Below are 57671 nucleotides of genomic sequence, written 5' to 3'. Positions count from 1 at the left end.
CTAATTTGTGAACATTATACTGTAACCTTGTTCCAAACCATGACGTGCAACTGGATGGTTGAGCGGGAAACATGGTATACTTTTCGGAAACAGGAATGAGTAAGAGGGGAGGTGGATATCTATTGGGTAGGCGATATTGTAAATTGTCCAAATGGCGAATCTAGGTGGAGTTAAGCGAGGAACAATTGACAGCATGAGGGGTAAACCCGATTTGAATGGAGAAGTTTCTGCAAGTCATTGACTTCATCTTGAATTCCTGTTTTGTATTTTACAAGGTCAAACAGTACGACATATACAAATATGATCATTATTCGATTTCATATAAGGCATACGCCATGATGAACGACAAACAGCGCATGAATGGTTAACGTAGTTAACGGATCACGCTGTAACTATCTCTGGAGGTGAATCCCTGAGAATCGGGGAAATCATTGGACATAATTACCATATTGAATATCGCTTTACTTATTATCTTGATTGCATTGACTGCATTTTTCGTAGCATCGGAGTTCGCTGTAGTCAAAATTCGTACATCAAGAGTAGATCAACTGGTTGCCGAAGGCAATAAAAAGGCTGTACTCGCCAAAAAAGTTGTCTCGGACCTGGATTATTATCTGTCAGCCTGTCAGCTCGGTATTACGGTCACTGCTCTAGGACTGGGAGCGCTCGGAAAACCGACGGTTGAGAGATTGTTATACCCGGTATTCAATTATTTAGACGTACCTGCTTCGATATCATCAATTGCTTCCTATGCAATTGCCTTTATCCTCGTCACGTTTTTGCACGTGGTTATTGGTGAGATGGCACCGAAAACGCTGGCGATTCAGTTTTCGGAAAAACTGACGTTGATGCTCTCCCCATCGCTATACTGGTTTGGTAAAATCATGTATCCGTTCATCTGGGCGCTTAATGGAACCTCACGTGTTCTTCTGCGAGGATTCGGTGTAAAGCCTGCCAAACATGATCAAGCCTACTCGGAGGACGAGATCAAGATCATCATGAACCAGAGTTATGAAGGAGACGAGGACAACAAGACCAAGCTTTCTTATCTGGAAAATGTATTTGTGTTCGACGAACGTGATGCCAAAGACATCATGGTACCCCGTACGGAACTGGTGACGTTAGATCAGGAGATGACCTATGACGATATTATTCCTATATTGGATGAACATAACTATTCACGTTACCCTGTCATCGAGGATGGGGACAAGGACCGCATTATCGGCGTTGTGAATGTGAAAAAGATTTTGCCTGACATGGTAGCCGCAAGATCATATCAACTAAGCGAGTTCGTTCGTGAGATCCCATTCGTTTCCGAAGTAACACGTATCCAGGATGCGATGATTAAAATGCAGCAGGAACGTGTACACATGGCCGTGGTTGTGGATGAATACGGCGGTACTTCGGGAATCATTACGATGGAGGATATTCTGGAGGAGCTTGTCGGTGAGATTCGTGATGAATTCGATGCCGATGAGGTGGCCGATATCCAGGAGACCGGAGAGAATCAATATCTCATTAATGGTCGGGTACTTTTGGATGAAGTGGAGCGGCAGTTCGGGCTTAGCTTTGAAGGAAACGAAGAGATGGACACCGTGGCCGGATGGATTCAGTACCAGAAGGGTGTAGGTGTGGAAAAAGGCGACACGGTAGAACACGGCGATTATGTCTGGACCGTTGTGGATACCGAAAATTATCACATCAAACAAGTTCTTCTGGAGCGGGTAAATGGCGCGCAGGTTGAGGAAGCTACTAGCGATCTGGCGTGATCTTGCCCCAAAATCTTTTAAAAATTTTAAATGTTTTTGCGATAACGTAGCAGTGTAGGGGACGGAATCGATTCTGAAGAAGCGCAGCGTTCGCGTTTGCAAACCAATTTTAAACCTTTGAAAACAACAATCAGGGAAATTTGGAGGCAATGGCGATCGGAAGAACGAGCCGTCACCGGAACGTCACTCGTGCAACCTTAATATAAATTTTACTTGGAGGTGAATCCCTCAAACTGAGGGAAATCATTGGACGGAATAATAGCCTTGAATTTATTTTTAGTAGCCGTATTTATAGGTCTGACAGCCTTTTTCGTTGGAGCCGAATTTGCAATTCTTAAAGTACGGATGTCCCGAATCGATCAATTGATCTCGGAAGGGAACAAAAAGGCAGTACTGGCCAAAAAAGTGGCGCACAACCTGGATTATTATTTGTCTGCATGTCAATTGGGGATTACCATCACAGCGCTGGTATTGGGAGCCCTGGGTGAACCTACCGTTGAGAAAATGCTGCATCCGCTCTTTGAGCGAATGGAAGTGCCGGCGGCATTGTCTACCGTGCTTTCCTATGGTATCGCTCTGGCGATCATTACGTTCCTGCACGTGGTTATCGGTGAATTGGCACCGAAAACCCTGGCGATTCAGTTTGCAGAGAGAATGACGCTGTTGCTGGCACCACCACTGTACTGGTTCGGTAAAATCATGAATCCGTTCATCTACGCGCTGAATGGAGCTGCTCGTCTGTTGCTTGGCATATTTGGTGTAAAACCTGCCGGCCATGATACCGTTCACTCCGAAGAAGAGCTGAAGCTGATTATGGCACAGAGTTATGAGAGTGGCGAGATTAACCAGACGGAGCTGGACTATCTCAAAAACATTTTTGCTTTTGATGAGCGTTTGCTTCAGGAGATTATGATTCCACGAGATAAAATTGTTACTCTGAATAAGGAAATGCCGCTTGATCAGATCATTGAGACACTGAATCGACATGAATACACGCGATACCCTGTTATTGCAAATGGGGATCAGGCGCATTTTGTGGGCTTTATTAACACAAAAGAAATGCTGACGAGTGTAGCTGCGGGCAGAGATTTCAATATGGAGACATTTGTTCACAATACGCCGAGTTTCTCCGAGCGTTCTCCAATCAAGGATGTACTGATCCAGATGCAGCAAAGCCGTGTACACATTGCAACCGTGAAAAACGAGGCAGGTGCTACGGTAGGGATGGTTACAATGGAGGATATCCTTGAAGAGATTGTCGGAGATATCAAGGATGAATACGAGCATAAAGATTTGGTGAATCCACCCAAAAGAATGAAACTGGTTTAAAAAGCAGTAATACAAAAGTGATACAGTATTAGCGAAGTAACGTAATTCTTCTAACTATAAAAGCAGGTTCCCGATGTGATCGGGGCCTGCTTTTTGGTTTAAATCTTAATTTTAAAATAAAAGCTTGCATATTGAGGTCCAATGGATTAATATAAATTTAAAGAATCTTAATTTAAAGATAAATAACGAAAAGCAATAAATAAAAGAAGCAAAAACAACCTATGATACAACTAAAACCAAGGGAGTGGAGATTATGTTCAGAACTTCAGGAATTCATCATATTACAGCTTTTGTAGACGATGCACAGAAAAACGTTGATTTTTACGCAGGTGTGTTGGCGCTCAGACTGGTGAAAAAAACAATTAACTTTGATGCACCAGACGTATATCACTTGTATTACGGGAACGAGCAGGGTGCACCGGGTACAATCATTACCTTTTTCCCACAGCAAAATTCAAGAAGAGGTGTCATTGGGTCAGGTCAGACTGGAGTTACCGTATATGCGGTTCCTGTAGGAAGCCTGCCTTTCTGGAAAGAACGTCTTACTTCCTTCGACATTCCATATGAAAATAAAACCAGATTTGGTGAGCAGTACATTCGTTTCTTCGACAAAGGCGGTCTGCTGCTTGAACTGGTTGAGCGTGAAGGCGGTCAGCCAAGCAACTGGAGTTTCAACGGTGTGACACCGGAGCATGCCATCAAAGGATTTGGCGGAGCTGTATTGTTCAGCCACGTTCCTGAAAAAACCATGGACGTCTTGGTGAGCAAACTGGGTCTGGAGCAAGTCGGTGAAGAGAACGGACTCCTTCGTCTTCAGGCAAGCGGCGATATTGGTCAGATCATCGATATTCAGTCGACAGGTATCCAGCGCGGGATTGGCGGAGCCGGAACGGTTCACCATATTGCATGGCGTGCCAAAGATTACGTGGAACATGAACAAATTCAGCAGGATCTTGAACAATCCGGGTATCATCCAACGCCAGTCATTGACCGTCAATACTTCAACGCTGTGTATTTCCGGGAGCCGGGTGGTATACTGTTCGAACTTGCTACGGATCCTCCGGGATTTGCACGGGATGAACCAGCAGACAGCATGGGTGAGAAACTGATGTTGCCTGAATGGTATGAACCACAGCGTGAGCAGATTGAACAATTGTTGCCACGAATTGAAGTACGTGAATGGAAAGGAGAGTCCAAATCATGACCACAACCAATACAATGAAACATATCTATAAAGCAGGTGCTCAGCCGGATGCTCCAACAATCCTGTTGCTTCACGGCACAGGCGGAACCGAGAACGATCTGATCGGTCTGGCGGAGATGATCGCACCAGGAGCTGGCATACTTGGGGTGCGGGGTAATGTATCGGAGAACGGGATGCCCCGTTTCTTCCGCCGTCTAGCCGAAGGCATTTTTGACGAAGAAGATCTGATTGCTCGTACGGCAGAGCTGGGATCTTTTGTAGATGCAGCTGCGGTGGAATACGGTTTTGATCGGTCCAACGTGTATGCACTGGGTTACTCTAACGGTGCCAACATTGCAGCAAGCCTGATTTTCCATCAAGCAGATGTATTCAAAGGTGCAATTCTGCATCACCCGATGGTACCGTTGCGCGGACTGGAACTGCCGGATCTGAAAGGTCTGCCTGTGTTCATTGGTGCGGGCGAGAACGATCCAATTGTACCAAGACGTGAAACGGAGGAACTTGCTTCGCTGCTGAGCGGTGCAGGTGCCGATGTAAACACGTATTGGGAGCGTCAGGGTCATCAGTTGACTCGTACCGAGGCAGAAGCTGCGGCAACTTGGTTTAAGACACAGGCGTAAGGTAGAGATAGCTCTAAACCGAGTACTCGTTCATCCTTGCATTGAGTGATTGTGCAATATTGCAGGAGCTGCGTACGAAGCAACAAGAAGGTGTATATGAGGGCCAGCCGCATAGTGGCTGGGACAGTTACCCGATCCGATCATGGATCGGGTTTTCTTTTTCATAAGGAAAAAGGAGCGGAAAAGGAACGGTGGGACGGGGGATGATCCTTGCAACGTGACAGAGGTGACAGGACTGCTGTAACTTGCTGAAGCAACATGGTTGTCGTAAAGCATGGAGTATTCTATAATGAAGTAATTGATAATCATTTTCAATTAGATTCGGTGAAAGATGACTATGCATGTAATCAGGAGGGGAACATGAATCTTAACCCTAGCTCACATACGTTTGGCTCAAGTGCGTTTGTTCAGACCCGCGATGGTCGCAAACTACATTATATGTCCAGAGGAACAGGAGAACTGACGGTTGTATTTGAGTCCGGTATGGGCGCCTCCAGATCAAACTGGGGACTGGTTGCACCAGCCATTGCTGAGCATGCACGTGCAGTCGTGTATGACAGGGCAGGGGCGGGACGAAGTGATGTGGACTCGGCTCCCCGCAGCCTTGAACGCATTGCAGGGGATCTTGGAGAACTGCTGACTGCGCTGGGCCCTGGCCCATTTATTCTGGTTGGACATAGCTGGGGAGGTCCGATTGTACGGGCTGCGGCGGATGCACATCTATCTCGATTACGTGGCATTATTCTGGTAGATCCATCAGACGAGCATTGCGAAATGTATTTTTCCAAACTTACTAGAAAGAGCTTTGCCATCAATGGTTTCATTATTCCAATCATGGCGCGGACTGGCTTATATAAGATGCTTGGCAGCAAAGCTGGAAGTGTTCAGCCTGACGATGTGGCGGCGGATCATCTCAAGGAGGATTTCACTGTACGGGCAGCTAACACGATGCTTGCGGAAGGCAGAACATTTCTGAATGACATGGCAGCGCTGCTGGAACATCCTCCGGCTCTGGGTAATCTGGAAGTCAGCGTGATCTCGGGTACGAAACCGGGCAAGGGAGAGGGAAAAATCAGACCTGCCCTCATCACGGCGCATCGCCAGACGGTGAGCCAGCTATCCAATGCGAGATGGATTGGGGCGGATCAATCCGGACATATGGTTATGTATACAGACCCTCAGGTCATTATTGATGAAATTGTACGAATGATAAATGATGTAAGCTCAAGCGCAAGAACAGAACAAAAGTGATACAATACAAAGAAAAGCAGTGCGCGACATTGCTAGACCATAAAAGCGGAGTGTGGAGACAACATGAAACCAGTTGAACAAGAACCAACGGGAACCACAAGTCCCGGTCGTGCCAGTGTTGGCATGGAAGATATCGTGCGCGCACATCATGTGCTGCGTGAGGTCATTGTAAGAACGCCGTTACAGCGGGATGCTGTATTGTCGGCCAAATATAACTGTAATGTGTATCTGAAAAGGGAAGACCTTCAAGTGGTGCGTTCTTTCAAAATTCGGGGCGCCTATAATATGATTCGCAGTCTGACACCAGCCGAGATGGAGAAAGGTATTGTCTGTGCAAGTGCTGGCAACCATGCTCAGGGTGTTGCTTTTAGCTGTAATGCCCTTGGGATTAACGGCAAAATCTTCATGCCGAGTACAACCCCGAACCAAAAGGTGAAGCAGGTAAGACGTTTTGGTGGCAGTAATGTTGAAGTGGTGCTGATCGGGGATACGTATGATGATGCGTATGCTGAAGCGATGCGTGCATGTGACGAACAGGGCATGACGTTCATCCATCCTTTTGATCAACCGAAGATTATTGCAGGTAATGGTACGGTAGCGATGGAAATCATGGAAAGTCTCGATGAGAATGCCGACTATGTATTCGTGACAATTGGTGGCGGAGGACTGGCAGCCGGCGTGGGAACTTATATGAAGACCGTGAGTCCAGAGACACGCATCATTGGAGTTGAGCCACTTGGTGCAGCTTCCATGAGTGAGGCGATGTTCCGCAAACAGGTTGTGACGCTGGATGATATTGATAAATTCGTGGATGGCGCAGCGGTGAAACGTGTTGGCGATCTCACCTTTGATATCTGCAATAGTATACTTGATGACATTGTGAAAGTGCCAGAAGGCAAGGCCTGCACAACTATTCTGGAACTATATAATGAAAATGCGATCGTTGTCGAGCCTGCCGGTTCCTTGGCTGTTGCGGCGCTTGAGCAATATCGTGAGCAAATCGTGGGCAAGACGGTGGTTTGTGTTATTAGTGGCGGGAACAACGATATCGACCGGATGCAGGAGATCAAGGAACGTTCCCTGATCTATGAAGGGCTAAAGTACTATTTCATGGTTAATTTCCCGCAGCGTGCAGGAGCTTTACGTGAATTCCTGGAGGAAGTTCTAGGGAAGAATGATGATATCACCCGGTTTGAATATACGAAAAAGCATGATAAGGAAAATGGCCCTGCCTTGGTGGGCATTGAGCTGATGTACAAGGAAGATTACCAACCGCTCATTGAGCGTATGAACCGCAAAGGTATCGCCTATACCGAGCTGAACAAAAATCTAAATCTGTTCAACATGTTAATCTGATGAATTATTCCAAAACGCAGTCATGCATGCAATCGGAGGTGAAATGAAGTATGCAAGCAGATCACCACGAGGCATCCCTTTTGATCAGACCTGCGCGCATGGAAGATGCAGATCAGGTCATTCCGTTACTGCATCAGGCGATAGGAGATATTGCTTACTCGCTAGCGGGTGAGGCGGATCATGAGAAGGCGATGCAGATTTTGCAGGCGTTTTATGTACATGAAGACAACCGGATTAGCTATCGTCATATGACAGTGATGGAGCAGGATGGGTTGATTGCGGGGATTCTGGTAGCCTATGATGGCGGAGAAGCAGATCGTCTGGACCAGCCGATTCTGGATCGACCTGGACGAAGCCGGGAAGAGAAGTATGCATTGGTTAAAGAAACCCGTCCGGGGGAGTATTATCTGGATACTCTTTCGGTAAGTGAAGCTTATCAGGGGCAGGGCATCGGCCGGGCACTGATGGCTGCTTTTGAGCAGCAGGGCAGAGATCTGGGTCACTCGCAGGTATCCTTGATTGTAGAACGAGACAACGGCCGAGCGCTAATGCTGTACGAACGGCAGGGATATGTCAAAGACGATGTGATTGTCATCGCAGGACATGAGTATAATCATATGGTCAAACCGATTCAATAGTACAGGGAGCTAACGGGTTAAGTCAGTTGTGACTATAGAAACAAGAAGAAACCGCGACAGGAGCGAATCCTGTGGCGGTTTTTGTCGTGTTAACTGTTGGGATTTAGCCTGAATTTGAACCGGATATTAACTCTGGGAACGGATTAACTCAATAATTCGCATAGTCGCTGACCGGCACATTCTGTTCCAGCCATTTCTCGATAGTGGCCGTTTTCTCGAATTTGGCTTCGGTTACGATGTCCATGAACTTTTCGAGTTTGGTCAGGAAGGCACTGTCTTCGGAGGAGTTACGTTGTAAGACAGCTTTGTAACCTTTCTGGGCATTGGCAGTCATTTTGTTCGTATCATAGTCAAATAAAGGCGTATTATTCAGGCCATAAAATGTATACAAGCTATAGTTATTCATCAGGTTCTTCACCTGTTGTACCCGATTGGACTTCGGATATTCGTTCAGGAATCGTTCCTGATTCAAAGCGCGATTGAGTATCTCCTGATAGCCAATGACCAGTGCACCATCATCGGCGGCAAGGTTGCTGGTTTCAACTGCCATGATATTAATGTATTGTTTGATGTCTGGTTTCACGTACGAGATATATTTCTGAAAAGCCATATAATTCATGATCGGATAGAGTGAACCTTCCAGCATAACAAGACGATAACCGCTATCCCGTGCTTGCTGGAGCAGCGCACGCAGACTGGTGTCGTTGGTGCGGGACATGAGTGTGGTGAAGCTATCATTCCATTTGTAGGCTTTGATCATCTTGTCTTGAACATTAGGCACCAGTAGACGGTCCGTCATGGCTGTTAACGCCTTGTTGCGGGCATTCTCCAGCTGTAAGACCATCAGGGTTGCATGATGAGTCGTAACTTGATCGATATGAGATTCGAGATAAATATCCGCGGCAGGCAAGCCGTTCTTTTTGTAGAGCATGGACTGAAATGTTTTATATATTGTTGTTGAACTGGCAGTCGTGACTTTGGTATCTGTACTGGAAGAAGCGGCAACAGCGACTCCGGATAATGGAGCGACGGCCGTTTGGAGCAGCATGAGGATGGCGGTGGCTGTAATGAAGGTGCGCATGCCTTTACGTTTGGCAGATTGGAACGATGATGTCATAGATATGAACCTCCCATAGTTGAGAAAATGATAGGTGTTGTTCACTAGTCACTATACCTTAACCCAAATGGGGTCGGATGTGGTTGCGGAATGGTGACAAATTCTTCTGTTATTTTTAACTTTTGGAGGGTGGAAGATAGAGGGAGAATTCTGAGAAAATATTTTTTGTACAACTGGAAACTTTTGAGCTGATCGGAACGTCTTAGTTGTGCATAGGAAAATACAGGAATTAATGAAATGAACAGCGAATCTATTTCGATGTTAACTAATTGCGAGAATGGGGATATGGGATATGAGGAAAGCGGGAGGAAAACAAGTGAAGAAGGTAATGTCAGCGCTGGCTGTATCGGCCATGCTGATGTCCGCACTTCCAACGTCGGTTATGGATGCAGCCGCGAGAATCAGCATATACATTAATGATGCAGAGTTATCATCTGCTCAGGCACCTGTCATGAAAGGTGGACGCGTACTGGTTCCGCTTCGGTCGATTTTTGAAGGATTGGATGCGAAGGTACAGTACACGAACAGAACCAAAACGATTGTTGCAACTCGCGATGATCAGGAAGTTACTTTGAAACTTGGTTCCAAAACGGCATACATCAACGGGGAAGCAATCTCGCTGGATGTACCTGCGAACACGATTAAAGGAAACACCATGGTTCCAATTCGTTTTGTCAGTGAAGCTTTTGGAGAAAAAGTATTCTGGAACTCACGTAATCAACGTGTAGATATCAAGACAACGACAACACCTCCAGTAGATGAGACACAATATGCTGCATGGAACATCTACGGTTCGGTATCCGGAAGTAACGGAGATGGTCGTGACCTGACCGTGAGCTTCACACGTCCAACTTCAGAGAAGGCGGTATCTGCTTACCGAATTATGCTGGTGAAAACACGCGATGTGAATACCTTTACAGAGTCCTCAGCAACTGCCGTACCTTCTGCAAACTATACATCTATTACACCAAATGGCAGCAATCCGAAACTGACACTTAATGCACAGACGCGTGACGTAAACGGGGATTTGCTGAACAGCAATGAAACGTATCGTCTGTATGTACTGACTGTTGGTAACAGCAGCAATAATTATAAAAATGCACTAAACTGGTCTTCTCAAGCATTGAAGCTCAATAATGTAAAATCCACAGTACAAGCGGTTACAAGTCTGCGTGCTGCAGATGTTAGCGACTATGGCGATGGACGCGATCTGGAGATTAACTTCACCCAGCCGAGCACGACATCGAACATTACGTATTATCGTGCTTTTGTAGTCAAAGCGAAGGACTCTTCCGCATTCAATCTGGCTGCAGCAAACAAAGTGTCCAGTGCGAACTCCACGATCATATACAAAGGCAACACGGCTGCGGTCAAAAGCAAGCTGACTTCTTCGACACGGGATACGTCCGGCGAATTGATCAAAAGCGGTACAGCGTATGTGGTTTACATCTTGTCGGTAAGCACTAATACAACAACAGACAGCAAGCTGTCCGCAGCATCATCTTCACTTACACTGTCCGTGAACACAGCAACGTCTCCAGTAATTACGCAGGTGAAGGATAACTCGGATTATGGAGATGGTCGTGATATTCAGGTGAGCTTCAACCGTTCATCGGATGAGTCCAAGGTGGCGAATTATCGCGTCTTTGTGGTGCGTAACTCGGTTGCCAGCAGCTTTAATCTGACGACAGCAAGCAATCTGTCCTCCAGTCTGTACTATACGGTGAACAAAACAGGTAACAACATTACAACGACATTACCTTCATCCATGAAGGACACAAGCGGTTATAACGTAACGAATCTGCAAGATTATCGCATCTTTGTGATGGCGGTGGGCAACCAGCAAAATGGATACACCAATGCGCTGTCAGCTTCCTCCACTGTGCTGAGACTGACAACAACCGGTAACGCGGGAGTTATTAGCAACCTGGCTGTTGCGGATATTGGTGACAACGGTGATGGGCGTGATCTACGGGTTTCTTTCAACAAAGCTGCGGATGAGTCCAGAATCTCTGCCTACCGAGTATATGTAGTTCGTTCCGCTAATGTGGGCAGCTTCACACTAAGCGCAGCTAATGCGTCGAACTACTATACGCAGGTGAACAAAACGGGTGGTAACTTGTCCGTTACGCTTCCAAATGCATATGATACAAGCGGTTCTAAAGTCCAAGAAGGTGTGAGTTATCGTGTATTTGTTGTATCGGTGAGCAACAGTGGGAATGCTACCCAGAATGCATTGTCTAGTTATTCTTCATTAATCACATTATCCAAAACTGCTGTATTGACTGCACCAACAAGCATCACAGCAAAGGATATTGGCGATAATGGCAATGGTAGCGACATAAGTGTGACGTTTAATAGATCGGCGAATGAGACTAACGTTCATCACTACCGTGTGTTTGTAGTAAAGAAAACGAATGTAAGTGGATTTGATCTGGCAGAAGCGAATCGAAATCCTAATTTTATTCCCCAGAGTAAAACTGGAGGAAGCGGAAACTACACTTTGACTTTAAATAATGCAAGAACGACAGATGGCGCAGATATTCGAAATGATGAAGACTATCGTATATTTGTACTGGCGTTGAGCAATACCGGTACTATTTCGAATGTTCTATCTACGGTCTATTACGATGTTAGGTTGTCTGTAACTACTAGTGAAGTTGGGAAAGTCGCAATCACTGATGTTGAAGTTAAGAAAGAAGAGCAAGCTGCAGGTAATGCTACCGATGTAAAAGTGACATATACAAAACCAGTCCCTGATCAAGCCATTGGACGTTATGTGTTAATGGTAGTACCTGCTTCTACAGCTTTCGATCTAAATGCGGCCAAAAAAACTGCGAAATCCAGCAATTCACTCGATGTTTCTGCAAGTACAGTTACAGAACTTCCTATTTCTTTATCCGATAGTAATGGTGACGAGATCAAAGCTGGAGCATACAAGATTGTTATTTTGTCCGAATCATCTGATGGTAAAAGGGAATCAAGTATGACTTCGTCTGCTGCTTTCACAATTAACGCGAAAAAACAGGCACCAACGCCTGTTGATAGTGTAATAGATCTAAAAACAACTGTAAGTGCTTCTTCCATTAATATAAGTTTCACTAAGCCAAATGAAGTAGGCATCGCTCGTTACGATGTGTATATCATTAAAGAAGAGAGCAGCTCAGGAACTACTGGGAGAGTTTTAAAAGATGTTAGTGTAGGTGGTGCTCCTTTAGCAACAGTGGATATTGGAATTTCCGCCAAGGATTCAGAGGATGCAGTTTTCGGAGCGGGTAAATACAAAGTTTCGGTAGTCTCAGTGGTGAGTGATCCGACGAAATATACATCTGTCCGTGCAGAAGGCACATTTGAGATTTTGCCAGCTCCTTCTGGCACTGGTCAGGGAACTGACAATTCGGGCGCGGGGACTTCAGGCGGTAATGGAACTCAACCATCTGCTACAAACGAGCTATCCACTACGCAGGGTTCATGATTTTAAGATAGGCAAACGCGGTTGAAATTCATAATGGATAATTGAATTTTAGGAATTCGAATCCATTAACTCCCTTTCCAACCGGAAAGGGAGTTTTTAATATTCCCGCGTAGACACCGCTGAACATCCTCGCGGCCATTCACTTGATAAAAAATTTGTCGCCAGAACGGTTCCTTAGACCAATGTTGAATTTGAACCAATTATTGGATAATAAAGGGGAGTTGGCTATATAGATCGAACTAAACATTTACACGAAACAGAGTGGCCAATGTAAATATCTTTAGTTCACCTTATATAGAAGCCTATGAGCCGAAAGGAATGATGGAATGCTTGCATTTCGTTTGACAGGCCTGCCGGATTCCCGGTTGCCGCTGTACCTGTATTGTGTGGGCACGCAGGAAGAGAAAGTTCTGCATAGACCGGATGGATTTCCGGTGTATCAGTTGTTTTTGTCACACGGTGGTGAAGGGCAGTTCAAGATAACGGGAAAAGGATCAAGGACGATGGGAGCAGGGCAGTTATTCATCGTGGAACCCGAGGTTGCACATGAGTATGTGCCTCATTCCAAATCCAAAGGGGAACTTGGTTATATCGGTATTGGCGGTGCATCGGCTGGATCAGTACTTCAATGCGCGGATTTGCTTCAGAACGAGCCGTTCCCTATCTCCGGTTTTGAAATCATCTGGTCGCGGTTAACAGATCTCTGGCATGCGCTGGATCAAGGAGCAACGGAGATGTGGAACACATCAGCCCTCATCTACCAGCTCATTTTGGATATAGCACAATCGAAAATTCCATCTGATGTCGGTAATGGAGGTGTCGGATCATCGATGGCACAGGACGGCACTGTAACACGTTCTAATCGGGAGTCCGATCCGAGCAGGGATGCACTCGTCCGAGCGGTAGCATTGATGCATGCTCACTATCAGGACGATCTGTTATTGAAGCATGTTGCTGACGCAGTGGATTATTCGGTACAGCATCTCAACCGATTATTCCAACAGCATTATGGCGTGACAGGACATCAGTATATGCAACGATTACGTTTGCAGAAGGCTTCGGAATGGCTGGACAAGCATCCACGAGCAAGTGTACGAGAGGCAGCAGAGACCGTAGGGATGGAAGTGAACTATTTTATCCGGATGTTCAAGCGGGAATTTGGAGAGACACCAGGCAAAGGAATCAAACATCGGAATCAGCTCCAAATGGAAAAAGACCTCACGAATTCGTGAAGCCCTTAATCAATTATATAACGTGTTATGCTGTTTTCTTTTGTCCAAATAAAGGCCTTAACGTTGCAAGCCCCACAACTCCGATCACTGCACTCACCCACGGAGCCAGTGCAAATACCGGAAGTTTATCACGCAGTGGATAGCCTACAAACAGCACAAGGACCACGATGACGATGTAGATGATGATTCCCTTAAGGTTAACCTTAGGTACGGTGTTCTTGTCCGCTCCTTCATCGTCCGGTCGCTCAGCAAGACGGCGAAGCATCTCCACCAATGCAATACCTCCAACTGCCGCAACGATCAGGGAGAACAGACTGATGTGTTGGAATGGTTCCGTATCTCCGCCAGTCCAACCCACGAACAATCCCACACATCCTTGAATCAACATGACAAAAGACAAAGCCGCCCAAGCGATCATGGCATACCACTTTGGCGTCCGTTTCACAGGCTCTGGATTCTCAGTTGGCTGTGATTCTACAACATTTGCTTTCTTTTTAGCTGAAACAGATGGACTATTATCACGGGTTGGGCTGGATTTACCCACCTCAACGACAGCCGTCTTCTCCGGTGCTGTATTTGTAATCCCGAGCTGTGCATGGATGTCTTGTTCCAGATCAGGTCCGTATAACTCGCGAGCGGGTTTATTATCCCGTTGAGCCTGTACGATTGCTTTTCCTGCGGAGAGTATCCACTCTTCCTGTGTTCTCTCGTCCGCTGGCGCATGACGTGCAATTGTGCTGATCTCGTCATACAGTTTCACATGTTCAGGTGTCATTCGACTCATCTCGGTTATTTGCCGATTCTGTATTTCTTTAAGCTTCTTATAGGAAATCCCCAATGATTGCTCCCCCTGTCTACACACGTTCTGATCTTCCAATTGACTGAAGACCCTGACGGTATTTTAGTATACGGGAAGGGCTCTCGTTTCGCAAAGTCATTCCTTATAAAAAAGCTGCTCATGGTGGACCCATATCCATACACAGGCCAGTATAACACAGGTGCATAACAGCACCAGTTTACCGTGATGTTGAATCCATTCCAGTAGATGTTCCATGAATTCATTCCTTTCGGCAGAAGGATTCCGAGGCATATGCTGCCTAAGTTTTTTCGTTTATTTTCCCCCGTTCATGTGAAAAAATACCCACACGCCTCACAGATCTAACGATTGTGTGAAGTATGCATAAAGAGCAGCCGATTCCATCACAATAGTAGCATTTCCAACAGAAATCCAAGATTGGAGTGTGCTTGTTATGGATAAACAAACAGATTTGACGCGGAAGCTGCTACTGAACAGCAACTCCCGTGGAGTTGTGGACGAAGTTGTATCCTTTGAAGAGAACCTGGAGGATACGGAGTATGCAGAAGAACTGACAGATGGCAATTTGAAGGGAAGAAGTTTCTGGGACAATAGTGATTCGGGTCATGAGCATGAGTGGAATGGACGGGTGGAGACCCACGAGATGTTCCGTAGAAGCTACGAATAACGATCCTGCAACGCTTGTTTGAATTCCAAATGATATCCGGGCCAGCTGTCATCAGCGTGGCTCATTTTTTTGTGTTTATTATCCGATAACATGTAGATTGGTAGTCGACGTAGAAAGGGTTCTTACTTACGTTGACTTGCAGGGTACGGGATGATAATATATGAATAACATCTTAATACACACTAAACTTATCGGATTATATATATTTAATAAATGGAAGTTAACAGGCTAAGCGTGGAAAGGGGAAATCGGTATGGAACGTCAGATCAGTATCCGTCATGAACAGGAAGAATTAACAGCCACGATTCATTATCCGGTCGTGAAAGATATCAAGGAGGAGGAGAGTCAGCAGCGAGTCCCTCTGGCGGTCATCTGCCACGGCTTCGTTGGTAGCCGGATCGGCGTGGACCGTTTGTTTGTAAAGACTGCACGGGAGCTGGCTGAAGACGGTTTTCTGGTCCTGCGTTTCGATTATACCGGTTGCGGAGAGAGCAGTGGGGAGTACGGAGCGGAGGGACTGGAGTCCATGGTGCTGCAGACTCGTTCGGTGCTGGATTACGCGGTGAATTGCAGTGATGTAGATCCTACGCGTGTTACCCTGATAGGTCATAGTCTGGGTGGTGCCGTTGCATTGCTAACTGCTGTACGTGACAAACGTGTCAAAAACCTGGTTATGTGGTCCTCCGTGGGTTATCCATTCAATGATATCGTGAAGATTACGGGACGGGAAGTATACGATGAAGGCGTGAAACTGGGTGCGGCTGATTATCTGGGATACAAATTCACACCGAAGTTCTTCGAGTCTCTTGCTGAACAACAGCCATTCCAGGAAGCAGTTAAGTTTAGCGGAGATGTACTCGTCGTGCATGGTACATCAGATGAGATTATTCCTGTAGACTACGCATTCCTGTATCAAAAGGTATTCTGGATGCGCCAAGAGGGCCGCTGTGATAAGGAGATCATCTTCCAGGGCGATCACACCTTCTCTTCAGGTAAAGAGCGAGAACAGCTAATTACGCGTACCAGAGAGTGGCTGGGCGAACGTCAGAAGATCGAGCAGGATTGGCAGCACTGGATGATATAAGTGGCAGGATTATAACTGTTTGGGGATGTCAGCTTGGAAAAGCGCCTTCTTAAGGGTAAAATAGAGGAGTAAGCATTCTATCCGTGTCTGGAGGTTGGCAGCAATGACATTACCCGCACTTTTCATTGCGCATGGTTCTCCCGCTCTGGCGGTGGAGAGCAATGACTACACTCACTTCTTGAACCAGCTTGGAGACAGGCTGCCGGCTCCGAAAGCCATTGTCGTATTTACGGCGCATTGGGATTGTCCTGAACCGTCCGTGACGATGGATGATACACATCAGACCTTGCATGATTTTTACGGATTTCCTTCTACGATGTATAAGATGGAATACCCTGCATCTGGGCAGCCAGATTTAGCCAACGAGATTTGCGCTTTGTTCACCCGCAGTAACCTGGCACATCAGCCGATTCGAGGCCGAGGGCTGGATCATGGCGTATGGGTACCGTTGCTCCATATGTATCCCGATGCTAACATTCCTGTGATTGCTGTATCTGTAGACTCGCTGCGTACGCCGCAGGAGCAGTATGATATTGGCCGAATGCTGGAACAGCTGCGTCATGATGATGTGCTGATCATTGGCAGTGGTGGAACGGTTCACAATTTACGATTGCTGGGCAATACGGATGAACCGCAAGAGTGGGCGGTGGAGTTTGATAACTGGATCGGGGAGCGCTTGCAGCAGTGGAACACAAGAGAGCTGTTTCAATATGAGAAAAAAGCCCCTCATGCACGCACGGCAGTTCCGTCGTATGGTACAGAACACCTTGCACCTTTGTTCTACGCCATGGGTACAGCGGATATGTCCCGATCAGCGAAGCGTCTATTCCAGTCTTATCCTTATGGAACGCTCAGTTTGAACTGCTGGCAGTTTGGAGACGGCGTGTAACTTGGAACAGACAACAGCCTGATTATGGTGTTTGACGCCAGTTTCGTACGGATAACGTATATTAATTGCATACTATTAAACAATATATAAACAAAACAAAAGAAGGTTCCTGTACACCCTTGAAGGGATGCAGTAACCTTTTTTCAATACGAGGACTTATTCATGCAATAGATCTTTATTTGCGGATTTCGAACAATTCACAGTCTGTACGCGAATGATAAGCAAGTTCACTGACACTGGATTGGACAACTACAGTGTTGCTGTCAAAACGGATAATGATGCCACCGGAGTCAATCTGGTGATTATCTTTAAAAACTCGAACCTTATACTTCATATTCATGGCTTCCTGGAAGTCCGCATCGGTCTCGAGACGTCGCTGGGTCGGCATATCGTGTACTCCTTTGAAGTTCAACTTTATTTCATCATAATACGATTTTCTGTGGATGGGCAAGTCAGTCATGCATGCGGGCTGATTTTTGAAAAGTAAAAGCCCTGCTCTCCAGGGGGATTGGGAGCAGGGCCGAGAATTCTATGAATGATTGCTTAAGCTGTCTTCTGAGTTGGGCTAATCGTTGGTGTGTCTTTAGGAAGATTTCCTTTGTTGTTACGAGTGAACAATCCGCGAAGGTAAGGCAGTACCCAGTGATCCAGACCAATTTTACCTGCATTTGCACCAGCAACAACAAGGAAGATTTCCATTACAACCAGTTGAGCATTCGTGCTTACTGTTCCCGAGAAGAGGAACGCGAAGTTCATGACCATAGCCATCAGTGCTGCTAGTGTAGTGAAGCAACCGAGGATGAGACCCAAACCTACAAGGAATTCACCCAATGGGATAACGAAGTCGAAAAGTCCTGCGTTTGGTACTGCGAATTTCTCAAGGAACGTTGCCCACCAAGCTTGGACAGCCGGGTGATCACCTGTTGCTTTTTCTACCGCACCGGCCAAGAACCCGCCAGCTTCGAATCCGCCAGTCAATTTGCTCCATCCGTGAGTCATCCAATCATAACCGATATACACCCGAAGTACTGTCAAAATCCACATTGCTACTTTGTTTTCTCTAAGCCATTGGTTTGTGCTGAACATATGAACCACTCCTTCATGGAATTTAGTGTGTGTTGTTTTTGTTTTTCTAAGTGATCACCTTTGATGTCTTTATTGTATAGTTCAAAAGTTGTTTTGTTTGTGATTAAAATCACAATCTAGTTCAAATTTTAAGTAAGGTTTGAGAAGTTCACATTTAGGACATATTTTTCTCACAAATCGCTGTTTCAAATGTGAATTTCAAGCTGTATCAAGGCCTTCTAGGCGCAGACAAATCGGGTGGGGTGTGATTAAATGGAAAGAAATACGTGAAATGGTTGCCTACATGAGACATATATCACAACTTAGAACCAGGCCATATCGTTCAGGAGGTCCTATATTGAAGCTTTTTAAATGGAACAAGGCAGCATCGGCTGCATCTCTGTTTATTCTCTCATTAAGTCTTGTTGCCTGCCAAAACCAGGAGGTGGCGCAGATGCCAGTTCAGCCAGAACCGACACCTGCACCTGTACAAGAAGAACCCGTGAAGGAATCCAACACGTCTCTCTATACAGCACCTTTGACGGGTCTGCCTGTAGATGAAGCGATTACGCGTCGACCACTCGCCGTAATGATTAATAATGCACCAGCAGCTCGGCCCCAATCGGGTCTAAGTTCAGCTGATATCATTCTTGAAGTTCTCGCTGAGGGAGGCATTACCCGTTTCATAGCCATCTTCCAGAGTGAAGGCGGTGGGGAGACGGTTGGACCCGTTCGCAGTATACGTCCATATCTAATTGAGCTCGGCGAGAGTTATGATGGGGTACTTGTTCACGCCGGAGGCAGTCCGGAGGCATATTCCATTTTGCAAAGGCAGCAGAAACAGCATATGGATGAAATCTCGAATGGTGGACCTTACTTCTGGCGTTCCTCGGATCGTAAAGCTCCACATAATCTGTATACTTCAGCGGACAAGCTGAGAGAAGGGTCAGATATCAAGGGTTATAGCCATGATTTCAAGTCTCCCGTATACATCTATAACGAAGAAGGCGCAACATCTGCAGGAGAGGCAGTGAAGCAATTCGATATCCATTATTTATTGGATAGTTACCGGGTGACGTATGATTATGATGAAGTTAGCGGACGATATATGAGAATGGTGAATGGCAAGGCAGATCAGGATATGGATAATGGAACTCAACTTGGTGCAGCGAACATCATTGTGGCAGGTGCTGATCACAAGGTACTCGATAGTGTAGGTCGATTGTCCGTTAATTTGGAACAAGGCGGGGAAGCCATGTTGTTTCAGAAGGGCAAGATGATTCGTGGGCAGTGGGTGAAGAAGCAGGGGGATATTATACGGTTTGTTCAGGGTGACAGTGAAGTTGCTCTTGTGCCGGGTAAAACCTTTATCAGCATTGTTCCCAATCAACCGGAATTTTCCAGCCATGTGAAGCTCGCTGTGCAGCAATAAAAGGATGTAATGAAAGAAAACAATGAAACATGTATCCATTTGTCGTCGAAAAGGCATTATATTTTACCTTAGTGTGAAAAGTAGAATCGTGTCGATTTTGAATTTTGATGTCGAATTGTAAACGCAGTGTAAAATCTTGACTTGAATTTACCATTATTCCAAATAATTAAGATTCATTTCAGATTAATGTGATAAGAATATAAAAAAGGATCACACCTTTTGTACAAACCATGAAACAAATATGATAAGATATCAAAGGTTGTCATTTCATGTTTCATCGGTTATCGGCAATTTTTCTCGTAAAGGGGATAGAGCTATGAAGCTTAAGAAGAAGAAGGATATATTTTTTGAGACACTGGAGAATATGGCAGATACGGTTGTTCAAGCGGCAGATTATTTCTCCCAGCATGTTTCCAACCTTCAGGATGTGACTCTTTTTGCCAATGAAATGAAGAAGTACGAGTCGAAATGTGATGATTACGTGCATACGATCATTACAGAACTCAACAAAACATTTATCACGCCGATTGAACGCGATGATATTATGGAGCTGACAACAACACTTGATGACGTATTGGACGGACTCGAAGCAACGGCTTCCCGTTTCTATATGTACCAACTGACGGATCCGGACGAATTTATCGTTCAGTTCTCTGAAATTTTGCGCCAATCGGCTTACGAAATTCAGAAGGCGATCCATCTGCTGTCACAGAAAAAATTGCTGGCCATCCGTGAATACACCATTCGTTTGAATGATCTGGAAAACCAGGGCGACGAAGTGCTGCGCATGTGTATCAAACATCTCTTCGCTACGGTGTCTGATCCGATTGAACTGATCAAGCGTAAGGAAATTTACGAGCGTCTTGAGACAACAACGGATGCTTGTGAAGACGTGGCGAATGTGCTCGAATCCATCATTATGCGTAATTCTTAAGGAGCCAGAGAATAATGGAAACAACGATTTGGGTATTAGGTATAGTCGTCTTCCTTGCACTGGCGTTTGACTTCATCAACGGTTTTCACGACACGGCGAATGCCATTGCCACTTCGGTATCCACACGGGCACTAACGCCACGTCGCGCGATCCTTTTGGCAGCGGTGATGAACTTTGTCGGTGCGATGATGTTTACAGGCGTTGCGAAGACGATTGGGGGGAGTGTGACCGACCCCACCACGCTGGATAACGGGATCGAGGTCGTCATAGTCACCTTGATCGCAGCGATTATCTGGAACCTGGTTACATGGTGGTTTGGTATTCCGTCTTCCTCATCACATGCACTTATTGGAGCCCTTGCAGGTGCCGTGCTTGTTGGCGCAGGAGCTGACAAAGTGAAGTGGAGCGGATTCATTGATATCGTTGGAGGTTTGCTATTATCACCTCTGATCGCATTTGCCATTGGTTATGTGGTCATGACGATTCTCAAATACATTTTTGCCAAACGCAGTCCGCATAACGTGAATAAAGGTTTCCGTACGGTACAGATTTTCACGGCTGCACTGCAAGCATTCACACATGGTACGAATGATGCACAGAAAGCGATGGGTATTATTACATTTGCTTTGGTTGCAGCAGGTGTACAAGATCATCTGGAAGTGCCGCTGTGGGTTAAAATTTCAGCAGCAACCGCGATGGCTCTGGGTACATCCATTGGTGGTTGGAAAATCATCAAAACGATGGGGACCAAAATCTTTAAAATTGAACCGATTAACGGATTTGCCGCGGATCTGTCAGCTGCTTCCGTTATTTTCACGGCAACGTTGCTTCACCTTCCAGTTAGTACAACGCACGCGATCACATCAGCTATTCTGGGTGTAGGTTCCGCGAAACGTTTCTCTGCTGTGAAATGGGGACTTGCTGGACGTATCATTATTACGTGGTTCATTACGATTCCAATTACTGCGGGACTGGCAGGATTGTTGTACTGGATTATTTTCTAAATAGAGAAGTTATCCCGAACGAATTCGGGGTTACCAGACACTCTGTTCATAACTGTGTGAATATCGGGATATGTGGACAATTATACAACCAAAATCAAGAGACGCCTGTGCATGAACGTGTGGACAGGCTGGATATGTGGATAGCCATCCGTGGAATGATAAACCAAAAGAAGATATTCCTGTGGATACAGGGAACTGTGGATAGGGAAATGAGAGAAGCCAACAGGGTTGGCTTTTTTTGTTGTCGAGTTTGAAGGTACCTGTGTACAATAACGTAAAGATACAGGACAAGGACGTGGTCTAATTTATGATTCGTACACTCGCCATTACACGAGAACATCAAGTCTCCGTTAACGTACCACTTACACAGCTGGATCTGAACGATTACGCCTGGGTATGGGCCGATTTTAACCAGCCAACGGAAGAGGAAAGCCGTTTGCTGGATACATATTTTCATTTTCATCCATTAGCCATAGAGGACTGTCTGCATGTATTGCAACGGCCCAAGCTCGATTATTATGATAATCTGCAGTTTCTTGTGCTGCATGCACTGAACCCGTCCACACTGGAAGCCGAGGAGGTTGACTTGTTTCTTGGATCAAACTTCCTAGTGTCTTTTCATCATGGCGTATTGGAGGAAGTGGATGAAGCGTGGGAACGCTTGTTACACCATGCACATGAACGAACCATTTGGGCGCGAGGTCCGGTGGCAGCAGCCTATACGGTGATGGACAAGTTGGTCGATCATTATTTTCCGTCTTTATTTGCGATTGAGGATGAACTGGCTGAACTGGAGAACCGGGGTGGACAAGAATCGGTTGAAGACTTGATGAACCAGGTGTTTGATCTGCGGACTCGATTGCTGAAGCTAAGAAGAACCGTAGTACCGATGCGGGATCTGCTCTATCGGGTGGTGAACTCCCAGCATGTGCAGCGAACAGGCGAACATACGGCTTATTTTACCGATATCTATGACCATTTATTGAAGCTGACGGATATGATTGAAGCCGATCGGGAGATGACGGCCGACCTGCGGGACAGTTATATTTCCCTGAACTCCAACCGGATGAATCAGATTATGAAGACACTCACGGTGATTACGACTGTATTTATGCCGCTCACACTGATCGCGGGTATTTATGGCATGAACTTTGCCTATATGCCTGAGCTTCAGTGGAAATTTGGGTATGGTGCGGTGCTGCTGTTAATGTTTGTGCTTGGCGGGAGTATGGTGGCCTGGTTTGTGAAGCGCGGTTGGTTTAAGTAGGGCAAATGGTGTCTGTTATCAAAATGTATATAATGTAATAAGCGATGATCTTTTTGGCACATGTAGATGCACAAAAAAAGATCATCGCTTATGGTCTCCAAAATTCCAGCAGGCTGGCTGGATGTTCTAGAATTTAGCGTCACAGTGAGGGTCATCAAGATCGGGATGTTCTGAAATCTCCCGGTAATGCTGGAGCTTATACGTTATAATGTCTGAGGTTTCATGCAGTCTCGATATCTCCTGCTGAATTTTACGCTGATGCTCTTCAAGAATGGAGTATCTCGTAGACAGAGTTTCAGGTCCCTGTTCAGATAGCTCTCGATAGTGCTTCATTTGTTCTATGGTCATCCCGGTGGCCTTGAGCCTTGTCAAAAAAATAATGCCAAGGATATGATCCTTGCTATATTGTCGATGCCCGTTTGCTTTTCTCTCTGCATAAGGTAGTAGGCCTATTTTTTCATAATATCGGATGGTATCTTCAGTTAAACTGGTTAGATTGGCTGCTTCCCGGATGGAAGTAACGATGTCTGGAATGTTCTGCATGAGATCAGACTCCTTAGTATTGGAATTACCAAGGTAGTTCTCCATCGTTTCCATGGAATCCTCCTGAGGGCCCATTTTCATCCAGGACAGCTAACTTAACAACTATAGCAGCTGCTTGCTTCACGGTGCCTAATCCTGTAAAGCCGTTCAGGTCGGTTGCTGTAAAGCCGGGATCAGCAGAATTGATCTTGAGCGGTGTGTTTCTGAATTCTTTGGCAAGCGTAACGGTGAACATGTTAACGGCTGCTTTACTGCTGTTGTAAGCGAGTAGGTTAAATTGGGCATGTTCGTGCGTGGGATCGCTATTATATGCAAGTGAGCCGAGGCCACTTGTCAGGTTGACGATTCGGCCTGCAGAGGATTGCTGTAATAAAGGTAGCATCGCCTGAGTAACGGAGATCATACCGAAGAAATTGGTGTCGTAGGTTTTCCGAATGTCCTCCAGAGAGATCTGACTGGGCGGAGTGGCCCCTCCAGCAGAGATTCCTGCATTATTAATCAACACGTCCAGGGAGCCAAACTTTTGCTTAATCTGACTGACAGCTGCCTCAATGGTAGCTTGGCGGGTTACATCAAGCATGATTGAATGAGCCTCGATATTTTTGTTAACCAGAAGTTGAGCTGCTTCCTCGCCTTTTAGTTCATTTCTCGCTCCCAGGAGAATGACATATCCCATTTTTCCTAACTGCAGAGCGGTTTCAAATCCGATTCCTTTGTTGGCCCCGGTAATTAGAGCGTACCTTTTCGTTTGCATCTGTTATTCCTCTTTTCATGAGTAATGTATAAGCATGTGGTGGTGATCTCCGAATGGTACAACTTGGAGTGTGCTCCAAGTCAACAGGGGAATTTAGAAGAAGCAGATCGGGACGGGAGCGCAAATAACCGAATACCCGTCTGTATCAGACTTTTGCATTCGGTTAAATATGTTTTTAATGATATCCACATGTGAATAAGTTTTCGCTGAAACGAGATGTGTATAACTTACGACGATTTCCTGTTACTCCATTTCAAGAACAAAAGAAGTTGTAGCTGCTTCTTTGCCATTCACAAGAATGGTAAGCGTATGCATACCGGCATAATATTTTCTCGTTGTGATGATTTTGAACGATTGTTTAGTGGCTACCTTGGTTCTGCCTGTTGGGTACATTTTATCGGAGCATTTGAATCGTTTAGGGGCCTGTTTGCCGTTTGCCTTCATATAACCCATCTCATATTCAATTCGCAGCATCTGTGACTCGCCGCTCTCATTAACGACATCAAACGAAAAATGAAGATACTCGCCAATGCTAATCGTATCCTGGACAAGCTGAAGCTGCTCAATGTGAATCGAATCCTGCTCGTTATAACCAAAAAGACTTAGTGCTTTGCTATGTCCTTTCTTTAGCAATGACCTGCTGGCATGCCGGACAATCCAGTCTGTGTGTACATGTTGTCCGTACCAGGTCGTGGCCAGATCCATAACCAGTTCAGGGTGGTCCTTGGAGATGTCATTCAGATGATTGGCGACACTTTTGCGAACATAGAGGGACTCGTCCTGTTTTAATGCATGCAGAATCGGAAGTACAGGTGTTGGATCAGTGATAAAGTTCTGGAGTTTGGCACCCCATGGCAAACGTGGCCGGCTGCCCTCACTGGCAAGTCTGCGGATATGCTCGTTGTCACTCTCTGCCCACGCCATCATATGTTTCATCGTTTGGATTGGATAATGTTCAATAAACGGGCGTACCGCGAACTCCGAGCTGGAATAAGGTGTGAAGAGGGTCAGATACTTCATGGATAACTCGTAATCTTCTGGGTCAAGTCCGTTCACTTCAATAAAATCCGGTACAAATAGATATTCAACGCCTCTCATCGTCGGGGCGGCATGTTCGATAATATGTAATGCTTCCTCATAATTGTCCGGCAGTACCTGGGTCAAAGCCAGTGTGATTCTGCGAATGCGCGCTTTGAATTCCAACTGTTCCCAGCCTTCAGCGAAAACCAATTCATGAAATTGCTGTGTATCCAGCTTCGGGTAGAATTGACGCAACCGTTCGCCGGTCCGATCGATTAATGCGGGAGTGTATTTGTCTTTGAAAAGTTCCATGGTCCGCCTCCTTTAGTTACTATTCAGTATACCTCAAATTGCAGAAATAAGAACGTAAGTTCCTGAAATTTATTTGTATACGGATGGACGGTGTTAAGGCACCCGCCTTCTGTAAGGGGGTGCCTGAATTTTCTTAACCTTTGCGACTTTTGGGACGGCGCTTCGTGGAATTGGATTTGCGGCGGACTGGAGTTGTATTGCGGCGACGTGTAGCATTCGTTGTTTTGTTCCGACGTTTGTTTTTGCGTTTCCGGGGCGGCGTATATTCTTCATAGTCCGCATCAGCTGCGCTGTTATTCGATTTTCCTTTTCCAAAAGGCAGAATGCCCATAACGAGTTTCATCATCGGAGCCATCTGCTGGATGCCACCAACGACCTTTTGCATTTTGCCTATTCCACTCATGATTCCATCAATACCGCCGAAGCGGTCGATCATTCCTTTTAACTCACCGATGTTGGCTAACGAAAAGCCGGTACTGCCAGTAGCAGGCGCCGTTACCGGAGCTGGGGGAACAACCTGAGCTGCACCTCCATAAAAGTTCCCGCCAGACACACCCTGCCCATAGGGTACGACTGCAGAAGCTTCGACTTCACCAAAGCCCGGGTAGTGTGGTTCTACGCCAGGATACATCGGTTGAATTTGAGTCTCATTTAAAGACCGCGGAACCACACCGGGCGGCATATAGGCAGAAGTATGTGCCTGCCGATGAGCATGAGAAGACGGACGCTGCCCTGGTGCTGGCTGGCGGTGATAATAATGCTGTGGCATGAACGATCACGTTCCTTCTATGTTGGATTTCGGAATTGCGTTCCATGAGTTGCATGACAGATGTACATCATAGACCCTTGTGGAACTCCCTTTTGTTATACTGTATGTCATTCGCGGAGAGACGGCGTAGGCGGGTATCCCGGAAAACGGGATATTTGCGGATTTGGGCGCATGGGATGATGGCAGGTTCCCGAAGAGAAAATGAAGTTTGTACACAAAGTTGTCACATTTAAGTGGGTTGAAATCCTACATAAGCAATCGGATATATACAGGTGAAAACTGGGAAATAACGCGGTAATTTCGTCTGATGTGCGCGAGGGGAGGACAATAGTACCTTTTGTAAGCGGTAACATGTATTTTTATTCTGTAGTGCGTGAAATCGGTAACGCTTGAAATACCAACTCAGTGTGAGTACAATGTAGGTACACAGTAACCGCTAGGGGATGATGATGAAATGCAGCTGAAAAAGCTAAATGATAAAAGCATTGAACAACTATTCGAGGCTATTTTGACGCTAAAAGATATTGAAGAGTGTTATGTTTTCTTTGATGACCTCTGCACAGTTAACGAGATCCAATCCATGTCCCAGCGGCTGGAAGTGGCTCGTATGTTGGGTAAAGGCAATACGTATAACCAGATTGAAGCAGAGACAGGTGCGAGTACAGCTACAATTTCACGTGTGAAACGCTGCCTGAATTACGGCAATGATGGTTATAAAATGACGCTCGAACGCCTGGGACGCTAACATGAAGAAGCCGGGTGTACTCATCATCAGTCACGGTTCACAGGAGCAGACCTGGGTGGAATCCGTCGATGACGCGATCTCCCGGTTGAATCTGCCTATACCATTACCGGTTGAAGCCGGTTTTCTTGAACTTGTGGAAGGACGCCTGATCCAGGACGGTATCGACCGACTGGAAGCACAAGGCGTAACCGATATTCTGGTCGTACCTCTATTTGTTTCGTCCGGGAGTACACATGTGGATGAAATTGAATACGCCATTGGTGCAAAGGAAACACCTGATCGCGAAACGGATCTGGAACCGTTCGATGTGAAGGCTCGGGTTCACTTCGGTTATCCAGTGGATAACGATCCGGATATTGCCGTGATGGTGTGGGACAAAGTCCGATTACTGTCGCAGCAACCGGAGAAGGAAACGATCCTGCTTGTAGGCCATGGGAGTATTCATGATGGTTTTCGTGAGCGTTGGGAAGCTGGAATTTCTTCCCTTGCAGAGCTTGTACAGGAAGTTAGTGGTGTAGCCCATACGGATTATGCATTGCTGAATCCGGAGAGTGTGTACAACAAAGTGAAGTACTGGAGCGAAGAGCGGGGGAACCGAGTCATTGTGGCGCCGCTGTTTTTGAGTGCCGGTTATTTCACGAGGAACGTTATCCCGGATCGGCTGCAGGAGCTGGACTATGTGTACAGCGGTGAGACACTATTGCCACATCCATTGCTTGGGCAGTGGCTGGAGCGCCAGATCCAGATTTTGCTGGAGAGATGTAATGAGGTTAAAGCTTCTTCATGAAGTGATCGCTTTTGCATAGGTATGTGATCACATCGCTCGCAGTAATGTCGCATCAAGTGATTTGAACTCCATAGCTCTATAAACAATTAAACCACGTCGAAGGACGTGGTTTTTGTTTGTTGTAGATCACTTGAAAGAGATTGGGCTATCCATTAATGGGTGCGTGCAATTGCAGATGTAGCTCCAGTAAACCTATCAATTGGTCAACGATCTCCTCGGCCGGATAAGGCATGGAATTCATAATCCACCACTCCAGGAGGCCCACAGCAGCGGAAGCAAGAAACTGTATGGTAATCTCTTTTTTCATACCTTCCTGGATGCCACAGGCATCCATCTGTTCCTCCACTCCCTGGACCAACAATGTCATCAACTTACTACGGAATGCCGGAATACCTTTTTTGGTTAGAAGTGTGGTATAGGTAGTGGCATGCTGTTCCAGATAACGGAAAGTTCTGAGCAGCGCATCCTTGGCCGTAACGGGTGTTGTAGTAGAGCTTTCGATCATACAGGCATCCAACAACTGCTGCAAATAGGTCTCAATGCATTGATCCAACAGGTCGAACTTGTCAGCGTAATGCAAATAGATGGTTCCTCGGTTTACATTAGCTCGATCAGCAATTTCGTTTATCGTAATCTGCTCAAAATCCTGTTCCTCCAGTAACCCCACAAAAGCTTCAATTATCGCCTTTCGTGTCTTGAGTACTCGTCTGTCCATGGCCCCTCCTATGATGGTTTTCAACAATAAGGAATCATTCGTTGATTATTCAACAAAAACGGATATTTTAACGATTGAAGCACAGTAGGTGCTTTGTTACTCTTATTTTATCAACAAATGTTCATAAAGCAACGAATATTGATAATATATGAAATAGAGGGATAACCAATGAAGATATTAGTGTATGGTGCGGGTGTTTTGGGCAGTCAACTGGCGCACGTTCTGGTGCGCGGTGGCAATGATGTCACTCTTCTGGCTAGAGGGAAGCGAGCGGAAGAGCTGGAGAAGGATGGAGTCATCATCCGGCATATGTTTCAATTCAAAACGACAGTTGATCCGGTTCGGGTAACCAGAACGTTGGAAGTGGATGACCAATATGATCTTATTTTTGTTGTCATGAAATATAATGATTTTCCTTCTGTGTTACCTATTCTGGCAGACAATCAGAGCAGCAATATTGTGATTGTGGGAAACAACGCAGATGCACGAAGCATGCAAAACTTTTTGGAGGAAAACAGCAAGGTGGCAAAACAGGTCGCGTTTGGATTCCAGGTGAGTGGAGGGAAGCGTGAAAAGGACCGCATGTTATCGATTGGTGGGGGTGGCGGACAAATGGTGATTGGCAGTCTGGACGGTGAGATAGGCTTTAAACCTTTGCTGGAGCAAGCTTTCCAACATGTGAAATACAAGTTGAATGTTCTGAGCGATATTGATGCCTGGCTGAAAAGCCATATCATCCCCATTCTGATGCTTAATGCGGTGAGCTTTAATGAGGAGCGTGAGTTGATCAAGTTGGACGGGAACAGAAAGCAAATCCAACATATGATTAGGGCGATGGATGAAGGCTTCAGCGTGCTTGAAGCTATGGGCATAACGATTATACCGGAGATTCAGGCTAAAATGATTCGCAAGCATCAACGGATGTTATACCTTCTGTTGAAGATCTATAGCATGCTTCCGGTTCATAAGCTGGTCGCGGGTTCTTTTGGAGAGATTGAGGCGTTAAATAATGCATTTACCGATTGGAAAAAGACAACAGGCATCCCGACTCCCCATTGGGACGTGCTGAAAAGAGATTTTACTATCCTTAAATGAAGTATTGCTCATTCCCTGCATACCGACTACAATAAAACCAACTAATAAAATGGGGATAGGGAGATATAGAGATCTCGTTCTCGCTTGGCTGGGTAGGCGCAGGTTATGTATTCTCCATTATGCTTCTCGCGGCTGCAAGCGCGGCGCTGCTGGGTTATTGTGTAGGCTGCACCGTCTATTTCTGGTATAAACAGCTGCTTGCAGGGCGGAAAATCGGATTTTGAGGTTGGCTAAAGAAGTGATACAGGTATCCGGGATACTACGATAGCTTCATAACGAAATCCCCCTCAAGTGAGCTGCTCACTATGAGGGGATTTTTTTACCTAAACCAAGCTTTGTTCAGATTGTTGGTAAAATTGTTATCGTTGAAAGGCACGTTGGCGCTACCGAAGTCCGTCGTGTTGAGTGCATTTCGTGCCGCAGAAGTCAGATCGTCCCATCCGATCAAAGGCTGAGTTCCACCCACAGCATTAGTAACGCCAAGCTCATGGTTCAGCGGCCAGGTACTATTATAGGAAATCAACGGATTGTTTCCTTGTGTGTTGGTATTGCTCGGTGAGACGTTAGTGAACTGTCCGTGACCGGAATACGCGATGGAGAGGATTTGAGGATTGGCCGCTGCCGGATTATCTACCCACACGACGATTCCTTCCCAATCATGGCGATGGCCGAGTCCAGTGGAAGGGGAGTCTTTGGGAAAATACCATGAATACATAATGGCCCATACTCCATTGTGCCATGCGGAACGGGAGTAGACCTGGCCTGTACTTGAGCTGCAGTTTCCATTGGATGACCCGGAAGTGTTCAAGCCAGCACTGGTGTTGCCCTGTTGATCCACTGCGGGGAAAGGTACGCAACCATGATAGACTTTCAGAAAAGGCTGAAAACGCTTGGCTGCTTGTTGCGTTACGGTAACAGGCGTAACTTCCTGGAATCCGACAACCTGATCATGATTAATTTCTGCCGCTTCAATAACGGTGACCCAAGGAATACAGGCCATAAGCGAAACCATGAACATTAACACAATTTTTTTCATTTACACTTCTCCTTCACGGGTATGATGTGGTGCTGAGTTGAGGGTGCACTAAAACTATATTGGAAAAAGGTTTATGTTATTTATCTTTTCATCTTAAGAATTGTAAATTTGTAGCATATCTATGTCATAATCATATGAAGATCATCGAAATCAAAGACTAATTCCTGTCCAAGCGGGCAGAATGGTTGATTAATGAGACTATTTTACATAAAAGGTAGTGGGAAAGATTCAGGATCAGTGCGTGAGGTTTATTGGATAATGGATGGATTAGTGGGTACCTATATGAAAAAATATACTTATGGATTACAGGCTAGGACATCTTTACATTTGATGATATGATAGGAGTTAAAGGCTTTGGAATGAGACGGAATTCCTGATGCATAGATATAGGTAAGACGAAAGATTAGAGCAACATTAACGGAAGTTCATTATTGTGTAAAAAATATGCCCTTTTGTGGACTGATGCAACGTAAGAATATGAGGTCGTTTAGACTCATGGATAATGTGGAATAGGTGGCGTATGAGATGAAAAAAGCTCGCTTAATATATAATCCGACCTCAGGCCGGGAAGAAATGAAGAAACGTCTGGCTGATATTTTGCAGCGTTTGGATCAAGGTGGTATTGAAGCTTCATGTCACGCAACAACGGGTGAAGGCGACGCAACCCGCGAAGCCGAACTCGCAATTGAACGCGGATATGACATGATTATTGCTGCTGGCGGCGATGGCACGTTGTATGAAGTCATTAACGGTATGGCAGAGAGGGAGAACCGTCCTCCGCTGGGTGTGTTTCCTTTGGGGACGACGAATGATTTTGCACGGGCACTCGGCATTCCGAGACAGTGGGAAGATTACGTGGATCTGGTCATTAACCAGCAGCTTCGTCCGCTCGATCTGGGCAAAGCAAATGATAAATATTTTATCAACATCGCCGGTGGCGGCTCATTAACTGAACTGACCTATGAGGTGCCGAGTCGTCTGAAAACGATGATTGGGCAACTGGCCTATTATATGAAGGGTATTGAGAAAATGGCGAGCCTGTCTCCCCAGGAGCTGATTATTCGCGCCGACGGTCAGGAAGAGATTCATGATGAATTCATGTTATTCCTCATCGCCAATACCAATTCGGTCGGGGGCTTCGAGAAGTTGGCTCCGGGTGCAACCATTGATGATGGTCTGTTCGATGTGATTGGTGTCCGCAAATGTAATCTGGCCGATATGATCCGCCTCGTAACACTCGCGCTGCGTGGGGAGCATCTGAACGACAAGAAAGTGGTTCATTTCCAGACGAGTCATATGGAAGTTACGTCCCCGGGATATGTACAACTGAACCTCGATGGAGAGTTGGGCGGCACATTGCCAGCAAAATTTACGAATTTGCGTCATCATCTGATGTTGTATCGTTAAAATATTAAAAAGAAAGAAGTGAATGTACGTTGTCTAATACGAACCGTAGCGGTCGTGGAAAAAACCGCCGGAATTCGGCTGCCTCTCAGGGGCAAGGGAACGCTTCAGCGTTCCGTCAGCCAAGTCAATCATCTCGTCCATCACCACGTCAGCAAGGAAAAGAGGTGCGGCCACAAGGCGCATCTCTTTCTGCCGTTCGTCCAAAGGGGAGAACGCGTGAATCTGCACCAATCGAAGGACTGCCTGTTAGCAAAAATGAAGAGGCCGTCATCGACATCATTGGTATGAACCATGACGGTGAGGGTGTAGGTCGTGCGAATGGATACACGCTCTTTGTGCAGGGTGCGCTTCCAGGTGAAACCGTACGTGTTCGCGTGATGAAAACCAAGAAGCAGTACGGCTACGCCAAGTTACTGGAGATCGTGAAGGCAAGCCCGGATCGTGTATCCGCGCCTTGCCCGATCTACGATCAGTGCGGCGGCTGCCAGATCCAGCATATGAGTTATGCCGGACAGCTTGCGTGGAAACGCCAGTTGGTCGTCGATAATTTGCAGCGAATTGGCAAGTTGAACGTGATGGTGGAGGATGCAGAGACGTTGGCATCCAACGCGCGGAACGATAAAGAGGGCGCCGAACAGCGTGTGCATGATGACGCTTCAGTTGGTGAGGCGAAGCTGGAGGAACGGTTGGAACATGATGCGAATCAGACAACTGAACCAGCTACATCTGAAGTACAAATGATTGGCAGCAATCGTATTCGACTTCGCCTCGAAGGTGTCATGAACGAAGAAGATACGGAGCACGGCATTCGCGTACTGCCTACGATGGGTATGGACGAGCCGTGGCGCTATCGGAATAAAGCACAGGTGCCAATTGGCGTTACCGAGGGTGGTCTGGTAGGTGGTTTTTACGCTAAAGGAAGCCATCGGATCATCGATATGGAGAGCTGCCTCATTCAGCATGAGCACAATGACGAAGTGGTTGCGAAGGTGAAAGAGATCGGCAGTCATTTTGGAATTAGCGCATATAACGAAGAGACAGGTCGCGGCCTGCTGCGCCATGTGGTCGTGAAGAAGGCGTTCCGTACAGGCGAGATGATGCTTGTTCTGGTTACGAATGGTCGAGACATTCCGTACAAAGACGAATGGATTGGCAGTATCCGTGAAGCCATTCCGCATGTGGCGAGCATCTGCCAGAACGTGAACAAGAAGCAGACTAACGTTATCTTTGGCGATGAGACCCGCCTCCTGTGGGGACGTGATGTAATCTATGATTATATCGGTGATGTGCAGTTTGCCATCTCGGCACGTTCGTTCTACCAGGTGAATCCGGTGCAGACGGAAGTACTGTATGGCAAAACGGTAGAGTACGCCGGACTGACCGGCAAAGAAACCGTAATTGATGCCTATTGTGGCATCGGGACGATCTCTCTTTTCCTCGCACAACATGCGGATCAGGTGTACGGGGTAGAGATCGTGCCTGAAGCGATTGAAGATGCTCGCAGCAATGCGCTCTTGAACGAGATGAAAAACGTGAAATTCGAAGTTGGCGCATCCGAGGACGTTATTCCGCGCTGGAAAGAACAAGGTATCGAAGCAGACGTAATTGTTGTCGATCCACCGCGTAAGGGCTGCGATCCACGTTTGCTGGAGACGATCCTGGAGATGAAGCCAGAGCGCGTGGTGTATGTGAGCTGTAATCCGAGTACGCTGGCACGTGATCTTCGTGTGCTGGAGGATGGCGGATATCGAACGGTTGAGGTAACGCCAGTGGATATGTTCCCGCATACAGTACATGTGGAGAGTGTAGCGATGTTGGTTAGGGTGTAGTGTTTTGAAGCTACATTTACCTGTTTTAATATAGCTAATTAGCCCGAGGCTTCTAAAGCTCGGGCTATAATTGTTTTAACCGAAGTCATTCATTCAGCGAAGGGTATTTGATGAGGCTTCCGTTCGTCGGATGATAGTTTTATATAATCATTAGTAGAGTTGATGTTGGTCTGAATATCCAGTTTTCCAGTTTATCCGTTTTTAATAGCTTTGTGTTGTTCAGTGTTTTCTAATGCCACAGTAAGACGTGGCAAAGGTATGCCTAACTTTTTTGCTTCTCTCACAACTTCAAGTACCGCAAAACCGGCTTTACTATTGTTGTATTCAATGAAAAGTCGTGGTAAGCTGCCCTTTGCAAAAATAACCTTGTTAAACAGCGTGCCGAGAAGTGCTGGTGGAATCTTGGTCAACAGTAGAGTAATCGCGTCCATCTTTGCGCCTCTTGCTTTAAGTACAGGGGTCATTTCCCGCATACTCTTACCGACATTTGCGAATGAGTCACTATGATTCAAGACTGCTGGGAAACTTCCTCGTTTTAACACCTCGGTCTCCATCGCCGCATTCATGGCAAAATGATTCCATAGCCAGCTTTGCATATCTTTTGTCCAATTGATTTTAAAATGGGCGCTTTCAAATAGTTCTTTGACCTTGTTGTTTATCTGTTCCGTGCCTACCCGTGGTTTTTCCAGAAATATCGTTTTTAAAAAGCCGCCCCTAAGCTTATTGTCCTCAATGCCGCCTCCTGCTCCTGGGAACCCAAAGACAACATTGTTCATAGACAAGGGCAAGATCGATGATTTTAAATCCTGCCAAATATTATTGAATATAAGGATCGGGGTGTTACCCGCGGTAGTCGATAGTAATTGTGCTGCTTCGGGAAGTTGCTTCGTGTTGACACTTGCAATAATGAGATCGTAATTTGGGCTTATCTCCTCATGCAGTTTGATGTTCCAGCTTTCTTGGATTAACTGTTTCCCTCTTCGTGCGTCCCACATTTCAAGCGCTATATGACTTCCGAGGGTTTCTTTTCTCCCTTTTCTAACGTAAAACTCAACGGTATGCCCTGCCTTTTCAAAAGCCCAAGCATACTGGGTCGATATGACACCTCTACCAAAGAATAAAATTCTCATATTACCTCCTAAAAAATATTTTAATCCTTGTTGATGATCCAACAACGTGTTGTATAATGTTATTGTATTGATTCACTATACGGTCATCAACCATCAGATTTTTAATATCTGTCGTATAATTGATTGAACAGCAGACGGAGGCAATAATGAAAAAGCAACCTGAAATTACGGACAAAACAAGGCAGACATTTATAAATGTATTCTGTGATTTATATAGTCGAAAACCCATCGAAAAAATATCCATACAAGAGATCGCTAACCAATCAGGATATAATCGGAGTACATTTTATCAATACTTTACAGATATCTATGAGTTGTTGGACTGCGTTGAAGAGCGTGTTTTGAAATCCATTAACGAGGAAATGGCAGGCAGAGAGTTTTCTACACATACGTTCCAGGATGCACTTCAATGCTTGGAAAATGCAGAGGACATTTCAATTCTGAAAGCCCTCTTGGGCGACTATGGTTCTGTTCATTTTGTGGAACGCTTGAAAAGAGAAATTCCCTTTGAGCGATTGATTGTGGATTTTTCAACAGATGATGTCTTGGCACCATATATCATTGAGTTTTACATTTCAACATTAATATCTATGTTTCGTCTTTGGATACGCAACGACAAAGATCTATCATCAGAAGAATTGGTCAAGCTGATCGATAGCCTATTTGCAAGGGGGATAACACCGTATCATATCTTTGGCGCGTTCAATCCGAAGCGCTCTGATTTGAATACAAAGTAAAAGGACGAGGAGAAGGAGAATAAGGGCCTGACTATAACAGATTCCCTGGTACGAGGGTCGCTTCCGTAATCATTTTGCAAGAGCCTGTTATTATACCGTCAGCACTCATCCCATGTGGAGTCGGTGGCGATGTTGGTTAGAAACTAACATAAACAGAAGGGGTTCGAGATTTATACATAATTCTCGAACCCCTTCTTGTCTTTGTTTCAATACCATTCATTTACTACAGTAGTCTAAAACTCCTCACTCCATCATCCCAAGCGGTAATTAGTACACATGCACACCCGCACCAACTACTGACTTGTTTTGTACGGAATTACCGGATAGATATACCTTTTGCAGATTAGGCAGCTGACTTAGGGTCTCGATATTGGAAATGGCATCGTTCTCGAGATGAAGCTCTTCTATGGCCTGCCAGTTACTCATGAATTCGAGAGAAGCCAAATTGCTATCTTGCAGAGTGAAGGAACGTAGAGCGGACATGTTGGCAAAGTAAGGCATCATCTGGTCAACTTCAGTAACAGAGGTGTTGTTTATGCTGAAATATGGCTGCTCTAAGGTCAAATGTTCAAGCACGCCGTTCTCTGCGGCCGATTTTTGCTCAAAATTCAGTCTGCACTCGGAGCACATCAGAGATTTCACCTGCTTTAAACGAAATAAAGCATCGCTCTCCTTATATAGTGAAGAGTCGTAAATGTTCAGAGTCTCTAGACGAGGCAAGCCGTCCAGGGCACCAAGACGGGTTATTTCATCGATCTCCGAGAGCGAGAGTTGCTCCAGTTTCGGGAATTTCCCCAGCGCAGCCAAGTTCAATTCCCCGCTTCCGCCACGGAGCGTCAGACGGGTTGTAGCCGGGGCCTTTAGCCCAGTGAGAAAGGAGCTTGGAATTTCCACTCGCCCCACATTAGGCAATGTCAGCGCTTCTGCTTTCTCGTAGTAACCGGACAACGTTAATTCCCGCAGAGAGGGCAGACTGTTTATGGCCTTTACCGAACTAAGCTGACTTAGAGAAGCCAGACGTAGTGTAGTAATGGAGGCCTTGTCGGCCAAGGGCTCCAGGCTTGAGAAGTTTACGTTTTCGAGATCAAGTGTTTGTAGAGCAGGCATATTTTGTACAAAGTCGATGGACTTTACATTCGTTAAAAAGGATAGCTGAAGCTCCTGAAGCTGGGTCAAGGCGTACAGCGGCTGCAGGTCTGTGGTTTCACTGTACTGTATGGATAAGGATGACAGCCCGGTCATGGAGGACAACCATCCCAGTTCATCGACAAAGGTGAGCGACAGGGACTTGAGCGGTAGCTTGTTCAACAGAAAGAAATCTGTTACGGATTCATCCACATAGGTAATCGATAACGAGCTCAGATTAGGAAACTCCAGCAGCATGGCCAATTCCTGATTGCTGCGAAGTTGAGTGGAAAGCTCCGTAATTTTAGTTTTGTCGCCAAAGTAGCCCGAAAATGTACTAAAGGATTCGTTAAAAGCGCCTCCATAACTTTTTAATCCGGACATATGGGCAAAAGTGGTTTGGTCCGTCTGGGAGATTTCATAGTTATTCGTCAGGTCCAATGCCGTCAGTCCCTTAAAAGCTTCAAAATCTCGCTGATCAATCCGCTGGCTATTCAGTTTCTTGTCCTGAGTAACATAAGTGATTTTCTCGGCCTGTTCATCGCTGAAGGGATCGGAGAGGCTATATGTAAATGTCCACTGATCATTCTCCGAATGCTCTACGGTTAAATAGCGAATACGAGCCAATTCCTCCTCTGTTGGCAAGGCAGACCCTTTATCGAAGATATCTCGCAAAAAGGAGAGCAGAACCTCACTTTCGGGCATCTTTCGTACAGGCAGATTGGCTTCTGTTTTTGAATAGGTGGAGCTGTTGCTATAATAAAAATATGTACCGATGGCGCCTGATATGACAAGCAGCAGGACCAATAACAGCCTTAGGGGGATGGAGACGGAGACGGACGGCTTCGGCGTCGCCTCAGGAACTGTCCCGTGGTAATGATTAATGGTCTGGTCTACGTAATAGACATGATTTTGCTTCAATAAAAGCTCTGTTTCACAATAGGGGCACTTTAAAATCTCACCCTCCTTGTATTCAATTCTTCCATTGCAATTGGGACAGTTTAACGGGATAAACGCCACGAATGTCCTCTCCTTCATTTCATTATGATGTTCATAAGATCATGCTGAACGGTGATCTGCTTTCATTATACCTTGTGAATTTACGTTTGATGAGAGAAAGGAGTTTCACATAGCGAAGGAGTAGGGAATCCAGCTCCTTTTTGATCTTCTTTAAGTAGGGCAGAGGGGAGGCATTAGACATCATCAAGCGAACTGCTGCCTTTACCGGGACGGTTTATTTATTATTGGAGCTGCCTATTCTAAAGGAAAATAAAATTACGATTGCTCGTGAGCAAAAATCATTCATTGAATGATGTTATAGGCACGTTAACTGTGGGGATTTTCACGGTGATCTGTATGGTTGTTATGCTCACAAGTTTTGAAGTAAAGAGCGAAGTTATGCGATTTCTACTTGGTCCATTATCCATATCAGGCTTTGGTGTAGGGATGACCATTTTGTGCGTATCTGTAATTAAACATTTGAAGCCTGAGGTGTAGTGTATAGATAGATCAGGATGGATGAAACAATCGTTTACTTTTTTAAGAGCAGGTTGCAGGGTGAACTGGTTAGTTACATCTTGCTTTGGCTGGCAAGTTATCTTCTGGATAACCTGCCGATTATCTTTTTCCGCAATCGCATATTCTTATATCCTTAATCAATTCAATCTACGGCAAAATGCACGACTGCACTATATAACATTTTGGTGCGAATAGGATCAAATGTTACTTGATGTTGGACTTGCTTCACACGCAGCATCAGCGCTTTATTGATTTCAATTCGTTCTTCAATCACTCGCGCCAGTTCATGAAAGTCATAAGCCTGCAAGCATTCGACTTTATCTTCAATTATATCCAGTGAGATTTCCATATTTAAGTCATGCCTCCTCCAAATGTCGATCTGCAGGTTAAATACCTGCCGAGCTTCATTTTAGAGGAGCTTTTCCAGTTCGGCAAGAGCAATCGGGCTGAAAATCTAATAAAGACGTGATAGAATCTGGAAAGGGCAATTCCAGATTCAACGAACTTTCATCATTAATCTGAAGATCCAATGGAAGTAATAACAGATACTGCTGTTTGAACAAAGTTACATTTGCATGGTATAAGTGAAGAAGCTGATAGGCAAGCAGATGCATGAGTTACGTAATTTACTGTTTTTACTATTAATGAGGACAAAGACTGTCCTGGAATGTATAGAGGAGCTTTTGAGATGACAAAGGAAAACTTTTGGCGTGAATTGCCACGACCATTTTTTATACTGGCACCCATGGAAGATGTGACGGATGTTGTGTTTCGGCATGTCGTAGGTGAAGCGGGCAGACCGGATGTGTTTTTTACGGAGTTTGCGAACACAGAGAGTTATTGTCACCCGGAGGGGCACCATAGTGTGCGCGGGCGTCTGACATTTACAGCGGACGAACAGCCGATTGTAGCTCATATCTGGGGAGATAAACCGGAATTCTTTCGTGAGATGAGTATCGGTATGGCGAAAGAAGGATTTAAAGGCATCGATATCAATATGGGCTGTCCGGTAGCGAATGTAGCCGAGAATGGAAAAGGAAGCGGATTGATCTGCCGGCCAGCCCTTGCGGCGGAGATTATTCAGGCGGCGAAAGCCGGGGGGCTGCCGGTCAGTGTAAAAACGCGTCTTGGATTTACTGAGGTCGATGAATGGCGCGACTGGTTAACTCATATTTTGCAGCAAGACATCGTGAATCTGTCCATTCACTTGCGGACGAGAGAAGAAATGAGCAAAGTAGACGCTCACTGGGAACTGATTCCGGAGATTAAAAAACTTCGTGATGAGATAGCTCCTAATACATTGCTGACGATTAATGGGGATATTCCTGACCGTGAAACAGGCCTGAGACTCGTGGAGCAATATGGTGTGGATGGTATTATGATTGGACGCGGTATCTTCCAGAATCCGTTTGCTTTTGAGAAGGAGCCGAAGGAACACAGCAGTGAGGAATTGCTTGATCTGCTACGGCTGCATCTGGACCTGCATGATCAATATTCCGAGCTTGAACCGCGTTCGTTCAGCCCGCTCGCCCGTTTTTTCAAAATCTATGTTCGTGGCTTCCGCGGTGCTAGTGAGCTGAGAAACAGCTTGATGAACGCCAAAACCACTTCTAAAGTACGCGAATTGCTCAATGAGTTTGAAAGTAATGAACAGGTGGAGTAGAGTAAGCCGTAATCATGGATACGAAGTATGATTCAGGTAGATTTAATAAAAAAAAGAAGCGGTAACTTTTCCGCTTCTTTTTTTGCTTTGCTGTTTAACGCGTATACTCTGGCTTCTCTATAGCAGTTGGCTGAGGATTGGCAAGCACCCATAATACCGCCAACTCAGATAATCTGGCAGGCGCATCAAAATCGTATCCATTGTGAAGTCTGCTGACCAAATCTGCTGCCTCTTGGAGAAGTGCAGGAGCTAGTGGCGTACCAGAGCCCAGGTGACGAATCAGTGCATCCAGCATCTTGCGATACTCCGCATCCCAGTTTCCACCGCCATTATCCAATACTTCATGGGACACACGTCCTGTGATGCGAATGACCTCTCCCTGCACCGTTTGAGCGTGGCCTTGGGCCGGGATGAGATATTCCCACAGCTCTTGGTGCTGTTTGGTCCAAGTGGTTGCCTTTACCTGAATGGGGGTAGTCCCATCGTGCATGATCCGATTCACTACCGGCTCGACATCAAATAACTGGTACAGTTTGATCAGCGCGTCTGAAACTTCATCGACCTTGTCCTTATTGAACTTCTCGCGGACGAATTCAAAATCCTTACCGATCCGCTTCACCGATTCTTTCATATCCGGGGTGACCGATGCTCCGGCAACCAGCAGAATTGCGGCAATCTCTGCCAGATTGACTATATCGCTATTCTGGCAATTGACTAAGCCCTTGGCTAGTGGCGTATTTCCCTGTTTATTTTCTACGTTAATCGTAGCGCCTTGGTTTACCAATGCTTGAACCACTGTGGTTCTATATCCACTGACCGCTGCATGTAACGGTGTTTCATTTTGGTAGTCCACAGCGTCCAGATCCGCACCTAATTCAAGGAACAGGGGTACATTTCCTGACCAGTGTGAGGCATGGGCATGTAAGGGAGTGCGTTGATATTTGTCGCGTGCATTAATATCTGCCCCTTGCTCTGCCAGCCAGCGGACCACTTCATCCGATATTTGACGAAAGCTGAGGGTCGTACCTTTGCTGTATCCCCCACGGGCATCCCATTCGCATTGCTCGAAAACCTCTTTTACGGTAGCGATATCATTATCTTTAACGAGTTTTTCCATATGAGCAGGTAAGGTTGCTTTCTTCGTAGCCATTACACTCTTCCTCTCTTTTGTGAATAACAACGTATCTTCCAATGGTAGGCTATGACGATTTAATAGTAAGTAGATAATTTTCTGCAATTTTATCACATAGGGAATTTTAAAACCAATAACTGGGTTTCTTCCATCGTCAATTTGTTTTGCTATGTTATAATTTAGATGAATGTTGATACTGGAGACGGATTGAAAAATATTAGAGATGATCACCGCAATTTATGCGGTAGGCTTTTGATAATAGGAGGATTTATGTCCTGGAGCAAATTGAAGCAACAACTGGAGAGTTTTCTTAGTCCTGCGTTAGTTGGAAGGGTGGAGTACCGTGCTACCAGCTATCGCTATTCACCTGATAAATCAGGCAATTGTTATATCACTGTAGATAAAAAGAATGTACTCAACATGAGCGATACTACAACCCCAATCCGATGGTATCAGACAGAGCAGGAGATCAAGAGTGATCCGGAGATCATGATTCCTGTGAGCGATGAAGAGATTGAAGCTATCAGAAAAGATTCCAAAGGACCCGTTCCCGAGGATCGTCTTCAAGTCATGGCAAGAAGTAGAAAAATCTCCGTACATGCCAAAGAACTGTTGTTGGCTCAGACCGCACTCAGTAAATCGAATTTTACCGTTGCAGCTACGACGTATTTATCCACTTCTATAGAGGATAATCTGGAGAGCAAGGATATCTTGTTTAATATTCTGGCTTTAATGGACAGAAGAGTTGGCAAAAAGCGAATTCTGAACATGTCTGAGCAGGTCAAATTAAAGCATCCTGCCGTTCAGTATTTTTATGAACTGCGTCGTCGTACGGTGTGAAATTGAATAACATTTACGGATAGAGGTACACTGTGTCGGTGACGGTTTCACTGAAATCTGCCTGACAAGTGGATATAGCTTTTAACTATAACCAGTTATGGTTTTTAAGTATCCCTTCTAACTGCCCTCAGCGTGATATGATCATTGTATACAACGAGGGGGTTTTTTACATGACTGATAAGTTCCAGATCGTAGGAAGTTTATTGCGGCCGGATGAGCTGCTGAAATATAAAACGCAAATTGAACATAATGATGATATCCAATATCCGTTCTATGAAAACTACGAAGGGTATGAGAAGTGTGAGACGGAGGCAATCAAACAAGTTGTCGCTAAGGAAATCGAACATAACTTGTCCGTTGTTACCGATGGCGAATTTTCTAAATCGATGTGGCATCTGGACTTTGTATGGGGATTTGGCGGCGTGAAGCGTTACATCGCGGATCACGGCTATTTCTTCAGAGATGTGGACGGAACATCGAAATATGAAACACGCAAAGATATTGGACTGCGCATCACTGATAAATTGAGCGGAAAGAATCATCATTTCATTCAGTTGTTCCAACAACTGCAAGACACGGCTGGCGAGCAACAAACGAAACTTTGTGTACCGTCTCCTTCCCATATTTTCGGTGAGCTTTCCTGGTCGGATAACATTGGTGGAACGGATGCTGTATATCAAAACATACAGGAACTCAAAGAGGGTCTTGTGATCGCGTATAAGGAATTCGTGGAGGAATTCGCTGCAGTGGGCGGCAAAATTCTGCAATTCGATGATTGCCTGTGGGAACTGTTTGCAGACGACAACCCGAACTCTCCGTTTACAGGGGAGCATATTAATCAAGATGAAGTATCAGGTCTCGCAACTGAATTTATTGATATTAACAATACCGTGATTGACTTTGGTCACAGTCTTGGCTTGAAAATGTGGACACATAACTGCCGTGGCAATTATGATTCCCGCAACATGGGTGGTGGATCGTATGCCAAAATTGCGAATCTGTTCCTGAAGCAATTGAAGTATGACCGTTTCTTCCTGGAGTGGGATGATGATCGTGCGGGTTCAATTGAAGCTCTGGAAGTGTTCAAGGACAGACCTGAAACGGAAATTGTACTGGGTCTGTTGTCATCCAAAACGAGTACACTCGATGATGAAGCGCGAGTTGTCCGTTTGCTGGACGAAGCTTCCAAAATCATCGATAAGGATCGGCTGCTGCTGTCTCACCAATGCGGCTTTGCATCCTGTGATGGTGGTAACGAATTAAGCGAAGCTCAGCAATGGGCGAAGATTGATCAAGGGCAGAAGATTGCAAAGCAATATTGGGGCAGCACCGTCTAGAATTCAAGCTGAATGTATTGTGACCTTATAAACACATTGCTCGATCAATAGTGTTATGCACGATAATAAAACGGCGACTTTTCCTCTGGAATCTATTCAGGGAGAAGCCGCCGTATTTGTTGTGGAACGTACGCATGGGTACGTTCTCATGTCTATAAATTTTTTAAACTAATGATGAGGCATAGGCATGTCTTTCTTTATTACTGCGATTCACGCTGAGCCAGCCATTCCTTTTTCAACAAGGCATATTGATACGTATTCTCGTATTTCGGTGTGCCATCCTCATTTTTGACAAATGAAATGAACTCCAAAAAAAGACCTTCCCGGCGCATGCCCAGCTTCTCACACAGTTTCTGAGAACGGAAGTTATCATCCTCGACATAGGCGTACAGTCTTCTGATTCCCTGTTCCATAAAGAGATTTTCGATGAAAGCATTGGCGCTCTCACTGGCGTATCCTTTCCCTTCATATCTGCCATTAAAATTCCAACCAATACTATACGTATCTGAATTCGAATCCTTATCCGTATCGGAATCCCGATCTTCCCTCATACCAAACAGCTCACCGATCAACTCGTTACTGTCTTTCAGGCAGACCGCGATGTGGGAATCGTCACTGCTTCTTTTTGCGACCTCTGTCTCCGCGTCTTCCAATGTTAAAATTCGTTGATCCATAAAACAATTCACTCTGGGATTTGCTGTGTATTCCAACAGTCCGGCTGCGTCCGTTACGGTGAAATTTCGCAGGATTAATCGATTGGTTTCAAGTGCTTGCATAAGATATACCTCCGGTTTTCATATCAATAGACTGGCTATGTTCATGTTGTATCTCTTTTTATTTTACGAGACTCCCTATTCGTACTATAACTGGGTATAGTCTTGGGTTTGGCTTTGGTACTGTCTGACCGGGAGAACAATCCCACCAATTTCTCCCTATAGATATAACCGAGTACAAACCCGATTACAGCGATAACAGAAATAATAATGGCGATTGTGTATTGTTGCATATGAATCGTGGATCCTACAACGGTAGATGCGATGATCCACGGCAGACGACCAACGATAAGGATCGTGAAGAACCTAAACGAACTAATCGATGTAAGTGCGGCGACAAATACAAGCATGTCTTTGGGCAAGCCGGGAATTACGAAAAAGATAAATAAAAAAGCGGAGAACTTCTTCTCATCATGAATTAACGACATCCACTTATTATTTTTCTTTTGCATTAGTCGTGAAATATAGGCGCGACCGATATAACGGGTGAAATAAAAGGCGATCGCTGAGCCTATAATCAAGCCTATTGTAGTATACAAGGACCCAATTGTAACCCCATAGATATAACCGCCTGCAATCTGTACCACTTCTCCTGGAATAGGTGCAACCACGATCTGAAGAATCTGGAATAAAATAAACATGACCGGACCCCAATGGCCTGTTGAATGAATATACGCTCTGAAATTGTCCATGGATGACATGATTTTAATAATGGCAGGAGAATAATACACCAGTAAACCAATGGACAACATGATGAACAGACCCAACAATATGTTAATCATTACTTTTTTCGAAGTTTGTGGCATTCCTGACGACCCCTTTGTGTAATAACTTCTACATATTTACAGTATAAGACGAAATTATTAAGAGATACCTACATAACTTCTGAAGAATTCTTAAGTCGATTGTATTTGCTGGTAGTCGCTAATAGCGCATATTATACTGAAATTAGACGGAGGGATCAGATGAGCAAGAAAATTCTAATTGCTGATGATAACAGTGAAATTCGTGAAATTGTAAGGATTTTGTTAGAGAGTGAGAATTATGAAGTGATTGAAGCGATAGATGGTCAAGATGCGATTGATAAAGTGAACGAAGAGACGGATCTCATTATTTTGGATATGATGATGCCCAATAAATCGGGGCTGAAGGCGTGTCTGGAGATTCGCGAAAAAACAAGCGCACCGATCCTGTTTCTCACAGCGAAAACGCAGGATTCTGACAAACAATTGGCCTTTTCCTCAGGCAGTGATGACTTTTTGTCCAAACCCTTTTCCTATACAGAACTTGTTTCGCGGGTGAAGGCTTTACTGCGGAGATATTATATATATCGGGGCAAGGAGAAGATCGAAGAAAAGGACCAAATTATCGTTAAGGATCTTACCGTCCATCAGGATTCAAAAGCCGTGTTTGTTGGGGAGAAGGAGATTGCTCTAACTGAAATTGAATACCAGATTTTGCTGCTGTTGGCTAAGAAGCGACGAAAGGTATTCTCGGCAGAAAATATATATGAGAGTGTTTGGGGGCAACCCTATTTTTATACGTGTAATAACACGGTCATGGTTCATATTCGTAACTTGAGAGGCAAACTGGAGGATGACCCGCAGAACCCTAAATATGTGAAGACCGTTTGGGGGAAGGGGTACAAAATTGAATAGATTATTAATCGGAAAAAAGCTGAAGATTAAACTGGTTCTGGCGGTTGTCATTTCTTTGGTCATTTCCATAAGTGCACTCGTTATTTTACAAGTTGTTGGCGAGACTGTATTGGATAGTTATTTAAGCAAATCCACTTTTGTAGAGAACAGGCAGCAAGATGCGCTTGATCGATTCGAAGCATTTGTGGATAACCAGAACGTGTCAACCCGTGATCATGAGCAATTGTCTGCTTGGATAAGACATGAGCGCTACTTAAATCTGTATATTTTTGCAAAAGACAAATTGATATTTTCCTCCAACACGGAGATTGATCCTGCCATTAATGAAGAACTGTTAACTCAATTCGTGCCATCGAAAATACCCATCACCACCATCCATTTTGCGGATCAGGATGCCCAGATATACTTGGTTAGCTTTTATGAGTATCAATACTACAACCTCATTCTGATTATTGGTGTTTTCATAGCGGCCATTGTGTTCCTTGTTTCCTTTTTACTGATGATTAATAAGAAAACATCTTATATTGGCGTGCTTGAACAAGAGATCAAAATACTCGAAGGTGGAAATTTGGATTATTCGATTACGATATCGGGAAAGGATGAACTGTCATCTCTGGCCCAGAGTATTGATGAGATGAGGAAATCATTTGTGGAGCGGCTGGGCAGCGAGGAGAGGGTCAGGATGGCCAACCGTGAATTGATCACGGCGATTTCCCATGATTTGCGAACACCACTCACGATTCTATTAGGATATATGGATATCATAGAGCTCAACAAATATAAGACACATGAGGATCTGTTGCAGTATATTCATAATAGCCGGGAGAAGGCCTATCAGATCAAAGTGCTGTCGGACAAACTATTCGAATATTTTACGGTATCCTCTGCCGCTGAAGAAGAGGAAGTAGAGTTTGAAATGTATGAGGGCAGAGCGCTTATCGATCAACTCATAGATGAGCAATTAGTGGTTTTGGACGATATAGATGTGCAGGTTCAGACAGATGCACATCATGAGGAGTTTTTGCTGGAAATCAATCTGGTCGCCATGCGTCGCGTAATGGATAACATATTTTCAAATATTCGAAAATACGCCGATCCAGTGCATCCCGTTCATATCCAGATTTCTTTGAAGCAACAATGGGTCATTCTTGAGGTAGAGAATAAGATTAAACGTGTTGGCAAAAAGAATGATAGCAACGAAATCGGGCTCGTTAGTTGTCAGAAAATGATTCAGCAGCACAACGGGACGTTGACGGTGTCGCAGGAAGAAGATATCTTTTCACTACAGATTACGCTACCTGTCATCTTCAACAAACCAACTCAGACTCATATATAACGGATCTCTTGAAATGATACTGATTGTCTTCCGTGGGATTTCTCTGGCTGTCTGATTTTGTTGTTACCTTAGACTGCTGTAGTGGAGAAGCTTGCTAATGGGCATGGGCGAATGAACATCGCTCTACCATTCACACTATACAAAAAGAGCCATGCGACAGCATGGCTCTTACATATATCGTGAGAGGGCAAGCCTCATGTTTTAAACAACAGGTTCATTCTGTTTCTTGAAATATTGTTCAATTAGAAACGCGAGCATCGGTCCTGGCTCAGCCTTCTGTAATTGAGCCTGATCGCCAAATTCCATGAGATACGGCTGTTCCGTAGTACAAGGAGTCCAATGAGGCATCAGCTTTCCGGTGGAGTCCGAACCGTTTGGATCACCTGTAGCAATAAAATTGGATAAATAATTACACATCTGGCGAGCCAGATCATAATGCTTGCCTGTGAAAGGCCGCCAGCATTTGGCGAGTGTCTCGAAGAAGAACCACAGATCGACGGAGTGAAACGTGCCTGGCTGGTCCCAGCCCGGAATCTCGGCGTCGAAGTTATAATAGTAGAGAGGCGTTTCAGACGGGTGACCGCAATTCGCGCGGATGGCGAGCAGAATGGCATGTTGGATCATGCGGACCGATGCCTGTTGCAAAGCATGTTCGATTTGGCTGGTATCAGCCTCGCATAGCTGCAAAAAGGCAGGAGCATCCTCGCCAAACAACTCCACAGCCATCTGCTTCAGTTCTTCCAGATTGGCTGCGGCGGGACGGGTCCAAAATTCGGAAGATGTATGCCCCAGCATTACGGGTATCGCCTCGCGCTCCTGCTGAACAAAACGAGTAAACGGATCGCCTGCGCAGAATTGTTCGTCGATGACGGTTCCCCAGAAGCTTTTGTATTCGAGAGCTTTGTCACGGAGATATTCAGCATCCAGTTGTCTCGCCTCAGCCAGGGAAGACACGCCAAGGAAACCGAAAAATTCAACCCCTGCTTGTTCTGCATCCCTTAGTGTGGAACGGACAGAAGGCACGCGGACCTTCGGGTACAACTCGGTAGCTATACCGCTCATGATGACGGCTCGCTGGAACAAGCCTTTATTTTGCGGAGAGGTCATCTGGCTGAGTACACTTCCTCCGCCTGCCGACTGTCCGCCGATGGTGATCTGGTCTGGATCACCGCCAAAGGCGGCAATGTTGCGTTTGACCCACTGGGTACCTGCTTGCTGATCGAGATGACCGAAGTTGGCGGGTGCATGGGGGGATTCGGCACTAATCTCAGGATGGCACAGGAAGCCAAAGGCATTCAGCCGATAATTAATCGTCACAACGACAATACCTCTACGAGCGATTCGCTCGCCATCAAACTCCATTTCGGCCGTATGGCCGACTTGCAGGCCCCCGCCAAAATACCAGACAAAGACAGGCAGCTTCTCGTCCGTGCGTTTGGCTGGTGTCCAGACATTCAGATACAGACAATCCTCGTCCATGGGCAGGTCGGGATCAACGGCCCATTCGCGAGTATAGATATTGTTATCATCAATGACTGTTGGGGCTTGCATGGAGATGGGGGCAAAATCAAAAGCTTGCAGTACACCTTCCCAGCTCGACTGCGGCTGCGGAGCTCGCCAGCGGTTCTCACCTACAGGAGGTGCGGCAAAAGGAATCCCCTTGAAGCTGGTAATCCGCGGGTCCGCCGCGGGCAGTCCTTGAACTTGTCCATGTTCTACCGTAACCATTCTAAGCATACAACATTCTCCTCTCTGGATTTAGCGTGTAAGCGTTACCGAACATCTGATCAACGTGGCATTAGAAAGGGGGAATCAAGGTTGAATCCGATTTGGCATGAGAGCAGTAGAGCCAGTAATTTGTATTTTATAAGCGGTGGTCACAAGCCGGCCAACGCTCACCAATGGGGGCCAGGTGTGCGTGACGTTTACGCACTGCACTATATTATCCGTGGCCAAGGGACGCTGGAGACGGGGGGGCCGCGTTTTTCGGTTAGTTACGGGTGAAAGCTTTATCATATTTCCGCAAAAAGAGATTTATTATTATCCAGACCCGCAAGATCCATGGGAGTACGTCTGGGTGGAGTTTAGCGGTGAGGATGCCGGGCGGTTGCTGGGGCTGACGCAGTTCTCAGAGGTACAACCCGTGGTGTCGATCTCACCGGAGACACTGCAGCCTTTTTTCCATCTTGCCTGGAACGCGGGTGCATCATCCTATGAATTACTGCGGGCTGATGCCCGTTTGCGTCTGCTGCTCTCCTACTATATGGAGTATTATCCGAAAGAGCCGCAGGTGGACGCCAAGGATTATGTCTGGCTGGCGAGAAAGTACATCGAGCAGAACTACTGGAAGCCAACATTGACCGTCACGGAGATCGTAAAGGCAGTCAATCTGGAGCGCAGCTATTTGTTTCGTCTGTTTAAGGGAGCAACCGGCAAGTCTGTTCTGGAGTATATTACATCCTGTCGAATCGAGCGCGCCTGTGAACTGCTGAAAACGTCGGGCCTGCCAATTCAATCGGTAGCCTATTCTGTCGGATACAATGATCCGTTATATTTTTCCAAAGTATTCAAGAAAGCAACTTCACACACGCCAACGGCGTACATGACGCTCCACCGGACGAAGGTATAACGTTAACGGAACAGGGCGCAGTTCCCGGACTCTCGGAAATAACGGATCAGCTTCTCAATAGGCTCGCGTCCACAGTTCAACTTCACTCCTATACAATCGATGCACAGAAATTGCTGGGCAGAGCGCGAGATCAATTTGAGGTAGATGCCCACATCGTCTGAAGAGAGCGGAACCTGACAGGAGGTGCACAGGCGATGTTGAGCCATTTATTTCACCAGTTTGGCCCGGACGACGAGGCAATCATGTGCTGCGACAACGGGAGCGAAGCGTTCACGGAATACGCCAAGCTCTTTATGTTTCCAGCAGTCATACAGGGACAGGGCATAACCGGCAGCGTAAGGCAGACCCATATCCCAAAATTGCAAAGACAATTCCCGCTGGCTGTCACTCAGGTTGAAGAAACCAATAGCTAGATCTCCATCTGTGAGAACCTTCACCAGCATAAATACATCGTCTGTATGAAACCATTGCGGTTCTGGTTTAATGCGGTAAGCTCCGCGTGCTTCTACATCCTGATTGATAGCGATCAGGTCAGGATTCAGGAGAATATCCTTTGTGATCTGGTTGGCCTTGCGCACGTCACATCCGATCATTAATGGGGAACCCATCATGGACCAAAGTGAGAAGTGGGTTTTATATTCGATGTCGTTGCATCCGCCGATGCTGCCAATATAATCATTGTTGCTTCCACCATACATACCTACAATCAGCATATCCATGTCGTTATGGCAGAAGGAGCCGGTGTAGCTTTGTTTTCCCAGTTGGGACAGGGCAAGTTCCTTCACTGAATCCCAATTGTCACGGATATCGCCGGTGGAGCGGTACATATGAGCACCCGATTCCCGAATCCAATCGTATACATCGTCGGCTCCCCAGTTGCAGGCGGAGAACAGGATATCGCGTCCGCAGTTTTTGAGCGCAAGGCTCATCCGTTTGTACAGCAGCTCTCCTGAGATATGGCGCGGCTTGAAGCAGTAATCATACTTCAAATAATCAACGCCCCATTCGGCAAAAAGGGCAGCATCCTGGAATTCATGCTCAAAGCTGCCTGGATACCCGGCACATGTATGCGTACCTACGCATGAATACATGCCGAACTTTAGTCCTTTGCTATGGATATAATCAGAAAGCGCTCTCATTCCACTCGGGAATTTCTCCGGGTCCGCCACCAGATTGCCGCTCGCATCACGTTCCTTCAGGCTCCAGCAATCATCAATGACAATATACTCGTAACCAGCGGCCAGATAACCTTCCGATACAAACACATCAGCGACATCCCGAATTAATTGTTCGTTAATATCCCACGTAAAGGTATTCCACGAATTCCAGCCCAAGGCAGGGGCAAAGCCTAACACTTGATTGTTGCTCATGCTCTCGCATCCTTCCTCATCTCGGTTTGGTTAACAACACTAAACTGAACATAAACGATGAGCGACGTATCCTGCCATAGCTTAACGTTGCTTGGACATGGACATATGTTGCTCCGCTTGTGCTGGGGAAATTAGCTCTTCCAATCAGGCTCTCGGCAGGTATCAGAAGTTGCCGGTAGAAGCATAAGAAAGGAAAAATGTCTGTCTGCGTAGAAGTTATATCTATCTTTTCAGGGATCTGTGCGAAACGCTGGATAAGGAGTGAGTCAATGATTTATCTAAGCAATTTCAAGTTGTCTTCGCAAATTTCCGGCAACCCCAATATATATCCTGATCATGTATTCAAACATATCTCAGGAGAAGTCCTTATTTTTGATCGAGTCACTGTGCTCTATGGCAGCAACGGCTCTGGCAAATCCACCCTGCTGAACGTGATCGCCAACAAGTTGGGAATTACAGGTTCTGAACGAATGACAACGTATGGAAATAGCGCCTATGTGCAGCGTTTTCTGGATAAGAGCAGTTATGAGCTTGGGCGTGACGAACAGGAGCATGTCATCCGGCAACTGCCAGAAGGGAGCCGATACATCAAGTCAGAGGACATTTTATATGAGATCAAGAAAATTCAGCAAGCAAATGTGCTCCGCGAAGGACTGTTGTATGAACAGTCTCAACAAGGAATGAGCAAGGCCGAGACAGAAGAGTTAGCGCATTCCTATGCATTCAAGAAAAAGCTGGATAACATTCAGTTTTCTCAGGAAAAATACTCCAATGGAGAAACCTCCATGCAGTTTTTCGAAGAGTACCTGCTTCCGGGCCAATTGTATTTATTGGATGAACCGGAAACATCGCTTTCTCCTGTTAACCAAATCAGACTGGCGGAGCAAATCAATGAGTTGGCACGATATTTTGACAGTCAATTTATCATTTCGACGCACTCGCCCTTTGTTCTGGGGACGCTCCATGCTAAAATTTACAATCTCGACAGGACGATTTTGCAAACGGCAGAGTGGTTTGAACTGGACAATGTGCGTTTTTTCTACCATTTTTTTGACAAACATAAGCGTCTGTTCGATCAGGAATGAAAATAATTAAATAGGATTTGGAGTGTTGTGCAATGAATCTAGATGAAGTGATGCAAGAGCTAGAAGCGCTGGGCAAAGAACGAACGAAAAAAATATATATCTCCAATGGTGCGCATGAACCGTTATTTGGCGTGGCAACCGGTGCGATGAAACCAATGGCGAAGCGGATCAAAAAGGATCAACCTTTGGCGGAGCAACTATATGCAACGGGGAATTATGATGCGATGTACTTTGCGGGCGTGATTGCCGATCCTCAAGCGATGACGGAAGCCGATTTTGATCGTTGGATTGATGCTGCTTATTTTTACATGATCTCTGACTTCATCGTTGCCGTTACGCTGGCGGAGACGGATATTGCTCAAGAAGTTTCGGATAAGTGGATCGCCAGCGGAGATGAATTGAAAATGTCAGCAGGATGGAGCTGTTACTGTTGGTTGCTCGGCAGTCGAAAGGATGCTGAATTTTCGGAGAATAAACTGATGGAGATGCTGGAACAGGTCAAAAAGACGATTCACGAATCTCCGGAACGAACGAAATATTCGATGAACAACTTCCTGTATACCGTTGCAACATCCTATCAACCGTTGCACGATCTGGCGGTGGAGACAGCCAAGGCCGTTGGCCCTGTCGAAGTGAACAAGGACATGCCCAAGAGCAAGCTGCTGAATGCCTCTGAGAATATTCAAAAGGCAGTGGAAAAAGGGCGGACGGGCTTCAAGCGTAAATATGTAAGATGTTAATCGCAATCGCTGTAATGTGATAGACTAGAACATCAGGGATGTAACACATACAGGAGGTGCTCGCATGCATGTAAAGAGTGTCTCCCTTTTTGTGTTGTTGTGAATATCACGTGCGTGTGTAACTGAAATCTAGTAACCGTCAAGCTACAAGTTAGTCAACAAATTTTCTGTCGATCCTTTATACTAATAAAGCCAGAAACATATCTAAGGAGTTGCCGAATCCAATATGAATAAAAAAGAAGTCGCGCATATACGCAAGCAGTTTAAACTCGATCACGATCTACTGAATATTTACGATATCCTCAACGTGTATATTACGAAGGAAACCAACGAGGTCTATCACTGGGAGCGTCATCCGTTCGAACTGGTGGACAGAGAGAAGCAGGAGCTGTACATGGGCAATTTCAAAAAATTGCTGACAGGTGATTTGGATCAGAAGTTGTTTGAGTTGAAGTTCCAGGAAGCGGCGGAGGACCCGGCACAGGTACTGCTTCACCAGGCTCTGGTAACAGGTGATCCGGATGAATGGCAGGATCTGATGCTGCTGCTCGTGGATCGAATGTTGGTGGATACGAAGTTTGAGCGGGACATGGTAGCTACGTTTGTGCGAGGACAGTATTATCTGCCAACCAAGGCTAGAAACGAAGCCACGGAAGAGAGTGAGAAGAATGAGGTGTTCGCCCATCCGTTCATTCTGTGCAGCGTAAATTCCACGGAGAAACAGCGGAAAACACTCTTGTTTGATTACGTGGAGAGAGAATTCAAATACAACATTATTGTCGATCCAATTATCAAATTAAGCACGCCAGAGCAAGGGTTCCTGTACCCTAGCGTGACGGACAACTACTCCGATGTGAATCGTGTACTATATTGTACAGGGAAATCCAATTTCCCGGATCCGCATTTTGTTGAAAATGTATTGAATGGAGAAAGATCCGTAACCGCACTGGAAGAACGGGCGATCTTCGAAGATATCGTTAAGGAAGTGGCCGGTGAACAGCTCGATTCAGCCACCATTGCACATGTATATGAGGAGATTAACCGAGTCATCGAGATTAACGAAGAGTCCCATGAGGAAGAACCTCCGAAGCTGGATTATAAAGATCTGGAACGTGTACTGACCGCAAGCGGTATAGAGGATCTGACAACGGAGAAAGTAGAACGTGCCTTCGAAACGATCGTTGACAACAAGAATTATGAAATGAAGGCGACTAGTGTTATGCCGAAGTTCACGTCCAAGTCCATTAAGATTGAAACCAAGGTTGCTACGATTTCGGTTAGCCCACAAGACCTGAGATATGTGAAACAGGTGAACTATCAAGGCAGACGTTGCATCATGATCGAAGTGGACGAAGATGTCGTGATTGAAGGGTTTACCCTTAATACAGAAAAACTTATAAATGAGTGATTGATTCTAGACAATGATGATGTAATATCATCTGACCAGGATGAACGAACGTCCATCTATTGCAAAAAGCCCAAGCCTAAAGTAACACTGAACTGCTCCCTGTCATAGTAGACCTTAGAAGACTACGATAGGAGCAGTTCAGTATGCCAAGGCATGGGCTTTTTTGCTGTTTCATGACTGTCGCAACAGTTGTTTGATATCTGCTGCCGGACTGGAGCCAAGCTCCTCTTGGAGCAATTCCTCCAGCACCAGATACTGTCGCTGCGCTTCGGTTCTTCGTCCAAGCGACAGGTACAACAGGATGATCTCGTGATGAATATCTTCCCGAATCGAATCAATCTGGAGGATACGTTCAAAATAATACAGCGCTCGTAACGGCTCGCCTTCCTTCGCATGATAGTGGGCAGCAGTTTCCATCGTCATGATGAAATCCAGCTCCAGCTGTCTGGACCACGCGAAAGCCCACTCATAATGCCTTCCTTTTAGAAGTTCACCCGTATACAACGTGTCCATCTGCTCGAAGAGCTCGGGGCGATGTGCCGATGCCTGACGCATCTGCCGGAACAAAGCCTCGAACTCGTACAGATCACAGTTAATCGCTTCCCGGTCGATACGGATACCGTTTCTGTCCTTAAGAATGATCGGCACGTCACTGTTATCCCCGATAGCACGCCGCACGTAGTACAGTGTGGAATTGATGTTCGTCCAGGCCTTCTGCGGACTGAGATCCTTCCACAACGTATCAGCCAAGGCATCGCGGGTGGTTGATTTGGTATACAGCAAGAAGGCGAGTAACTCTTCCGTTTTGGGTGTTCTAAGCTTGATGGGACTGTCTGCTCCAACTCCACCGAACACGGTGAATTCACCGAACAGACGAACGTTCAGTTTCGGTTCAGGCACCGCTGGCTCGGGCGTTGTCACGGACTTGTGAAGCTTTTCCTGCAACCGCTGAATGCTGCGGTTCAGTCGCTCTGCCGTGACCGGCTTAATAACGTAATCGTTCACCTCTTTGTCGAAGGCCTGCACCGCATATTCCTCATATCCGGTCACCAGAACGATGGGGAGCGAAGGGTGATGTTTACGTAATTCACCAATGAGGTGCATCCCCGAGATGCGAGGCATCGTAATGTCCAGAAATGCCGCATCGAAGCTATTCCCTGCCGCATATTCACAGGCTTCCTCCGGATCATGAAACGCACGACATACCACGACTTCTCCGCTTTCTGTCAAAATGCGATTCAGTCGCTTGAGCGACAGATCCTCATCATCCACGATGATGACTTTTATCATGTTTCATAACCCCCGTTCCCATCTGTGCTTATACGTTGATTTGGAAGATCAAATGTAATCCGCGTTCCCTCGCCGTCCAGACTTTCCATCTGAAGGTGTCTGCCATACATCAGGTTCAACCGGCTGGAAATATTCCATAGGCCAACGCCGTTACTGCCGTCCGTGGATTGCCGAATTTCGTCCATTCTTTGCTTGGTTATGCCAATTCCGTTGTCCTCAATGGTGAAGCGTGTTTCCGTATCATTCAGATTACGAATGGACAACATGACGCGACCACCGCGAATGCTGGACATCAGCCCGTGACGAATCGCGTTTTCGATCAGGGGTTGCAACGTGAGGGGCGGAATGTCCATGTTTCGGTTCACGTCCGCATCCACATCGATAATGACCTCCAGCCGTGAGCCGAAGCGTGCCTGCTCAATCGCAACGTATGCTTCGATCATCTCCAGTTCGTTCATCAGGCTGGTTTTGGAGTCCAGATGTTTGAAGTGCACACTGCGCCTTAAGTAACTCGATAATTGCAAAATCAATTGTTCTGCCCGATTCGGCGCATCCACGCACAATTCGGCAATGGCGTTTAGAGCGTTATACAGAAAGTGCGGGTTCATCTGTGATCGCAAAAAAGATATTTCCGCATCTCGCGCAGCTTGGACGGATGTTTTCATCCGAGTCAAACCGCCGATCCGTGCCAGCAGTTCCTCCGATTCGAACGGCTTGGATACAAAATCATTGGCGCCTTTCTCCAAGGCCAGCTTCAATTGATTAGCTTTATTACTCGCCGTCAGCATGAGTACAGGCAACTCGGAAGGAGAGAAGCGCTCCCTGATCCGTTCCAGCAATTCGTAACCCGACATGTCAGGCATCATGATATCAGCAATGACGAGATGCACGGCGGGAAGCTGGTCGAGCAGTTCCAGTACCGAAGGTGAGCGTGAAGTGACCGCGTAACTGTATCCTTCCAGCTTCAAGAGATTTACTATGGTCTGCAAATTAGCCGAGTCGTCATCCACAACGATGATCCATTCGTCTTTATTCCCTTGTACAATCGTTGGTTCTTCGAACCGGAGTAGCCGATTACCAGGACCTGTAGGAGCGATGGTAAGCGGCATGACGTTGGAACGTTTCTCTCCTTTTTTCTCTGCCAGCGGAAAGGTCAGGATGAACGTAGCACCCATGCCGGGTGCCGATTCCGCATGAATGGTTCCGCCGTGCAGCTCGACCAGCTTGCGAGTAATGCTCAGTCCTAGACCGGTGCCTCCGGCAACGACTGGCCCCGTATCTGCTTCCTGCTCGAACGGCAGGAAGATATGTTCCAGCTTGTCCGTACCGATACCACGGCCGGTATCCACAATGCGTATTTCAGCTTTGCCTTGCACAACCGCAGCTTTGATGCTTACCGTGCCACGTTCCGTGAACTTAACTGCATTGCCGATTAGATTATGCAAAATTTGAATCAGTCGGTTGCCGTCTGCGTAGATCGGCGGGAAATGCGCAGGGATGCGGTTGATAAGCTCCACCTTTTTCGCGCCAAGCAGGAAGGAGTGCATACGCATGACCGATTCGACAAATGAGTACAGATCGGTTGAAGACCGGTGGAGCGGGATGTCGCCATGTTTCATTTTCGAATAATCCAGCAATTCATCGACCAAATAGGTTAATCGTCTGCCGCTTCCCGTCACGATCGCCAGGTTATGCGCCTGTTCGTCGGTAAGGGGACCTTCGGCACCTTTGAGCAGGC

54 protein-coding genes (1 of these 54 only partly in view) are annotated in these 57671 nt (G+C 45.9%); 33 read left to right on the top strand and 21 right to left on the bottom strand.

Annotation, left to right across the window (positions count from 1 at the left end):
- Positions 1 to 431: 431 nt before the first annotated feature.
- From FE296_RS06180 to FE296_RS06150, 7 genes are all read left to right on the top strand, one after another.
- A complete protein-coding gene (locus FE296_RS06180) occupies positions 432 to 1769 on the top strand; it encodes a hemolysin family protein (RefSeq protein ID WP_150364515.1) in 1338 nt (445 codons plus the stop codon).
- A gap of 246 nt (positions 1770 to 2015) precedes the next feature.
- On the top strand, positions 2016 to 3098 hold the full coding sequence (locus FE296_RS06175) for a hemolysin family protein (protein ID WP_124118555.1): 1083 nt from the start codon (positions 2016 to 2018) through the stop codon (positions 3096 to 3098).
- 253 nt (positions 3099 to 3351) lie between these two features.
- Positions 3352 to 4302, top strand: a complete 951-nt coding sequence (locus FE296_RS06170; RefSeq protein ID WP_411860562.1) for a ring-cleaving dioxygenase — start codon at positions 3352 to 3354, stop codon at positions 4300 to 4302.
- A gap of 14 nt (positions 4303 to 4316) precedes the next feature.
- On the top strand, positions 4317 to 4922 hold the full coding sequence (locus FE296_RS06165; protein WP_124118641.1) for an alpha/beta hydrolase: 606 nt from the start codon (positions 4317 to 4319) through the stop codon (positions 4920 to 4922).
- Positions 4923 to 5282: 360 nt separating this feature from the next.
- Positions 5283 to 6173: an alpha/beta fold hydrolase gene (locus tag FE296_RS06160; RefSeq protein WP_150364514.1), complete on the top strand. Its 891-nt coding sequence runs from the start codon at positions 5283 to 5285 to the stop codon at positions 6171 to 6173.
- Between the two features lie 63 nt (positions 6174 to 6236).
- The gene (gene ilvA, locus FE296_RS06155; protein ID WP_150364513.1) at positions 6237 to 7529 is read left to right on the top strand and encodes a threonine ammonia-lyase IlvA; all 1293 of its coding nucleotides are present in this window, start codon (positions 6237 to 6239) and stop codon (positions 7527 to 7529) included.
- 50 nt (positions 7530 to 7579) lie between these two features.
- The gene (locus FE296_RS06150) at positions 7580 to 8167 is read left to right on the top strand and encodes a GNAT family N-acetyltransferase (RefSeq protein ID WP_150364512.1); all 588 of its coding nucleotides are present in this window, start codon (positions 7580 to 7582) and stop codon (positions 8165 to 8167) included.
- 148 nt (positions 8168 to 8315) lie between these two features.
- Here the strand turns inward: FE296_RS06150 and FE296_RS06145 are convergent, their stop codons facing one another.
- A complete protein-coding gene (locus tag FE296_RS06145; RefSeq protein ID WP_150364511.1) occupies positions 8316 to 9284 on the bottom strand; it encodes a hypothetical protein in 969 nt (322 codons plus the stop codon).
- 316 nt (positions 9285 to 9600) lie between these two features.
- Here FE296_RS06145 and FE296_RS06140 point away from each other — a divergent pair, with 316 nt between their 5' ends.
- The gene (locus FE296_RS06140) at positions 9601 to 12759 is read left to right on the top strand and encodes a copper amine oxidase N-terminal domain-containing protein (RefSeq protein WP_190945052.1); all 3159 of its coding nucleotides are present in this window, start codon (positions 9601 to 9603) and stop codon (positions 12757 to 12759) included.
- A gap of 326 nt (positions 12760 to 13085) precedes the next feature.
- Positions 13086 to 13991: an AraC family transcriptional regulator gene (locus FE296_RS06135; RefSeq protein WP_124118561.1), complete on the top strand. Its 906-nt coding sequence runs from the start codon at positions 13086 to 13088 to the stop codon at positions 13989 to 13991.
- A gap of 25 nt (positions 13992 to 14016) precedes the next feature.
- Here the strand turns inward: FE296_RS06135 and FE296_RS06130 are convergent, their stop codons facing one another.
- A complete protein-coding gene (locus FE296_RS06130) occupies positions 14017 to 14829 on the bottom strand; it encodes a DUF1129 family protein (protein ID WP_124118562.1) in 813 nt (270 codons plus the stop codon).
- 412 nt (positions 14830 to 15241) lie between these two features.
- On the opposite strand from FE296_RS06130, the gene FE296_RS06125 reads away from it, so the two are divergent.
- The 3 genes from FE296_RS06125 to FE296_RS06115 all read left to right on the top strand — a co-directional run bounded on the left by FE296_RS06125 (position 15242) and on the right by FE296_RS06115 (position 17448).
- Positions 15242 to 15475 carry a hypothetical protein gene (locus FE296_RS06125; RefSeq protein WP_124118563.1) on the top strand — a complete coding sequence of 78 codons (234 nt, stop codon included), beginning with the start codon at positions 15242 to 15244 and terminating at the stop codon, positions 15473 to 15475.
- Between the two features lie 253 nt (positions 15476 to 15728).
- Complete coding sequence (locus tag FE296_RS06120) at positions 15729 to 16559, top strand: alpha/beta hydrolase (RefSeq protein ID WP_150364509.1); 831 nt, start codon at positions 15729 to 15731, stop codon at positions 16557 to 16559.
- Between the two features lie 103 nt (positions 16560 to 16662).
- The gene (locus FE296_RS06115) at positions 16663 to 17448 is read left to right on the top strand and encodes a DODA-type extradiol aromatic ring-opening family dioxygenase (RefSeq protein WP_150364508.1); all 786 of its coding nucleotides are present in this window, start codon (positions 16663 to 16665) and stop codon (positions 17446 to 17448) included.
- Positions 17449 to 17623: 175 nt separating this feature from the next.
- Here FE296_RS06115 and FE296_RS06110 read toward each other — a convergent pair whose 3' ends face one another.
- Both FE296_RS06110 and FE296_RS06105 read right to left on the bottom strand, forming a co-directional pair.
- Entirely contained in the window at positions 17624 to 17836 is a 213-nt protein-coding gene (locus FE296_RS06110; RefSeq protein WP_017690673.1) for a hypothetical protein, read from the bottom strand.
- Positions 17837 to 17991: 155 nt separating this feature from the next.
- Positions 17992 to 18534: a DoxX family protein gene (locus FE296_RS06105; RefSeq protein WP_091019780.1), complete on the bottom strand. Its 543-nt coding sequence runs from the start codon at positions 18532 to 18534 to the stop codon at positions 17992 to 17994.
- A 337-nt stretch (positions 18535 to 18871) separates the two neighbouring features.
- On the opposite strand from FE296_RS06105, the gene FE296_RS06100 reads away from it, so the two are divergent.
- The 4 genes from FE296_RS06100 to corA all read left to right on the top strand — a co-directional run bounded on the left by FE296_RS06100 (position 18872) and on the right by corA (position 23150).
- The gene (locus tag FE296_RS06100; protein WP_124118566.1) at positions 18872 to 19945 is read left to right on the top strand and encodes a DUF3048 domain-containing protein; all 1074 of its coding nucleotides are present in this window, start codon (positions 18872 to 18874) and stop codon (positions 19943 to 19945) included.
- A 316-nt stretch (positions 19946 to 20261) separates the two neighbouring features.
- The gene (locus FE296_RS06095) at positions 20262 to 20879 is read left to right on the top strand and encodes a DUF47 domain-containing protein (RefSeq protein ID WP_076215091.1); all 618 of its coding nucleotides are present in this window, start codon (positions 20262 to 20264) and stop codon (positions 20877 to 20879) included.
- Positions 20880 to 20893: 14 nt separating this feature from the next.
- A complete protein-coding gene (locus FE296_RS06090; RefSeq protein ID WP_124118567.1) occupies positions 20894 to 21883 on the top strand; it encodes an inorganic phosphate transporter in 990 nt (329 codons plus the stop codon).
- Between the two features lie 307 nt (positions 21884 to 22190).
- Positions 22191 to 23150: a magnesium/cobalt transporter CorA gene (gene corA / locus FE296_RS06085; RefSeq protein ID WP_036668386.1), complete on the top strand. Its 960-nt coding sequence runs from the start codon at positions 22191 to 22193 to the stop codon at positions 23148 to 23150.
- A gap of 126 nt (positions 23151 to 23276) precedes the next feature.
- On the opposite strand, the gene FE296_RS06080 is transcribed toward corA, so the two are convergent.
- The 4 genes from FE296_RS06080 to FE296_RS06065 form a co-directional block, all read right to left on the bottom strand.
- Positions 23277 to 23747: a MerR family transcriptional regulator gene (locus FE296_RS06080; RefSeq protein ID WP_223868787.1), complete on the bottom strand. Its 471-nt coding sequence runs from the start codon at positions 23745 to 23747 to the stop codon at positions 23277 to 23279.
- Positions 23719 to 24447 carry an SDR family oxidoreductase gene (locus FE296_RS06075; RefSeq protein WP_124118569.1) on the bottom strand — a complete coding sequence of 243 codons (729 nt, stop codon included), beginning with the start codon at positions 24445 to 24447 and terminating at the stop codon, positions 23719 to 23721. Before FE296_RS06075 ends, FE296_RS06080 begins: the two co-directional genes overlap by 29 nt.
- Positions 24448 to 24690: 243 nt before the next feature.
- Positions 24691 to 25779, bottom strand: a complete 1089-nt coding sequence (locus FE296_RS06070; protein ID WP_150364507.1) for a DNA alkylation repair protein — start codon at positions 25777 to 25779, stop codon at positions 24691 to 24693.
- Positions 25780 to 25912: 133 nt separating this feature from the next.
- Entirely contained in the window at positions 25913 to 26548 is a 636-nt protein-coding gene (locus tag FE296_RS06065) for a hypothetical protein (RefSeq protein ID WP_091019777.1), read from the bottom strand.
- Between the two features lie 454 nt (positions 26549 to 27002).
- Between FE296_RS06065 and FE296_RS06060 the strand changes: the two genes are divergently transcribed.
- On the top strand, positions 27003 to 27293 hold the full coding sequence (locus FE296_RS06060) for a YerC/YecD family TrpR-related protein (RefSeq protein ID WP_017690665.1): 291 nt from the start codon (positions 27003 to 27005) through the stop codon (positions 27291 to 27293).
- A 1-nt stretch (position 27294) separates the two neighbouring features.
- Positions 27295 to 28080: a sirohydrochlorin chelatase gene (locus FE296_RS06055; protein WP_150364506.1), complete on the top strand. Its 786-nt coding sequence runs from the start codon at positions 27295 to 27297 to the stop codon at positions 28078 to 28080.
- 145 nt (positions 28081 to 28225) lie between these two features.
- On the opposite strand, the gene FE296_RS06050 is transcribed toward FE296_RS06055, so the two are convergent.
- On the bottom strand, positions 28226 to 28795 hold the full coding sequence (locus FE296_RS06050) for a TetR/AcrR family transcriptional regulator (RefSeq protein ID WP_150364505.1): 570 nt from the start codon (positions 28793 to 28795) through the stop codon (positions 28226 to 28228).
- A 168-nt stretch (positions 28796 to 28963) separates the two neighbouring features.
- Here FE296_RS06050 and FE296_RS06045 point away from each other — a divergent pair, with 168 nt between their 5' ends.
- Both FE296_RS06045 and FE296_RS06040 read left to right on the top strand, forming a co-directional pair.
- Positions 28964 to 29890 (top strand): ketopantoate reductase family protein, encoded by a 927-nt coding sequence (locus tag FE296_RS06045; RefSeq protein WP_150364504.1) that lies wholly within the window; start codon positions 28964 to 28966, stop codon positions 29888 to 29890.
- 65 nt (positions 29891 to 29955) lie between these two features.
- Positions 29956 to 30114 carry a DUF4395 family protein gene (locus FE296_RS06040; RefSeq protein WP_317889401.1) on the top strand — a complete coding sequence of 53 codons (159 nt, stop codon included), beginning with the start codon at positions 29956 to 29958 and terminating at the stop codon, positions 30112 to 30114.
- 95 nt (positions 30115 to 30209) lie between these two features.
- Here FE296_RS06040 and FE296_RS06035 read toward each other — a convergent pair whose 3' ends face one another.
- Positions 30210 to 30926 carry an NPP1 family protein gene (locus tag FE296_RS06035; protein WP_150364503.1) on the bottom strand — a complete coding sequence of 239 codons (717 nt, stop codon included), beginning with the start codon at positions 30924 to 30926 and terminating at the stop codon, positions 30210 to 30212.
- 525 nt (positions 30927 to 31451) lie between these two features.
- Between FE296_RS06035 and FE296_RS06030 the strand changes: the two genes are divergently transcribed.
- Entirely contained in the window at positions 31452 to 32333 is an 882-nt protein-coding gene (locus FE296_RS06030) for a diacylglycerol kinase (protein WP_124118576.1), read from the top strand.
- Between the two features lie 29 nt (positions 32334 to 32362).
- Entirely contained in the window at positions 32363 to 34162 is a 1800-nt protein-coding gene (rlmD, locus tag FE296_RS06025; RefSeq protein ID WP_150364502.1) for a 23S rRNA (uracil(1939)-C(5))-methyltransferase RlmD, read from the top strand.
- Positions 34163 to 34353: 191 nt separating this feature from the next.
- Here the strand turns inward: rlmD and FE296_RS06020 are convergent, their stop codons facing one another.
- Complete coding sequence (locus FE296_RS06020) at positions 34354 to 35334, bottom strand: ketopantoate reductase family protein (protein WP_223868786.1); 981 nt, start codon at positions 35332 to 35334, stop codon at positions 34354 to 34356.
- A 104-nt stretch (positions 35335 to 35438) separates the two neighbouring features.
- Here FE296_RS06020 and FE296_RS06015 point away from each other — a divergent pair, with 104 nt between their 5' ends.
- Entirely contained in the window at positions 35439 to 36029 is a 591-nt protein-coding gene (locus tag FE296_RS06015) for a TetR/AcrR family transcriptional regulator (RefSeq protein ID WP_150364501.1), read from the top strand.
- Between the two features lie 267 nt (positions 36030 to 36296).
- On the opposite strand, the gene FE296_RS06010 is transcribed toward FE296_RS06015, so the two are convergent.
- The gene (locus tag FE296_RS06010; RefSeq protein ID WP_223868785.1) at positions 36297 to 38075 is read right to left on the bottom strand and encodes a leucine-rich repeat domain-containing protein; all 1779 of its coding nucleotides are present in this window, start codon (positions 38073 to 38075) and stop codon (positions 36297 to 36299) included.
- Positions 38076 to 38814: 739 nt separating this feature from the next.
- Positions 38815 to 39021 (bottom strand): DUF2536 family protein, encoded by a 207-nt coding sequence (locus FE296_RS06005; RefSeq protein WP_150364499.1) that lies wholly within the window; start codon positions 39019 to 39021, stop codon positions 38815 to 38817.
- 339 nt (positions 39022 to 39360) lie between these two features.
- On the opposite strand from FE296_RS06005, the gene FE296_RS06000 reads away from it, so the two are divergent.
- Complete coding sequence (locus FE296_RS06000) at positions 39361 to 40335, top strand: tRNA dihydrouridine synthase (RefSeq protein WP_124118585.1); 975 nt, start codon at positions 39361 to 39363, stop codon at positions 40333 to 40335.
- A 94-nt stretch (positions 40336 to 40429) separates the two neighbouring features.
- Here the strand turns inward: FE296_RS06000 and FE296_RS05995 are convergent, their stop codons facing one another.
- Positions 40430 to 41485, bottom strand: coding sequence for an ankyrin repeat domain-containing protein (locus FE296_RS05995; RefSeq protein ID WP_150364498.1), 1056 nt, complete (start codon positions 41483 to 41485; stop codon positions 40430 to 40432).
- A 252-nt stretch (positions 41486 to 41737) separates the two neighbouring features.
- Here FE296_RS05995 and FE296_RS05990 point away from each other — a divergent pair, with 252 nt between their 5' ends.
- Together FE296_RS05990 and FE296_RS05985 are read left to right on the top strand one after the other, a co-directional pair.
- A complete protein-coding gene (locus FE296_RS05990) occupies positions 41738 to 42307 on the top strand; it encodes an SF0329 family protein (protein WP_150364497.1) in 570 nt (189 codons plus the stop codon).
- A 170-nt stretch (positions 42308 to 42477) separates the two neighbouring features.
- A complete protein-coding gene (locus tag FE296_RS05985) occupies positions 42478 to 43644 on the top strand; it encodes a cobalamin-independent methionine synthase II family protein (RefSeq protein ID WP_150364496.1) in 1167 nt (388 codons plus the stop codon).
- Between the two features lie 200 nt (positions 43645 to 43844).
- Here FE296_RS05985 and FE296_RS05980 read toward each other — a convergent pair whose 3' ends face one another.
- Both FE296_RS05980 and FE296_RS05975 read right to left on the bottom strand, forming a co-directional pair.
- On the bottom strand, positions 43845 to 44420 hold the full coding sequence (locus FE296_RS05980; protein WP_124118589.1) for a GNAT family N-acetyltransferase: 576 nt from the start codon (positions 44418 to 44420) through the stop codon (positions 43845 to 43847).
- A gap of 41 nt (positions 44421 to 44461) precedes the next feature.
- Entirely contained in the window at positions 44462 to 45223 is a 762-nt protein-coding gene (locus tag FE296_RS05975; protein WP_150364495.1) for a TVP38/TMEM64 family protein, read from the bottom strand.
- Between the two features lie 159 nt (positions 45224 to 45382).
- Here FE296_RS05975 and FE296_RS05970 point away from each other — a divergent pair, with 159 nt between their 5' ends.
- Positions 45383 to 46075, top strand: a complete 693-nt coding sequence (locus FE296_RS05970) for a response regulator transcription factor (protein WP_124118591.1) — start codon at positions 45383 to 45385, stop codon at positions 46073 to 46075.
- A complete protein-coding gene (locus FE296_RS05965; RefSeq protein ID WP_124118592.1) occupies positions 46068 to 47411 on the top strand; it encodes a HAMP domain-containing sensor histidine kinase in 1344 nt (447 codons plus the stop codon). The genes FE296_RS05970 and FE296_RS05965 overlap by 8 nt, the downstream gene beginning before the upstream one ends.
- A gap of 201 nt (positions 47412 to 47612) precedes the next feature.
- On the opposite strand, the gene FE296_RS05960 is transcribed toward FE296_RS05965, so the two are convergent.
- Positions 47613 to 49148, bottom strand: coding sequence for a carboxylesterase/lipase family protein (locus FE296_RS05960; RefSeq protein ID WP_150364494.1), 1536 nt, complete (start codon positions 49146 to 49148; stop codon positions 47613 to 47615).
- An 81-nt stretch (positions 49149 to 49229) separates the two neighbouring features.
- Here FE296_RS05960 and FE296_RS33215 point away from each other — a divergent pair, with 81 nt between their 5' ends.
- Complete coding sequence (locus FE296_RS33215) at positions 49230 to 49415, top strand: cupin domain-containing protein (RefSeq protein ID WP_223868784.1); 186 nt, start codon at positions 49230 to 49232, stop codon at positions 49413 to 49415.
- Positions 49330 to 50040, top strand: coding sequence for a helix-turn-helix domain-containing protein (locus tag FE296_RS05955; RefSeq protein WP_317889400.1), 711 nt, complete (start codon positions 49330 to 49332; stop codon positions 50038 to 50040). Before FE296_RS33215 ends, FE296_RS05955 begins: the two co-directional genes overlap by 86 nt.
- A 2-nt stretch (positions 50041 to 50042) precedes the next feature.
- On the opposite strand, the gene FE296_RS05950 is transcribed toward FE296_RS05955, so the two are convergent.
- Both FE296_RS05950 and FE296_RS05945 read right to left on the bottom strand, forming a co-directional pair.
- On the bottom strand, positions 50043 to 50246 hold the full coding sequence (locus tag FE296_RS05950) for a hypothetical protein (RefSeq protein WP_074093540.1): 204 nt from the start codon (positions 50244 to 50246) through the stop codon (positions 50043 to 50045).
- Entirely contained in the window at positions 50247 to 51410 is a 1164-nt protein-coding gene (locus FE296_RS05945) for a glycoside hydrolase family 27 protein (protein ID WP_150364493.1), read from the bottom strand. It lies immediately after the preceding gene.
- 269 nt (positions 51411 to 51679) lie between these two features.
- On the opposite strand from FE296_RS05945, the gene FE296_RS05940 reads away from it, so the two are divergent.
- From FE296_RS05940 to FE296_RS05930, 3 genes are all read left to right on the top strand, one after another.
- Positions 51680 to 52495 (top strand): AAA family ATPase, encoded by an 816-nt coding sequence (locus FE296_RS05940; RefSeq protein WP_150364492.1) that lies wholly within the window; start codon positions 51680 to 51682, stop codon positions 52493 to 52495.
- A gap of 32 nt (positions 52496 to 52527) precedes the next feature.
- Entirely contained in the window at positions 52528 to 53235 is a 708-nt protein-coding gene (locus tag FE296_RS05935; RefSeq protein ID WP_150364491.1) for a DNA alkylation repair protein, read from the top strand.
- 226 nt (positions 53236 to 53461) lie between these two features.
- Complete coding sequence (locus tag FE296_RS05930; RefSeq protein WP_036668338.1) at positions 53462 to 54643, top strand: DUF4317 domain-containing protein; 1182 nt, start codon at positions 53462 to 53464, stop codon at positions 54641 to 54643.
- 171 nt (positions 54644 to 54814) lie between these two features.
- On the opposite strand, the gene FE296_RS05925 is transcribed toward FE296_RS05930, so the two are convergent.
- Together FE296_RS05925 and FE296_RS05920 are read right to left on the bottom strand one after the other, a co-directional pair.
- Positions 54815 to 55933 (bottom strand): response regulator, encoded by a 1119-nt coding sequence (locus tag FE296_RS05925; protein WP_150364490.1) that lies wholly within the window; start codon positions 55931 to 55933, stop codon positions 54815 to 54817.
- On the bottom strand, positions 55930 to 57671 hold the 3' portion of the coding sequence (locus FE296_RS05920; RefSeq protein WP_150364489.1) for an ATP-binding protein. The gene runs 1390 nt beyond the window's last position; the window shows 1742 of its 3132 coding nt (coding positions 1391–3132); the start codon falls outside the window, past its right edge — the gene reads right to left on this strand; its stop codon occupies positions 55930 to 55932. Before FE296_RS05920 ends, FE296_RS05925 begins: the two co-directional genes overlap by 4 nt.

It is taken from the genome of Paenibacillus sp. UASWS1643, assembly GCF_008693195.1.
Classification (GTDB): Bacteria; Bacillota; Bacilli; order Paenibacillales; family Paenibacillaceae; genus Paenibacillus; species Paenibacillus amylolyticus_B.
This window is presented reverse-complemented; position numbering and strand designations above follow the sequence as displayed.

What these genes read in the sequence shown, in the direction of transcription:
- FE296_RS05960 (WP_150364494.1), bottom strand. Translation starts at nt 49,148, where the DNA reads ATGCTTAGAATGGTTACGGTAGAACATGGACAAGTTCAAGGACTGCCC.
- FE296_RS05925 (WP_150364490.1), bottom strand. Translation starts at nt 55,933, where the DNA reads ATGATAAAAGTCATCATCGTGGATGATGAGGATCTGTCGCTCAAGCGA.
- FE296_RS06170 (WP_411860562.1), top strand. Translation starts at nt 3,352, where the DNA reads ATGTTCAGAACTTCAGGAATTCATCATATTACAGCTTTTGTAGACGAT.
- FE296_RS06080 (WP_223868787.1), bottom strand. Translation starts at nt 23,747, where the DNA reads ATGGAAACGATGGAGAACTACCTTGGTAATTCCAATACTAAGGAGTCT.
- FE296_RS06150 (WP_150364512.1), top strand. Translation starts at nt 7,580, where the DNA reads ATGCAAGCAGATCACCACGAGGCATCCCTTTTGATCAGACCTGCGCGC.
- corA (WP_036668386.1), top strand. Translation starts at nt 22,191, where the DNA reads ATGATTCGTACACTCGCCATTACACGAGAACATCAAGTCTCCGTTAAC.
- FE296_RS06135 (WP_124118561.1), top strand. Translation starts at nt 13,086, where the DNA reads ATGCTTGCATTTCGTTTGACAGGCCTGCCGGATTCCCGGTTGCCGCTG.
- FE296_RS06015 (WP_150364501.1), top strand. Translation starts at nt 35,439, where the DNA reads ATGAAAAAGCAACCTGAAATTACGGACAAAACAAGGCAGACATTTATA.
- FE296_RS05990 (WP_150364497.1), top strand. Translation starts at nt 41,738, where the DNA reads ATGTCCTGGAGCAAATTGAAGCAACAACTGGAGAGTTTTCTTAGTCCT.
- FE296_RS06035 (WP_150364503.1), bottom strand. Translation starts at nt 30,926, where the DNA reads ATGAAAAAAATTGTGTTAATGTTCATGGTTTCGCTTATGGCCTGTATT.
- FE296_RS06115 (WP_150364508.1), top strand. Translation starts at nt 16,663, where the DNA reads ATGACATTACCCGCACTTTTCATTGCGCATGGTTCTCCCGCTCTGGCG.
- FE296_RS06090 (WP_124118567.1), top strand. Translation starts at nt 20,894, where the DNA reads ATGGAAACAACGATTTGGGTATTAGGTATAGTCGTCTTCCTTGCACTG.
- FE296_RS06165 (WP_124118641.1), top strand. Translation starts at nt 4,317, where the DNA reads ATGAAACATATCTATAAAGCAGGTGCTCAGCCGGATGCTCCAACAATC.
- FE296_RS05970 (WP_124118591.1), top strand. Translation starts at nt 45,383, where the DNA reads ATGAGCAAGAAAATTCTAATTGCTGATGATAACAGTGAAATTCGTGAA.
- FE296_RS06110 (WP_017690673.1), bottom strand. Translation starts at nt 17,836, where the DNA reads ATGCCGACCCAGCGACGTCTCGAGACCGATGCGGACTTCCAGGAAGCC.
- FE296_RS06030 (WP_124118576.1), top strand. Translation starts at nt 31,452, where the DNA reads ATGAAAAAAGCTCGCTTAATATATAATCCGACCTCAGGCCGGGAAGAA.
- FE296_RS06120 (WP_150364509.1), top strand. Translation starts at nt 15,729, where the DNA reads ATGGAACGTCAGATCAGTATCCGTCATGAACAGGAAGAATTAACAGCC.
- FE296_RS05985 (WP_150364496.1), top strand. Translation starts at nt 42,478, where the DNA reads ATGACTGATAAGTTCCAGATCGTAGGAAGTTTATTGCGGCCGGATGAG.
- FE296_RS05995 (WP_150364498.1), bottom strand. Translation starts at nt 41,485, where the DNA reads ATGGCTACGAAGAAAGCAACCTTACCTGCTCATATGGAAAAACTCGTT.
- FE296_RS05940 (WP_150364492.1), top strand. Translation starts at nt 51,680, where the DNA reads ATGATTTATCTAAGCAATTTCAAGTTGTCTTCGCAAATTTCCGGCAAC.
- FE296_RS06145 (WP_150364511.1), bottom strand. Translation starts at nt 9,284, where the DNA reads ATGACATCATCGTTCCAATCTGCCAAACGTAAAGGCATGCGCACCTTC.
- FE296_RS06075 (WP_124118569.1), bottom strand. Translation starts at nt 24,447, where the DNA reads ATGCAAACGAAAAGGTACGCTCTAATTACCGGGGCCAACAAAGGAATC.
- ilvA (WP_150364513.1), top strand. Translation starts at nt 6,237, where the DNA reads ATGAAACCAGTTGAACAAGAACCAACGGGAACCACAAGTCCCGGTCGT.
- FE296_RS05975 (WP_150364495.1), bottom strand. Translation starts at nt 45,223, where the DNA reads ATGCCACAAACTTCGAAAAAAGTAATGATTAACATATTGTTGGGTCTG.
- FE296_RS06125 (WP_124118563.1), top strand. Translation starts at nt 15,242, where the DNA reads ATGGATAAACAAACAGATTTGACGCGGAAGCTGCTACTGAACAGCAAC.
- FE296_RS06095 (WP_076215091.1), top strand. Translation starts at nt 20,262, where the DNA reads ATGAAGCTTAAGAAGAAGAAGGATATATTTTTTGAGACACTGGAGAAT.
- FE296_RS05980 (WP_124118589.1), bottom strand. Translation starts at nt 44,420, where the DNA reads ATGCAAGCACTTGAAACCAATCGATTAATCCTGCGAAATTTCACCGTA.
- FE296_RS06000 (WP_124118585.1), top strand. Translation starts at nt 39,361, where the DNA reads ATGACAAAGGAAAACTTTTGGCGTGAATTGCCACGACCATTTTTTATA.
- FE296_RS05930 (WP_036668338.1), top strand. Translation starts at nt 53,462, where the DNA reads ATGAATAAAAAAGAAGTCGCGCATATACGCAAGCAGTTTAAACTCGAT.
- FE296_RS05935 (WP_150364491.1), top strand. Translation starts at nt 52,528, where the DNA reads ATGAATCTAGATGAAGTGATGCAAGAGCTAGAAGCGCTGGGCAAAGAA.
- FE296_RS06105 (WP_091019780.1), bottom strand. Translation starts at nt 18,534, where the DNA reads ATGTTCAGCACAAACCAATGGCTTAGAGAAAACAAAGTAGCAATGTGG.
- FE296_RS06065 (WP_091019777.1), bottom strand. Translation starts at nt 26,548, where the DNA reads ATGCCACAGCATTATTATCACCGCCAGCCAGCACCAGGGCAGCGTCCG.
- FE296_RS06160 (WP_150364514.1), top strand. Translation starts at nt 5,283, where the DNA reads ATGAATCTTAACCCTAGCTCACATACGTTTGGCTCAAGTGCGTTTGTT.
- FE296_RS06055 (WP_150364506.1), top strand. Translation starts at nt 27,295, where the DNA reads ATGAAGAAGCCGGGTGTACTCATCATCAGTCACGGTTCACAGGAGCAG.
- FE296_RS06045 (WP_150364504.1), top strand. Translation starts at nt 28,964, where the DNA reads ATGAAGATATTAGTGTATGGTGCGGGTGTTTTGGGCAGTCAACTGGCG.
- FE296_RS05945 (WP_150364493.1), bottom strand. Translation starts at nt 51,410, where the DNA reads ATGAGCAACAATCAAGTGTTAGGCTTTGCCCCTGCCTTGGGCTGGAAT.
- FE296_RS06060 (WP_017690665.1), top strand. Translation starts at nt 27,003, where the DNA reads ATGCAGCTGAAAAAGCTAAATGATAAAAGCATTGAACAACTATTCGAG.
- FE296_RS06070 (WP_150364507.1), bottom strand. Translation starts at nt 25,779, where the DNA reads ATGGAACTTTTCAAAGACAAATACACTCCCGCATTAATCGATCGGACC.
- FE296_RS06005 (WP_150364499.1), bottom strand. Translation starts at nt 39,021, where the DNA reads ATGGAAATCTCACTGGATATAATTGAAGATAAAGTCGAATGCTTGCAG.
- FE296_RS05950 (WP_074093540.1), bottom strand. Translation starts at nt 50,246, where the DNA reads ATGGCTCAACATCGCCTGTGCACCTCCTGTCAGGTTCCGCTCTCTTCA.
- FE296_RS06050 (WP_150364505.1), bottom strand. Translation starts at nt 28,795, where the DNA reads ATGGACAGACGAGTACTCAAGACACGAAAGGCGATAATTGAAGCTTTT.